General features: G+C 40.8%; 41 protein-coding genes and 2 pseudogenes (1 of these 43 running past the window's edge). 21 read left to right on the top strand and 22 right to left on the bottom strand.

From position 1 onward, the window contains the following. Both VF06_RS27475 and VF06_RS27470 read right to left on the bottom strand, forming a co-directional pair. Positions 1–1,345, bottom strand: the 5' portion of a protein-coding gene (locus VF06_RS27475; RefSeq protein ID WP_099069071.1) for an ATP-binding protein. 641 nt of this gene lie to the left of the window's left edge; the window shows 1,345 of its 1,986 coding nt (coding positions 1–1,345); the start codon lies at positions 1,343–1,345; its stop codon lies beyond the left edge, outside the window. Then, a complete protein-coding gene (locus tag VF06_RS27470; RefSeq protein ID WP_099069070.1) occupies positions 1,342–2,622 on the bottom strand; it encodes a Pvc16 family protein in 1,281 nt (426 codons plus the stop codon). The genes VF06_RS27475 and VF06_RS27470 overlap by 4 nt, the downstream gene beginning before the upstream one ends. Positions 2,623–3,231: 609 nt before the next feature. Between VF06_RS27470 and VF06_RS27465 the strand changes: the two genes are divergently transcribed. Further along, positions 3,232–5,187, top strand: coding sequence for a serine/threonine protein kinase (locus VF06_RS27465; RefSeq protein ID WP_099069069.1), 1,956 nt, complete (start codon positions 3,232–3,234; stop codon positions 5,185–5,187). A 249-nt stretch (positions 5,188–5,436) separates the two neighbouring features. Here VF06_RS27465 and VF06_RS27460 read toward each other — a convergent pair whose 3' ends face one another. From VF06_RS27460 to VF06_RS27450, 3 genes are all read right to left on the bottom strand, one after another. Then, entirely contained in the window at positions 5,437–6,552 is a 1,116-nt protein-coding gene (locus VF06_RS27460; RefSeq protein ID WP_099069068.1) for a redoxin domain-containing protein, read from the bottom strand. A gap of 117 nt (positions 6,553–6,669) precedes the next feature. Then, a complete protein-coding gene (locus VF06_RS27455) occupies positions 6,670–7,491 on the bottom strand; it encodes an alpha/beta fold hydrolase (protein ID WP_099069067.1) in 822 nt (273 codons plus the stop codon). Between the two features lie 127 nt (positions 7,492–7,618). Next, positions 7,619–8,011: a carboxymuconolactone decarboxylase family protein gene (locus VF06_RS27450; protein WP_099069066.1), complete on the bottom strand. Its 393-nt coding sequence runs from the start codon at positions 8,009–8,011 to the stop codon at positions 7,619–7,621. Between the two features lie 328 nt (positions 8,012–8,339). Between VF06_RS27450 and VF06_RS27445 the strand changes: the two genes are divergently transcribed. The 3 genes from VF06_RS27445 to VF06_RS27435 all read left to right on the top strand — a co-directional run bounded on the left by VF06_RS27445 (position 8,340) and on the right by VF06_RS27435 (position 11,404). Next, on the top strand, positions 8,340–9,332 hold the full coding sequence (locus VF06_RS27445) for an ABC transporter ATP-binding protein (protein ID WP_099069065.1): 993 nt from the start codon (positions 8,340–8,342) through the stop codon (positions 9,330–9,332). Between the two features lie 116 nt (positions 9,333–9,448). Beyond that, positions 9,449–10,267 carry an ABC transporter permease gene (locus VF06_RS27440; protein ID WP_099069064.1) on the top strand — a complete coding sequence of 273 codons (819 nt, stop codon included), beginning with the start codon at positions 9,449–9,451 and terminating at the stop codon, positions 10,265–10,267. 390 nt (positions 10,268–10,657) lie between these two features. Next, positions 10,658–11,404, top strand: coding sequence for an ABC transporter permease (locus VF06_RS27435; RefSeq protein WP_244918032.1), 747 nt, complete (start codon positions 10,658–10,660; stop codon positions 11,402–11,404). 49 nt (positions 11,405–11,453) lie between these two features. Here the strand turns inward: VF06_RS27435 and VF06_RS27430 are convergent, their stop codons facing one another. The 3 genes from VF06_RS27430 to VF06_RS27420 form a co-directional block, all read right to left on the bottom strand. Then, positions 11,454–11,819, bottom strand: coding sequence for an aspartyl protease (locus VF06_RS27430; protein WP_099069063.1), 366 nt, complete (start codon positions 11,817–11,819; stop codon positions 11,454–11,456). Then, the gene (locus VF06_RS27425; protein ID WP_099069062.1) at positions 11,816–12,133 is read right to left on the bottom strand and encodes a hypothetical protein; all 318 of its coding nucleotides are present in this window, start codon (positions 12,131–12,133) and stop codon (positions 11,816–11,818) included. Before VF06_RS27425 ends, VF06_RS27430 begins: the two co-directional genes overlap by 4 nt. Positions 12,134–12,291: 158 nt before the next feature. After that, positions 12,292–12,948: a DUF3386 domain-containing protein gene (locus VF06_RS27420; protein WP_099069061.1), complete on the bottom strand. Its 657-nt coding sequence runs from the start codon at positions 12,946–12,948 to the stop codon at positions 12,292–12,294. Between the two features lie 100 nt (positions 12,949–13,048). Here VF06_RS27420 and VF06_RS27415 point away from each other — a divergent pair, with 100 nt between their 5' ends. From VF06_RS27415 to VF06_RS27405, 3 genes are all read left to right on the top strand, one after another. Then, the gene (locus tag VF06_RS27415) at positions 13,049–13,711 is read left to right on the top strand and encodes a LuxR C-terminal-related transcriptional regulator (protein WP_099069060.1); all 663 of its coding nucleotides are present in this window, start codon (positions 13,049–13,051) and stop codon (positions 13,709–13,711) included. Between the two features lie 266 nt (positions 13,712–13,977). Then, on the top strand, positions 13,978–15,228 hold the full coding sequence (locus VF06_RS27410; protein ID WP_099069059.1) for an MFS transporter: 1,251 nt from the start codon (positions 13,978–13,980) through the stop codon (positions 15,226–15,228). A gap of 3 nt (positions 15,229–15,231) precedes the next feature. After that, entirely contained in the window at positions 15,232–16,419 is a 1,188-nt protein-coding gene (locus tag VF06_RS27405; protein WP_099069058.1) for an anion transporter, read from the top strand. On the opposite strand, the gene VF06_RS27400 is transcribed toward VF06_RS27405, so the two are convergent. From VF06_RS27400 to VF06_RS27390, 3 genes are read right to left on the bottom strand one after another with little or no spacing between them, the layout of a single operon-like run. Next, positions 16,397–17,740 (bottom strand): RNA polymerase factor sigma-54, encoded by a 1,344-nt coding sequence (locus VF06_RS27400; protein ID WP_099069057.1) that lies wholly within the window; start codon positions 17,738–17,740, stop codon positions 16,397–16,399. The genes VF06_RS27405 and VF06_RS27400 overlap by 23 nt on opposite strands. Then, positions 17,737–18,912 (bottom strand): sigma-54-dependent transcriptional regulator, encoded by a 1,176-nt coding sequence (locus tag VF06_RS27395; protein ID WP_099069056.1) that lies wholly within the window; start codon positions 18,910–18,912, stop codon positions 17,737–17,739. The genes VF06_RS27400 and VF06_RS27395 overlap by 4 nt, the downstream gene beginning before the upstream one ends. Next, positions 18,890–20,365 carry a sensor histidine kinase gene (locus VF06_RS27390; protein WP_099069055.1) on the bottom strand — a complete coding sequence of 492 codons (1,476 nt, stop codon included), beginning with the start codon at positions 20,363–20,365 and terminating at the stop codon, positions 18,890–18,892. Before VF06_RS27390 ends, VF06_RS27395 begins: the two co-directional genes overlap by 23 nt. 240 nt (positions 20,366–20,605) lie before the next feature. Between VF06_RS27390 and VF06_RS27385 the strand changes: the two genes are divergently transcribed. The 3 genes and pseudogenes from VF06_RS27385 (at position 20,606) to VF06_RS27380 (ending at position 24,219) form a co-directional block, all read left to right on the top strand. Then, positions 20,606–21,532 carry a hypothetical protein gene (locus tag VF06_RS27385; RefSeq protein WP_099069054.1) on the top strand — a complete coding sequence of 309 codons (927 nt, stop codon included), beginning with the start codon at positions 20,606–20,608 and terminating at the stop codon, positions 21,530–21,532. Positions 21,533–21,677: 145 nt separating this feature from the next. After that, positions 21,678–21,836 (top strand): annotated as a pseudogene (locus VF06_RS43630) (transposase); the annotation flags it as partial. 418 nt (positions 21,837–22,254) lie between these two features. Beyond that, positions 22,255–24,219 carry a DUF4347 domain-containing protein gene (locus VF06_RS27380; protein WP_099069053.1) on the top strand — a complete coding sequence of 655 codons (1,965 nt, stop codon included), beginning with the start codon at positions 22,255–22,257 and terminating at the stop codon, positions 24,217–24,219. Positions 24,220–24,276: 57 nt separating this feature from the next. Here VF06_RS27380 and VF06_RS27375 read toward each other — a convergent pair whose 3' ends face one another. Together VF06_RS27375 and ldpA are read right to left on the bottom strand one after the other, a co-directional pair. Further along, positions 24,277–26,007: a R3H domain-containing nucleic acid-binding protein gene (locus VF06_RS27375; RefSeq protein ID WP_099069052.1), complete on the bottom strand. Its 1,731-nt coding sequence runs from the start codon at positions 26,005–26,007 to the stop codon at positions 24,277–24,279. Between the two features lie 157 nt (positions 26,008–26,164). Further along, a complete protein-coding gene (gene ldpA, locus VF06_RS27370) occupies positions 26,165–27,340 on the bottom strand; it encodes a circadian clock protein LdpA (RefSeq protein ID WP_099069077.1) in 1,176 nt (391 codons plus the stop codon). 232 nt (positions 27,341–27,572) lie between these two features. Here ldpA and VF06_RS27365 point away from each other — a divergent pair, with 232 nt between their 5' ends. Together VF06_RS27365 and VF06_RS27360 are read left to right on the top strand one after the other, a co-directional pair. After that, the gene (locus tag VF06_RS27365; protein WP_099069051.1) at positions 27,573–31,142 is read left to right on the top strand and encodes a PAS domain S-box protein; all 3,570 of its coding nucleotides are present in this window, start codon (positions 27,573–27,575) and stop codon (positions 31,140–31,142) included. A 7-nt stretch (positions 31,143–31,149) separates the two neighbouring features. Continuing rightward, a complete protein-coding gene (locus tag VF06_RS27360; protein WP_099069050.1) occupies positions 31,150–32,832 on the top strand; it encodes a hybrid sensor histidine kinase/response regulator in 1,683 nt (560 codons plus the stop codon). Positions 32,833–32,924: 92 nt separating this feature from the next. Here VF06_RS27360 and VF06_RS27355 read toward each other — a convergent pair whose 3' ends face one another. The 6 genes from VF06_RS27355 to lepB (VF06_RS27330) form a co-directional block, all read right to left on the bottom strand. Continuing rightward, positions 32,925–34,298: a hybrid sensor histidine kinase/response regulator gene (locus tag VF06_RS27355; RefSeq protein WP_099069049.1), complete on the bottom strand. Its 1,374-nt coding sequence runs from the start codon at positions 34,296–34,298 to the stop codon at positions 32,925–32,927. Positions 34,299–34,815: 517 nt separating this feature from the next. Beyond that, a complete protein-coding gene (locus tag VF06_RS27350) occupies positions 34,816–36,651 on the bottom strand; it encodes a two-component system response regulator (protein WP_099069048.1) in 1,836 nt (611 codons plus the stop codon). Continuing rightward, complete coding sequence (locus tag VF06_RS27345) at positions 36,648–40,184, bottom strand: ATP-binding protein (protein WP_099069047.1); 3,537 nt, start codon at positions 40,182–40,184, stop codon at positions 36,648–36,650. Before VF06_RS27345 ends, VF06_RS27350 begins: the two co-directional genes overlap by 4 nt. 501 nt (positions 40,185–40,685) lie before the next feature. Then, positions 40,686–41,480, bottom strand: coding sequence for an MOSC domain-containing protein (locus VF06_RS27340; RefSeq protein WP_099069076.1), 795 nt, complete (start codon positions 41,478–41,480; stop codon positions 40,686–40,688). An 11-nt stretch (positions 41,481–41,491) separates the two neighbouring features. Further along, positions 41,492–42,085 carry a signal peptidase I gene (gene lepB, locus VF06_RS27335; RefSeq protein WP_099069046.1) on the bottom strand — a complete coding sequence of 198 codons (594 nt, stop codon included), beginning with the start codon at positions 42,083–42,085 and terminating at the stop codon, positions 41,492–41,494. Positions 42,086–42,263: 178 nt separating this feature from the next. Continuing rightward, positions 42,264–42,917, bottom strand: coding sequence for a signal peptidase I (gene lepB / locus VF06_RS27330; RefSeq protein WP_099069045.1), 654 nt, complete (start codon positions 42,915–42,917; stop codon positions 42,264–42,266). Between the two features lie 320 nt (positions 42,918–43,237). On the opposite strand from lepB (VF06_RS27330), the gene VF06_RS27325 reads away from it, so the two are divergent. Continuing rightward, the gene (locus VF06_RS27325; protein WP_099069044.1) at positions 43,238–44,557 is read left to right on the top strand and encodes a dihydroorotase; all 1,320 of its coding nucleotides are present in this window, start codon (positions 43,238–43,240) and stop codon (positions 44,555–44,557) included. Between the two features lie 992 nt (positions 44,558–45,549). Here VF06_RS27325 and tsaE read toward each other — a convergent pair. Next, entirely contained in the window at positions 45,550–46,065 is a 516-nt protein-coding gene (gene tsaE / locus VF06_RS27320) for a tRNA (adenosine(37)-N6)-threonylcarbamoyltransferase complex ATPase subunit type 1 TsaE (RefSeq protein WP_099069043.1), read from the bottom strand. Between the two features lie 309 nt (positions 46,066–46,374). Further along, positions 46,375–47,745, bottom strand: a complete 1,371-nt coding sequence (locus VF06_RS27315; RefSeq protein WP_099069042.1) for a gluconeogenesis factor YvcK family protein — start codon at positions 47,743–47,745, stop codon at positions 46,375–46,377. Positions 47,746–47,923: 178 nt separating this feature from the next. Between VF06_RS27315 and ruvC the strand changes: the two genes are divergently transcribed. From ruvC to VF06_RS27285, 6 genes are all read left to right on the top strand, one after another. Further along, the gene (gene ruvC, locus VF06_RS27310; RefSeq protein ID WP_099069041.1) at positions 47,924–48,415 is read left to right on the top strand and encodes a crossover junction endodeoxyribonuclease RuvC; all 492 of its coding nucleotides are present in this window, start codon (positions 47,924–47,926) and stop codon (positions 48,413–48,415) included. A gap of 626 nt (positions 48,416–49,041) precedes the next feature. Then, positions 49,042–49,755, top strand: a complete 714-nt coding sequence (locus VF06_RS27305) for a TnsA endonuclease N-terminal domain-containing protein (RefSeq protein ID WP_099069040.1) — start codon at positions 49,042–49,044, stop codon at positions 49,753–49,755. Positions 49,756–49,808: 53 nt separating this feature from the next. Continuing rightward, positions 49,809–51,368, top strand: coding sequence for a TnsB C-terminal domain-containing protein (locus VF06_RS27300; protein WP_099069039.1), 1,560 nt, complete (start codon positions 49,809–49,811; stop codon positions 51,366–51,368). A gap of 82 nt (positions 51,369–51,450) precedes the next feature. Beyond that, complete coding sequence (locus VF06_RS27295) at positions 51,451–52,221, top strand: Mu transposase C-terminal domain-containing protein (protein WP_099069038.1); 771 nt, start codon at positions 51,451–51,453, stop codon at positions 52,219–52,221. Further along, positions 52,211–53,818: an ATP-binding protein gene (locus VF06_RS27290; protein ID WP_099069037.1), complete on the top strand. Its 1,608-nt coding sequence runs from the start codon at positions 52,211–52,213 to the stop codon at positions 53,816–53,818. The genes VF06_RS27295 and VF06_RS27290 overlap by 11 nt, the downstream gene beginning before the upstream one ends. A gap of 15 nt (positions 53,819–53,833) precedes the next feature. Beyond that, complete coding sequence (locus tag VF06_RS27285; RefSeq protein ID WP_180267379.1) at positions 53,834–54,184, top strand: TniQ family protein; 351 nt, start codon at positions 53,834–53,836, stop codon at positions 54,182–54,184. Here VF06_RS27285 and VF06_RS27280 read toward each other — a convergent pair. Beyond that, positions 54,128–55,441 (bottom strand): annotated as a pseudogene (locus tag VF06_RS27280) (IS701 family transposase). The gene VF06_RS27285 and the pseudogene VF06_RS27280 sit on opposite strands and share 57 nt — an antisense overlap. A gap of 92 nt (positions 55,442–55,533) precedes the next feature. On the opposite strand from VF06_RS27280, the gene VF06_RS27275 reads away from it, so the two are divergent. Together VF06_RS27275 and VF06_RS41320 are read left to right on the top strand one after the other, a co-directional pair. Further along, positions 55,534–57,177 carry a TnsD family Tn7-like transposition protein gene (locus VF06_RS27275; protein ID WP_099069035.1) on the top strand — a complete coding sequence of 548 codons (1,644 nt, stop codon included), beginning with the start codon at positions 55,534–55,536 and terminating at the stop codon, positions 57,175–57,177. 65 nt (positions 57,178–57,242) lie between these two features. After that, positions 57,243–57,407, top strand: a complete 165-nt coding sequence (locus VF06_RS41320; RefSeq protein WP_180267380.1) for a TniQ family protein — start codon at positions 57,243–57,245, stop codon at positions 57,405–57,407. Positions 57,408–57,671: the final 264 nt, after the last annotated feature.

The raw sequence follows: 57,671 nt of genomic DNA, 5'->3' as shown, positions 1-57,671 counted from the left end.
TGATTCCCAATCCCCGCCCTCCTTTGCCAGCAAACCCCCAATTGTGATATACAGTACTCCGTTGCCGCACGTGGGCAGCAATTTCACGGAGTATTTGTTTCTGGGGTTCTGGTAATATCAAATCGTCCCAATCTCCAGACGGCTCGATTCGTTGGGCGAGTTCATCCAGGCGCGGCCGTGCTTGTATGCGGCAAGCATCCCATAAAATATCGCCAATATCGGTTTCTGGTTTTTGTGCTAGTTGCCCTGCGGCTTCTGCACAGGCGGCGCGGATAGTTGCAGCACTCAAATTAAACTGATCCACCAAGGCTTTCACTTGCCCGTTCATTTGTGGTGCAATCCCCGCTAATGCATCTTGCCAAACTCCACCTTGTTCTTTGATTGTTGGTTGATGTACGTCAAAACTAACTACTAAGCCCTGTGTGAGGCGCATTCGTTCCCGACTGGTAACGATTAAAAAGCCGTTGACGCGTTCGATGAAGTGAGCGATGGCCTGGAGTCGTGCTGTATCATTGCTATCGAGTTCGTTGCAATCTAGGAGTAAAGCACACCTACTCAAAATTGTCTCGCGAGTCCACAACCGAATTAGATTGTCCAATTCACTCGGTGCTTGGGGAATGAGTTGTGTGGGCATTATCCACAAACTCAAACCCTGGAGTTGACAAATTCTAGCGGCGATCGCGCGTTTACTACTATTTTCCGCACCACATAATTGTACAATTGGCAAGCTATTTATTTTATGAGCTTGCGACCATACAGCTGCAACCCGGTTTGCCAGTTCTTCGTGAGACGGTACTAAATCGCCGACTTCTGGTAATGGTTCAATGATGCCAGCTAAGCGTTCGTCAAGGTATTGGATGCCCGTGAGGTAATGCAAAATCCGCTCGTCGATTCTCAAGGGACTGAGGGTGAGGGCGTGGGCATCACCAATTTGAATTAACCGCCAGTGGCGTAGGGGAGCATTTGGGGCGATGGCATCCCAGTGGACGTGGGGTAAAGTTGCTAAAGCTAAACTTAAGGTTGGGTAGGCTCGCTGGGAATCGCCGTGTACTTTAGCACACAATTTGCCAAGATCTCCATTCAATTCCATACCTGCACACAACAACAGCAAATTGCTCTCAAAGGATGAGAGTCTAAACATGTTGCAGATTCTATCCAATGCCGATGGTGCAGGCATAGCAGCAGCAGCTTCTTGGAGTGCTTGCTGTAAATTGTCGTAGTTTTTTGCTTCAGATTGATTTTGCGAACTGGCAATATGATTTTCTAAAATCCCCCGGACTACGGCTAGGGCTGCTGATAGGTAGCGGTAGTTTGCCCGATCCCAATCGATAGTTGTAGCGTTCATGAAATTGTTACCTGTGGCGAATCATATTCTCCAGATTGGTTTTTGTGCAATGGACTTTCTGCGCCATCTACCCGCACCCGCACAATATAAGTTCCTGGCTTGATATTTTTCACAGGAATAGTAATTGCATCAGTATCTTCACTGCGGGATGGAACCAAGAAAGAGTAAGCTACCAAACTTTGGGCTGACACATCACTGAGGAGCAAAACTATACGCTGTGCTTTGCCGACTTTGGGATGGAATTTAACGGTAATTTCTGCTGAACGTAAATTCTCACCGATGTTTTCCACTCCAGCAACGAAGGCCGTAATTGTGGGATGGAGGACAAAAGCTGCAACGTTTGATTCAACTATCCCTTCTGTTTGTCCGATGTTGCCCATTGGCAAATGTACCACTTGGATACTTTGCACGCTTGGGTATAAATCTACTGGTACTAACAAGCTGATTTGCGTTTCCTTTACATCTTGAGGAACTAGTAATGTCTCAGTGTTACTCAATCGAATTCTGGTGATATCACCGCGTAACCGCTTTCCACGAATCATTAATGTTGTGCCAGCAACAATCATTTGCTGATGTTCGGTTTTTTCCAGAGGTATTACTTGCTCGATATTCGGTTGAGACAAGGGCATCATGTAGAAGCCTTCAAGGTCATCAGATTTGCTACTCTCAATCAATACCATTGATGCTAGATAGGTAGCTGAAGGTCGATAGTGAGTTTGTAAAGCAGACCATAACTTAGAAGTTTCTTCCATATTGAAAAACTCTGGAGTGAGTTTGATTTGCCCAATTGCTTGTGCTAAATCAGATACAGACACCCCAGCCACAGCTTGGGAAAAAGCTGTGGAAGTATTAGTTGCGGTTGCATTGATTAAAGTATTTTCAATAATATCCGTTGTAATACATGGTGTTTTGTGTAACAAATGCATTGCATAGCCTAGTAAAAGCTCTGCCTGAAAATCCTTGGCTCCGTAGGCTGTTAATAAATAGTGGAGATCGAGAGCTAATGGAGGAGTCGTAGAAGGCAAATTTCCATTTAGACGCGAGTGCCTGCTGCGAAATTCCTGGGATACCCAATCGACATTGCGATTCTGCGTCACTTGATAGAGAAAGAGGTTGAGTTGAGCGCGTTCGTCAGCTTCAACTGAAATGCGATCGGGCGGTAGGGCAGTTACAATGACATCACCAACACTAGCAGCGATGGGATCGCTGACTAAACCGTTTTCCAGCAAAACTTTTAGTACTGCTGTCACTGCGGCTATAGAGAGTACCTTACTCATCCTCGTTCCTCATGGCAATAGCACATTTTAATCATGTACGCCAGGACACATTCACAGGATATATTTTGCAAAACTTTAAATATTTAAGGACTGGGAACTGGAGACTGGGAACTGGGTACTATGAATATACTTCCAATTGGCGATCGCTAATTCCCGATCCTCGTCACTTATTTTTCGTCCGTAGCTCAGTGTTTCTCAGGAACTAATTTTAGCTAGGGCATGTCATAGGCTTGAGCATTTTATCAAAATATTCCTATTATTTTAAGTTTTTAATATGCTAGGCTGAGTATAATTAGATAAGAGTGAGTAATATAAATTACTAAGATTTTACATAATCAACATCAAACAAGCAAAAAATTTGTAATACTGTAAGAAATGAGGAGCCTAGTCAAGATACTTTGTTCCCAATCTCTGAATTATTACGTAATACTGTAGAATTGCTATTTGATTTTTGAAAAAATTCCGTACTACTGGCACAGCCTGGTTCCTGATTTCCTGCTTCCTATGCCTACCTCAGCTGTAGGAGTTCAAAAATCAAAATCGATTGCTATAGTCCTATCTTGAATTAAACTTAACACCTTCAAATAACTTTAGGATGGGTTCCCCCTGATGAAATCCCCACCTTCTTCAAATTCTTGGAATGGTCGCTTCGTAGGTGATAACCAGCGGTATCGTTTAGACCGACGGTTAGGCGGTGGTGGCATGGGAGAAGTCTTCCTGGCAACGGACACCCGTGTAGGTCAGCAGGTAGCGTTGAAGTTGCTCAAAGATACCCTGGTGGCTTCACAAGAAATGAGAAAGCGTTTTGAGCGTGAAGTAGCTGTGTGTGCAGCCCTGCAAAGCGACCACATAGTAAAAATTAGTGATTGTGGAATTACTCCAGAAGGTTTTCCATTTTACGTAATGGAATATTTACGGGGACAAACCCTCAGACAATTATTGCTGCGGGAAAAGCGCTTACCTGTGGAGCGCACTGTAAAAATTATGGCGCAAGCTTGCAAAGGTCTCCAACTGGCCCATAAAGGAGTAACTCTGCAACGAGAAGCAGGAAAAACCGCCGAGCATATTCAAGTAATTCATCGCGACCTGAAACCAGATAACATATTTTTGGTACCTACGGATTTGGGAGAGTGGGTAAAAATTTTAGATTTTGGGGTTGCCAAAATCCGTAGCGATTCTTCGGAAAATACTGGTATTACAAATATTACTAGTACATTTATTGGTACTTTTCGCTATGCGCCCCCCGAACAAATCCAAAGTGATAAAAATTTGGATGCTAGGGGTGATATTTACAGCTTGGGGATTATCCTTTATGAAATGCTGAGTGCAGCCGATCCATTTGGGATTAGTATCAAGGGTAATCAAATCAGCGAAGCTTCTTGGGTATTAGCTCATGCTTACGAGCCACCGAAACCATTGCGGGAGCAACCAGGCTGCGAGAATTTGCCCGAACAATTGGAAGCGGTGGTGATGAAATGCCTGCACAAAAATCCAGCTAACCGATTTGCCAGTGTAGAAGAACTCGATCGCTCTTTGCAAGCTGCTGCCAAATTTGCCACCGACATTCACAGCGTACCAGGACGGGCTATTGTGCAGCCGCCACGACCTCTCCACAACCAAGCTTCAAATCACGAAACAGTATCAAACGACGATACGATTCTTCGTCCTCCAGCCCCCTATAATCAAGGCTCAAATCACGAAACAGTATCAAACGACGATACGATTCTTCGCCCTCCAGTCCCCTATAATCAAGGCTCAAATCACGAAACAGTATCGAACGACGATACGATTCTTCGCCCTCCAGCCCCCTATAATCAAGGCTCAAATCACGAAACCATTCCCAGACAATCCAACGACGACACCATTATTCGCCCTCCAGACGCTTATAATCAAGGCTCAAATTACGAAACATTCAACGACGACACAATTATTCGTCCTCCAGACGCCTATCATCAAGGCTCAAATTACGAAACTATTAACAGATCCTTTAACCCAGTGGAGCAAAACCAACCACAGAATTACAATTCTCAACAAACTCCTGTGAATAACCCCAATCCCAGCAAACCGGATGCGACCTTATTTCAACCGCGACCTGCATCCAATCAAGGTGGAGTGCAACTACCACCAGATAAAACCTTATTTCAACCGCGACCTGCATCCAATCAAGGTGGAGTACAACTACCACCAGATAAAACCTTATTTCAACCGCGACCCGTTTCTCATCAAAATACACCGCCACTACCAACAGATAAGACCTTATTTCAACCGCGACCTGTGTCTAATACTAATAGACCAGAACCGTCATTAGATAAAACATTGTATCAACCGCGACCTGTATCTCATCAAAACAAACCGCACGTACCAACCGATGAAACTATTTATCAGCCAAGACTAAATCAGCACTCAGCTACGGGAAATACTCCTAATTTCTTGCGAATCTTGGGAATTATCTTAGCAATTGGACTGACTTTAGGAGTAGTAACCTTTATATATACTCAAATCCAATCTTCTCAAAACTCGACTAACGAGCAAAGTTTGTCGAATAGCGATCGCATCCACAGCTAATATTTGGCTAATGGCATATATAGCAATCCTATTTGAGTTGTGAAAAATATTAATGTTGACTGTTGACTGTTGACTGTTAATAATTCTCACATCTAATATCATGTCCGCATAATTAGTTATGATTTCCACAGCCATTGCACCCCACCCCTTAATTACCTCCCCGGTAGTTCGGGGAGGGGAGACAAAGCGTAGCTTTGTTCATTAGTCAAATCGGATTCCTATATATTTTGATGACATCATCTTGCTTTTTTATTGATTATCAGCTTCGCTATTGTTGACTACAAGATACTTGGTATTTTCTTGGCGTAACTTAGCATCTTCTTCGTTGTAAAAGAATGACAGTAAAACAAACCGCCGTCCGTTGATGACTGGGGTAGCCTCATGGAGTAGCGAACAAGAAAAAATCACTGCTTCTCCAACATTTGGAGTATAAAGCTGGAGTCCATATTCTGGAAACAGCAAATCACCACCTTGATAAGCGCCGGTATTGAGATTTAATGACATAGCAAACCGTCGGTGAGCAGTGCCTTTTGTAGTATTATCGCGATGACGATTAAAAAAGCCTTTATCAGTTGCTTCGTAACAAGATACTAGGTAGCGTTCAAAGCGAGTGATGGTGAATTGAAAAGCCTTTTCAATTTCTGGTTTAACTCGTCGCATAATCAGATAATTGATTTGCTTTAATAATTCAGGTTCAGAAATTAAATAGTCTCGACGTTTTTTAAAATCATAGTCATAAACTCCAACTGTTTTGCCATCGATTTGTCGCATAAAGCCAGACTCTTGACCACCGTCTCCTTCGTATAAATTGATTAAATGCTGGCAAAAACTTCGGTCTAAAACATTTGGTATAAATAAAACAGGTGCTTGTCTAGTTGCGGGAATATTTTCAGCGATCGCAGGTAAAGTTTTGATAAATTCAAACACTTCTTCGCAAGAATTAGTATTAGTAGAAATTGGCAAAACTTTGATAATTCGTAAATTTTCATTTAAAACAAAAATTGTTGGTTTATATTGTAATTCATTGCTTTCTTGATTCCTTGGTTGGCAAACACCATATTGAAAGCTAACTTTCCCTTCAAAATCCCAAATAAATTTGAAATAAGTTTTATTTTCAATTAATTCTGCCAAAAAAGTGTCATTTGGGTCTATGCTGACACCAAAGAAAGGCACTTTGTAGTAAGCAAATTGTTGCTGCCTTTTAGAGAATTCATCAATAATCTGGCGACTATAATTGTTTTTTGAGCTTCCGAAAAAAAACAAAACACTACGGTATCCACCAACCGAGTTAAAGTGAAAATTCGGGTTTGAGGTTGAAGGAAGAATAAACCAGGGAATTGGGTCGCCAACAGTAAGAGGTTGCATAGGATTAAGTAATTTTAGATTTTAGATTTTAGATTTTGGATTGACCTCATGGAGCAATCACAAGATTTGCAAATTTTCGATTAAAAGATTTTCGATGTTATTATGAATGATTAATGACTAAAACCCAAAATTAGTATAAGCAGGCTTTAACTTTTGTAAAAAATTGAGCATTGCTGAAACTACAGCATCTGAAGACTCAATTAAAAAACCATGACCACCACGGTTGATGACTACAAGTTCAGCATTAGGAATACCTTGAGCAAGTTGCTGGGAAAATTTGAGTGGTGTGAGAATATCTTGTTTCCCAACCAAAACTAAGGTGGGACAATGAATTTGTTGTAGGCGGTCTGTTGTATCAAACTCAAGCATGGCTTGGCTGTGATGATAAAGTGAATGAGTTGCAGGTGGGAAGGGATATTTGATGGCAAATTCAATGAGACCTTCTATCATTCCAGGAATTGAATAGAATGTATCTGTAAATATCCAAGGCAAGACGATTTTTTCATAGAGTTTTAAGTCTACATGGTTGAGAAGCTCACCCCAAGTTTTTATGATGCTGTTGAATAATTCATCACCTTTTGCCAAAGATGAAAGTAGCATCAGACTTTGTATTTTTTGAGGGTATGCTAAAACTAGTTCTTGGGCAATTTGACCGCCCATCGAATGACCTGCTAAATGTACCTTATCAATGCCGATATAATCTAACAATGCTGCAATATCATCAGCCATTTGTTTAATATTATATTGACTGTCAGGAGCAGAACTCCGCCCCATACCCCGGTTATCTATGCGAATAACTTGATATTTTGAAACCAAAGACGGAATAATCAGCGACCAATAAGCATGATCGCAAAGAAAGCCAGCTATTAATACTAAAGGTTCCCCCGTTCCTTTAATATCATAAAACAAATCAATTCCGTTAATTTTAATCTTTGGCATAATTAATATTTTTATGAATAGCTGGTAATAAGAAGAAAAAGTAAAAATGTAAAAGACAAAAATAATTATCTGCCTTTTATATTTATGTAAATTACTTTTTTAATTTTTACTTTTTGAGTAGCAATTTCTATGTTTTAAATCGCTCATCCACAGGAATTTGATAGCCATTGGCCAGGCGGTTAGTCATATTGGCAGTGGCAGCGATCGCCATTAATTCCCCAAACATGGTATCATTCATTCCCTTGGCACGTGCCGAGGCTGTATGCGAGGCAATGCAATATTCGCAGCCATTTGTGGCACTCACGGCAATATAAATCAGTTCCCGCATCAGTGGATCGATTTCACCAGGACTAGTCATAACTTCTTTCACCGCTTGCCATGTTCGTTGCAAGGTGGGAGGATGGTTAGCTATGGCTTTCCAGAAATTATTGATATAGTCATTTTGGCGTGTGGCGCGAATATCGTCGTATACTGCACGCACTTCGTCGGTGGCTTGTTCGTACTCAATGAGTTTAGTCATATTTCGATATAATTTAGTTTCCCAATAAGTGAGAACACTTAAATTTTCATATAGAGCATTTTACTAATAATAAAAGACGAGCAATATATAGAATCTTAAATTATTCATTAAAAATATCTGTTGCTTATATAGGACTCCTATTTGATTTTTGAACAAGATTCAGTACACATCTATACCCTTCTTTTCTGTTCCCTGTTCCCTATTCCCTGTTCCCTACCTACGCAGATAATTTCAGGAATCAAATCGGATTACTATACTTCGACTACGCTCAATACAAGTTGGCTACCTACCTACACGATTAACTTTACCAATCAAATAGGATTTGTATATGCCTCAGATTATTGTGGAAGACTTGAAAAAGAGTTTTTTTGTGTCTCAACGTTCCTCTGGATTTTTTGGTTCCGTTAAAGGTCTTGTGCAGCGAAAAACAACAATCGTTCATGCTTTGAAAGGAGTTTCATTCTCTGTTGAACAAGGAGAACTTGTAGGATACATTGGGCCAAATGGAGCGGGAAAATCGACTACTATTAAAATTTTAAGTGGTATTTTAGTACCAACTAGCGGAACATGTATAATCGGCGGGCAAACTCCTTGGAAAGATAGAATCCGCCATGTTAGTCGTATTGGAGTAGTGTTTGGCCAGCGATCGCAACTTTGGTGGGATTTACCAGTAATTGAGTCTTTTGATTTGCTGCGGGATATTTATCGCGTTCCTGATTCAGGATATCGCAAGACACGCCAAGAAATGATTGATTTGCTTGGTCTTGAGAGTTTTCTCTATACTCCCGTGAGACAGTTAAGCCTTGGTCAAAGGATGCGATGTGATTTTGCCGCCGCAATGTTGCACAGACCAGAAATTCTATTTCTCGATGAACCAACTATCGGCCTTGATGCAGTTTCAAAGCTTGCGGTCAGAAAATTTATCAAAACCTTGAATAAAACTCATCAAGTAACTACTATCCTGACTACCCATGATATGGATGATATCGAGGCATTGTGCGATCGCGTCATTATTATTGGTGGCGGTGAGATTCTTTGTGATGGAACTTTGACAGCATTGCGTTCTCAAGTTTCCTCACGTCGATACTTAAGAATAGACCTAATAAATGATGATTTCTTTTTTGAAGAAGAAGGAGTTAGTATCATTTCTAAAGAAGGTCGTACTGTAACTCTGGCTTTCGATCCTACAAAGCTTTCTGCTGCATCTCTTATTAATCAAGTAACTTCAAAAAATGAAGTCGCGGATCTTTTTGTCGAAAATCCACCGATTGAGGAAATAGTTGCTGAACTTTATGCCAAGTCAGGAGGAATTTTATATTAATTTATCATTAGTCATTGGTCATTGGATTACTAGTCAAACATTAAGCCAATTTTACTTCTGAATTCTGAGTTCTGAATTCTGAGTTCTGAATTCTGGCTCCTTATTTACTATTAGTTATGAAAGCATATTGGTCACTATTTATTGCGAGATTTGCGCTGTTGTTGCAATATCGGACAGCTGCATTGGCTGGAGTTGCAACTCAGTTTTTTTGGGGGTTTGTAAAAGTAATGGTTCTAGAGGCATTTTTCACTCATACCACCTCTACTCAACCTATGACTCTTCAAGAGGCTGTGGGATATGTATGGCTGGGACAAGCGTTTTTAATGGCGATCGCTCCTTGGTCAGGCGATCGCGAGATTCAAGATTTAATCCGATCCGGTGCAGTCGGCTACGATTTGCTGCGACCTACAGACCTTTATAATTTCTGGTTTACTCGTGCTTTAGCGCTTCGCACAGCACCCGTTATCTTGCGTGCTATTCCTCTTGTGACTGTAACAATGTTGATTTTTCCACTGATGGGGTTTTCGGAGCGATCGCTTTCTTTTCCACCCTCATTTGCAGCTTTTTTTGCCTTTTTTATCTCCTTTATTGCTGCAATTCTACTTTCATCTGCATTAACAATGCTTCTGACTATATCAATGATGTGGACGCTTTCTGGCGAAGGAGTTAATAATATCCTCCCCACTTTGATTATTATCTTTTCTGGCATGATTGTTCCTTTGCCACTTTTTCCTGAGTGGTTCAAGCCTTTGTTAAATGCACTTCCTTTCTCAGGACTTATGGATCGGCCTTTTCGACTTTTTACTGGTAATCTTCTACCAAACGAAATATTTTATGTATTGTTACATCAATTATTTTGGATATTTATTATAGTTATTCTTGGGCGTTTTCTTGTAAAACAGGGTGTGAAAAAACTTGTAATTCAAGGAGGATAAGACAATTTGAGATTTTGGATTTTGGATTTTGGATTGAATTATTCAAAATCTAATTATAAAAATTTTCAATTATTAGGGTGTGTTGTCACGCAGTGCAACGCACAGTCTTAAAATACTTAGTATTGAGGTGCATTAGACGTTACGCCATAACACACCCTACTGACGTGTCTAGACTAAAATAGTGCATTAGTAAACTCTTGTGGGGTGGGCATCCTGCCCGCCCGGACGGGTGAGGACACCCATCCCACAATAAAATCTATTGCAACATTTTAGCTTTGACACGCTACTACATTTTAAAATTATATTTGCAATGCAAAATTTAAAATTAATATGTTTTTGAATAATTTTTTTCTCTACATTCGATATATCTCAGTATCTTTAAAATCGCAAATGCAGTATAAAGTTTCCTTTTTACTTCAAATTTTAGGACAGTTTTTAGTAACTGTAGTGGAATTTTTTGGCATCTGGGCGCTTTTTACTCGTTTTAATAGTATTGGTACGTGGACTTTGAATGAAGTAGCTCTATTTTATGGAATGGTTAATATTTCTTTTGCCTGTGCTGATGCTTTAGGACGAGGGTTTGATTCATTTGGAAGAATAATTAAAAACGGTGATTTTGACCGTTTACTGCTTCGTCCACGCGCTACAGTGCTGCAACTTCTAGGCACGGAATTTACCTTAAAAAGAATTGGTAGATTTTTTCAAGGATTTGTCGTTACATGGTGGTCGCTGTCAACTCTCCATATTTCTTTTACGATTAAAATTGCGTGGCTTTTAGGCACTTCCTTTATTGGAGCGATCGCACTATTTTTAGGTATAGTTATCGTCCAAGCAACTTTGACATTCTGGACTATTGAATCTTTGGAAATTATGAACATCCTCACTTATGGCGGAGTGGAAACTGCTCAATATCCTTTTGCAATTTATAGCAAGTGGTTTCAAAGATTTTTCACTTACTTCATACCCCTTGCTTGCGTGAGCTATTTTCCTTTGCTTGCAGTTCTAGAAAAACAAGATACATTTTTAGTACCTTTGTGGTTTTGTTACGTCTCTCCAATGGCAGGAATTTTATTTTTGATCGTTACACTTAAAGTTTGGAAATTAGGTGAGCGATACTACTGTTCAACTGGTAGTTAATAGGACTGTATATATAAGAAAAATTTTATTTTTATTTTCAAATAAGCCGTTATCCTAATGTCAACACTCCTGCTGGAAAATCTGCCACTAATCGTTTTGTTCGTAACCAACGTACACCCAAGAGAATGTCTTGCAGTTCATCTCCTCCCAATACTGGAATCAAGAACTCTTTCTCGCCTAAAAGTATAGTTCCTTGATAAAGATTAAACTGTGTGAGTCCCCTCGCTGTCTGCATATCTTCTCTTTGATTATCACCCAACCATCCCAAACTCAGAGCATCTTGGTTATCAATTGCTAACCAACCAGTAAAGCCTGTATCTAATAGTGCTTGAACTGGGATAACATCACCATCAGCCGCAATCAAACTAATTTCAAAAATTAACTCTCCTCTACTATTAAATTCACCGAAAATCATATTCTACCGCAGGCTCCAGTTTCATTGATTCGCATCATAAGACGCATCTTGTCAGAATATCTTTCACGAGCTTTTTGCCTAGCAAGATCTTCATTGGGATCTATAAAATATTCTCCGCTATCAGGTTCTATAACTATGAACCAATCATAGTGTTCTTTAATTAATTGTGGTTGAACTCTATCAAATATTACTCTACAACGCTGATAAAATATCTCATCTTTAGCCTTACGTCGTGTTTTTTCTTCAGGTGATAGTTGACTTTCTGGAAATATTCTTCCTCGACGCGGTGTGTGATTAGAAGATAGTTGTGTCATTTTGTTTACTCTCTGCAAAACAGTTGATTTTTTATATCATTGATTATATACCAAGCAATCGCCATACAATCTCCATGAATAAAAGCACCAAAAAATAAAAGCGATCGCTCCTCGAAAATCAAGAGCGATCGCTACTAATTTATAATGCCAAATATTACTTAAGCAGCAACAGGTTCCAACAATTTGATATCAGAGAAAACAAATTCTTGAATTGACACTTCCCCATTGATTTCGGTGCGAATTTCGCGGCGATTTAAGATGAAATAATCGCCCACTTTTTCGTACTCATCGGTAAATTCGCTTCTACCGCCCTTTTGTTCGCCAGTTTTGGGGTCGTGGTAGACAGAATCATAAGTGTGAGATAAGTAACCTTCGCCAGTGTCGTGGCTGCTGAAGGTGTCAATTGTCACAAAAGTACCGTGGATGAGGCGGTGAACGTGGCACACTTCATTGTTGCGGACTTTGTATTTATCGCCGTCAGCCTTACCACCAACTAAAAGTTCAACTGCACCAGTTTCGTCAGTTTTACCATAGCTAAAGGTATTGGCGCTGTGGGTATCTTCAAAGCTGCGACGGACGCGGTGAATAGCGATTTCCCAAGCTTGGCCGTGAATTGCTTGCTTGGCTGACTCGTCCTCTACGTCCAAAACTTCGGCTTTGAGATTGGCGTTGATAATTACTTTGCCTGTGAAGACCTTATTATCATGCTTATAGGTAATATTTGCAGTGTAACCGGGGAAATTTTTGTCCCAAGTATAGCGGTTCTCATAAGCAGCCCGGAAAAGTTCCTGAGCAGAGAGTTGTGTAACTGTCATGTGCTTCTCCTAGTCGCTACTGTAATTAGCGTTTTAGTATTCTTGGTATTAGCATAGAAGTAATTGTTGAGGCTTGGATAGTCCCCAACTGGGTACACTTATGGTTAATTCTCTTCACGCCGTATTTCATGCGATCGCTAACGTCCAAAACGAGCAAGAATTAAGACTGGCTCTCACGGACAAAATTAGCGACCATTTTGGCGTGCAAAATTGGGGTATCTATCTCCTAGACGAACAACCAACCGCTGAGATTGATATTCCAGCTATTCCAGCAGTCTGCTTAGAAAGCAATCCAGTGGGACGCTACGTGGTTGAGCGTCACGCTCCGGCTCACGAGCAATTATTATTATCTCCAGGAGACTGGAAGCATTTTTGCTCCCGCCACGACCACGAACACGTCATGACCGGGCCAATTGTTTGCGATGGTCGTCTTATCGGAACCCTTAACCTAGCGCGTGACAAGGGAAATCCTCCTTTTAATGGCAATGATTTAGCTGACTTAAGCGCTTTATGCATTCATTTGTCAGCAAAAATGGCAACCCTACGCGCAAAACCAAAAATCTCCAATTCGCTTTTAGCAAGTCCTCTCACACCCCGTGAATTAGAAATTGCCGAATTGGTGGCGCAGGGATTAACAAATGCAGAAATCGGCGAAAGACTCTGGATTACTCAAAATTCCGTCAAGCAAGCCTTGAAGAGAATGTTTCGGAAATTGAAGGTTTCAGCGCGTGCAGAATTGGTGGCAAAACTGCAAGATATATAAGTTTCATCAAGGATACATTTATGAGTCGCCCGCGCATTTTGCAACCTGGTACAAGAGACTTCTTGCAGAAGTCGGGAAAAGGGGAAGGGTAAAAAATCAGTGGCTAAGATGCTTGCGTAGCAAGGAATAGAGCCTTAGCGTACAATTTTTCCGTTTTGGCACGGTGATGCCAGTTTAAGGCATCAGAATTTTTTTGAATTGGCATAATTTTTGCACGAGAAGAATGCGTAGCCCAACTTTGGAAAGTACTGCAACAGGGGGGAATTATGGTGACGCGTTTGAAATCTCGCAGGCAAAGTTTATTTGCACTGGATTGGTTGAATGTATTTCTAGCAGATATTCAAGGTGGTGTAGGGCCTTTTTTGGTTGTCTACCTCACGTCAAGTCTGCATTGGAACCCAGCACAAGTAGGTTTGGTAATGACTATTTCTGGATTGGCGGGGGTAATAGCTCAAACGCCTGCTGGAGCCTTAATTGATCGAGTTAAACAGAAGCGATCGCTGATTGTCGTAGGGGCAGTTTTAATTGCTATTAGTTCAATTTTTATAGCTATTATTCCATCATTCCCCATCATTTTAACAGCCCAATCTTTGACTGCCATAGCTGGAGCGTTCTTTGGCCCTACTATCGCTGCCATTTCTCTAGGATTAGTTGGACGACAAGGAATTGAACGCCGCATCGGGCGTAACCAAACTTTGAGTTCGGCGGGAAATGTAGTAGCAGCATTACTGGCAGGATTAATCGGTCAGTTTGTTGGTCAAGCAGGTATTTTTTATTTCATCGCCCTGATGTCACTAGCAGTAATTACTTGTACATTACGAATTCGCAAACAAGATATTGATTACCGACTAGCACGAGGGGGTGATGATGGCGATCGCCAAGTTCATGTTTCTAATATTACCAAAATGTTGAGCGATCGCCGCTTGCTAATCTTTGCTATGTGTGCAATATTATTTCACTTTGCTAACGCTGCAATGCTGCCTTTAGTCGGTGAAGTACTGGCTCACCACAAAGGTGGTAGTCCGCCTTTATTCATGTCTGCCTGCATTATCACAGCACAACTAGTGATGGTGCCACTAGGAATTTTAGTCGGTCAACGGGCGAGCCGCAGCAAGCGTAAACCGATATTTTTATTGGCGTTTCTAGTATTGCCGATTCGCGGTGTGTTGTATACCCTCAGCGATAATCCATTCTTTTTAGTATCTGTACAATTACTAGATGGTATAGGCGCAGGAATTTTTGGCGTAATGCAGCTTTTGGTAATAGCCGATTTAACTAAAGGAACAGGACACTTTAATTTAGCGCAAGGGGCAATTGGGGCTGCCGTTGGGATTGGGGCTTCTCTAAGTAACTCCTTGGCTGGTTTTGTCGCTAAAGAAGCAGGATACAACGTTAGTTTTTTAAGTATGGCAGCGATCGCTGCTGCTGCTTTAGCTTTCTTTTGGTTCTTGATGCCAGAAACTAAATCTACACCCCATTCGGGAAGCTCTAGAGAGTTAGCTGGGGTGGGAGAGTAGGCAATGGTAGTACTGCAATACTTAGCGATTTTAATAACTTACATTGGGTTAGGGTTTGGTTACTTACCCGGACTGCGGATGAACCGTGCCACAATTGCCCTTGTTGGTGCAGCTTTGTTGATGGCATTGGGATTATTGGATCTGCCTGCGGCGTGGAGGGCAATTGATTACAAGACACTCATCTTTTTGTTCGGGATGATGATTATTAGTGCTAATCTGGCAGCGGCGGGTTTTTTCCGGTTGGCTGTTGATTACACCATCCGCCATATCCACAGCCGATTCGGGTTATTAATAGTCTTGACTTTTGGTAGCGGCTTTCTCTCAGCACTGTTCCTCAACGATACTATCGCCCTCATCCTCACGCCTCTGGTAGTCGGCATCGCTCAACTGCTAAACCTTAATCCTGTTCCCTATCTCTTGGCACTGGCAGGAGCGACTAATCTGGGTTCAGTTGCCACCCTGAGCGGCAATCCTCAGAATATCTTAATCGGTTCTTTCTCTGGCATTAGTTATCTCAACTTTGCTAAAGCTTTGACACCGATTGCTTTGATATGTTTAATTATCCAGGTGGGTTGGTTGTGGTGGTTGTATCCAGAAGTACGTTCCTTGCGTCCGGATTTGAAAGTAGAGCCGCCTCATTATCGCATCTTAAAACCACTATTAATTAAAAGTTTACTAATTACTGCTGGATTGTTGGTTGCTTTTTTAATTGGCATTCCGACTGCGGAAGCCACATTAATTGCGGCTGGACTATTGCTAGTTACACGTCGTCTCAAGCCAGAGCGAATTTTACAAAAGGTAGATTGGGATTTACTAGTCATGTTTTCTGGGTTGTTCATCCTAACTGAGGGTGTGCAGAAATTGGGTGCAGTAGAATGGTTTTCCCGTTTTGTTGATACTCCCTTGAATATTTTGGGAGTAACGGTATTGTTATCAAATCTGGTATCCAATGTGCCGGCGATACTATTGTTACATCACCTAATTCCCCATCCAGATACACAAACTTGGCTATTGTTAGCGGCGGCTTCTACACTGGCGGGAAATTTGACGCTGCTGGGTTCTGTAGCTAATTTGATTGTGGCGGAAGCGGTTGCCAAGCGAGGACATCAGCTAACTTTTGGGGAACATTTGCGTTTTGGGCTACCGTTAACTGTTGTGACTCTGGCACTCAGCTATTTCTGGATTTATTAAATTTACGTGTATGAGATGAATCAATCCCCGCTAATTGACGGTACTTGACGACAGTCCGACGGGCAATTTCTACGCCAAATCGCAACTTGAGTAGTTGCGAAAGTTGTTCATCGCTGTAGGGTTTGCCAGTTGTTTCTTCTTGAATCAGTTGCATAATTAACTGTTGAATCTGTGTAGGTGTACGTCCACCAACACCAACAGGAGGACACAGCGATCGCAATGGTAAAATACGGTTTTGCTGTCCGCAAATTAATAAATAACGCTCTCGCACAATGCGGCTGATGGTAGCATCTGAAAGTCCAAGGGATTGAGCGACTAGCTGCTGTGGTGTGGGTACTAAATCTAGGTTGTCTTGACTGGCGAAAAAGGCTTGTTGGCGTTCAACTAAAAATTGTCCGACTTTGAGTAAGTTTTCTTGCCACTGGTCGAGTGCCGTTAGTAAATTCTGTGCCTGTTGCAGTAAAGATTCTAGCCGTGAGTTTTTCTGTATGTTCAAATTTGCAACTGCTTCTTCATCCAAGGAATACTCTTGGCTTACCTGAGAAACTAAAGAAACCTGCCACTTGTTTGCATCAGGTTTGGCTTGGAGATCGGGAGTAACGATACTCGTTGGAGAATAGCTAAAGTTCCTTCCCGGTCGAGGTTCTAGGGTTTGAATTTCCCCAATTGCTGCTGCGAGTGCTGGTAAAGTCGGTGGTTCTAAGAGTCTTTGTTGTAGTTTTTCACACAATAGTTGTTGATTGTATTTAACCTCGTTGGAGTTACCTACACACTTAGCTACATCTTCTAAATAATCTCGTACTAAGAGGGTTGTTAGACTATGGGGCCGATCTCGCAGTTGTATCAGCAGACATTCTTGTAAGGATCTCGCTCCCACACCTGGAGGATCGAGGTGTTGCAGCAAAGGCACAACTGCTTCTAACTCCGAGGCACTCCAAGAACTTCCTGCTGCCCACAGCAGTGGTGATTCTGCCAAATAGCCAGAGGGTGAAAGCCAAGTTGTGAGGTAAATTAATGCTTCTCGTTGTCTAGAAGTAATGTTGAGAGCGGAAATTTGCCCTCGTAAATGTTCTTGTAAACTGGGTTCTTTGGTAATTGGCTCATACCAACTTGGTAAAATATCCTCTAGCAATGCTTCTCGATTTGCTGAGTTTTTCTGCAAGAAGGGATTTTGCTTGGCTTGTTCTTGTAAATACTCTCGAACTCGCAGATGATTCCAAGGTAGGAGTTGCACCAACTGTCGTAAAGTAGGATAGAGAACTGCTTGCGTTTCTAAATGCGTTTCTAAGGCAGGATTGGTAGACAAAGCCTGTAAATTCACGATCGCTCATCCTTTTGGCTAAAAACTAAATGTTCGGGTAAGATTGTGCGTCCGCCAGAGAGAATCGCTGCTCGTTCTAAAGTGTTTTGTAACTCGCGCACATTGCCAGGAAAAGCATAATTGCGTAATTTATTGATTGCCGACTCAGCCAAGGCCAAACGTTTTAAGCCCCGTCGCATGGCAATGGTGTTGAGAAAGTGTTGTGTAAGTTGTTCTAAATCTTCAGGGCGATCGCGCAACGGCGGCAATTCAATTCGCACAACATTCAACCGATAAAATAAATCTTCGCGGAATTGATTTCGCTGTACCATCTGCTCTAAATGGCGATTGGTGGCGGCAATAATTCGGACATCTACCGTGCGTGTCTGATTGCTGCCCAATCTTTCAAAGGAACGGTCTTGTAATACCCGCAACAGCTTACCTTGAATGCCAGGGCTGAGTTCTCCTACTTCGTCTAAAAAAATTGTGCCGCTATTAGCCTGCTCAAATCGACCGATCCGCAGGTGATTCGCCCCAGTAAATGCCCCTTTCTCATGTCCAAATAATTCTGCTTCTAATAAATGTTCTGGGAGTGCGGCACAGTTAACTTTGACTAAAGGTGCTTTATTGCGAGGACTGGCAGTATGAAGTGTGGCAGCAACTAGTTCTTTACCTGTACCGGATTCTCCCGTAATCATCACCGTTGTATCTGTGGGAGCAATACGACCAATCAGCTTAAAGACAGATTGCATTGATGGCGATCGCCCCAATAATTCCTCTTGTCCCGTCTGCAATGTAGATTCACTAACTTGATACATCGGTTCTTGGTGATGGGCTAAGGCTTTGGCTGTCAGGTTAACCAATTCGTCTAAGTCAAAGGGTTTAGTTAGGTAATCGTAAGCACCCAACTGCATCGCCTCGATGGCTGTGCGGCTAGTTCCGTAGGCTGTCATCACAATCACTGGCAACTCAAATAGCTTTCGATCTAGATGCTTGAGTACAGTCATACCTTGGGTTTTGGGCATCTTGAGGTCTAAAAACACCAAATCGGGACGGCTGGCAGCATCTTGCAACAACTTTAATCCTTGCTCTCCATCTGCTGCTTCTACAACTTCATATCCTTCGCTGCAAAGAATTTGAGCGATCGCCTGTCTCAAGGCTTTTTCGTCGTCAACTATCAGAATTTTTGCCATTGCACTTGCTATCCTCATGAAAAACAGGTAGATAAATACTGAAGCGAGTACATCCTGGTTGAGACTGGACATCGATATACCCTGCATTACGCGTAACAATTTCATGACTGATTGCCAGTCCTAGTCCCGTTCCTTCCGGCTTAGTGGAATAAAACGGCACGAAAATTTGCTCTTTTTCAGCCGTAGATAATCCCTGTCCTCGATCCTCAACCCAGGCAACTAAATAGTTACGTTCTTGTGTAACTCCGATGCTTACCTCCCCGCCTTGGGGACTAGCTTGAATTGCATTCAAAATCAAATTCACCAATACTTGTCCGAGTTCGCGCCGACGTAGTGAAGTTTGCTCCAAGGGTTGAGCAGGAGGATGATAAACTAATTCGACTTGACATTCTTCGGCCTTTAAACGTAACAAAGCAATTGATTCACAGGCGATCGCTTCGAGTGAAGTCAGGCTGGGAATTTCCTGTTGGTTGCGATCGAAGTACAAAAGTCGCTGTACCAAAGACTCCAAACGCTCCACCTGTTCGAGCAAACTAGCAATCGGCAAATTAGTAATTTCTTGTTTCTGGAGTTGGCGTTGTGTATATTGCAAATTCAACCGCATACTCGCAAGGGGATTGCGGACTTCATGGGCAACACCAGCTACCATCTGTCCCAAGGAGGCCAAACGCCCTACTCGCTGCAAGCGTTGTTCCAAATCTTGACGGCGAGACTGCATTGTATTGATAGCAGTTCCCAATAATCCCATCTCTGCGGGGAGAGGTGGAATTTGCTCTTTGGGATTTACCTCCATTGCCTTGAGGCTATCTTGTAATCTTTGTACGCCTGTTTGAAGTTGCACGGCAATGGCAAAAGTCCAGACACCAATAATCAGAATTCCCACCACTATCAAGCCACTCAGAATTTTTGGCTGTCCATCTTCAATACGCGGCATCCGTTTCATTGTCCACACAGCACCCCATAGTGGTAGGGGATCGGCTCGCAGTACCAAAATATCTAACTTTGGTCGCAGTACTAATTCTTGGGGTAATCCTTGACTAGTTGCTTGTCGCGTCAATTGCAAAATCGAGTCTTGTTCCGCAGGTGGGATATCAGTTTTTGGCACTGGCCCGCCATGAGTCGGGAAAGCATATCCCAACAGGCGATCGCCACCCAGAAGATAGAATCCGCCTTCTACACGAGGAAAGTTTGCCAAAGCGTCTGTTGATAAACTTTGCAAAGACTTATTTAAACGTGCATTTGGGATTTGTGTACGATCCAGCCGCGATTCCCAAAACAACTTAATCAGTCGTGTATTGGCACTGGCAAGTTCGCGCTGATTCCGGGCAATTACCGTTCCTTCAAGACTTTCAAACAGTTGGATGACCAACCATAATGCTAATCCACTAAAGCCGAGAAACAGCACTGTCAAAATGGTGAGTTGTTGCCGCAGTGTCCAGCGTCGTAGAACCATAAAAAAAATAAAAGATGCCAGAACTAGTAGTTAGCCAAGGCAACTTGCCGGGGAAAAGGGCAAGGGGGAAGGGGGAAAGGTTTTTTATTCCTTACCCTTTTCCCTTTAACCAACCTCCACCTAACATTTTTGGGTTGGCAGACTACTAGTTTTATCTTGCTCGATTTCGTCTGAGTTAACTTGTACCTTTGGCACGATTTTTGCACTTTATGAATGTGTAATTTTTAGTGAGGTTGCAATATGAATCATTCAAGCGATCGCATTACGAACCAAACTGCTACAGAATTATTTGCTCTAGCAGCCCAACTCCAAGGACAAAAATCCCATGACTATACACCTTCGGAACTGGTTCAAGCTGCAACAGAAGCAGGTATTTCTCCTGAAAATCTTCAGGAGGCATTACAACTTATGCGTATTCAAAATACTCAAAACCAGATTCGCCGCCACAATCTCCGCTTAATTGTTAACAGTGGAATAGTTGGGGTAGCGATCGCCTTAACAAGTGTTTGGGCTTACTTTAACTTCAAAGTTAATTCAGCGATCGCCGGACGGACATTGCCTGCGGTAATTGTTTCTCCAGTCAATCCAGTTGCACCCGAAGACGGCTTTGTTGCAAACTACACTGGCACAGTGCAACAATACTTACTCAATCCAGAAGGTAAAGTTGATGGCTTACTACTCAAAAATAAACTTCAGGTGAAGTTTCCACCTCATTTAACTAATCAACTGACAAACGCGATCGCTCCCGGTGCTGAGGTAAGAATTGCTGGTAAGGCTGGTGTAGCCACTCGCTTTGGTCAGGAAGTCGAGGCAAGCCAAATCACCAATCAACAGAATCAACAGACAATTGCTGTCCAATCTCCAATGGCTCCTCCTCCACCGCCTGTCAACAAAGCCAATACTTACACGAGTCTTTCTGCTGAGGGAACTGCTCAGAATTGGCTGGTTGGACATCGGGGAGAACTGAATGGACTGATCCTTTCCTCTGGTGTAGAAGTGAAATTTCCGCCCCATGTTGGCGAGCAACTTGTGAATATGATTCAAGGAAACGATAAAGTTCAGGTTCAGGGTTTTGGCAGTCGCAACAGCTATGGTCAAGTAATAGAAGTAACTCGTTTAAGTGTAAATGGAGAAAATGTAGCTATCTCTCCACTACCACCTAGATAACTTGAGTAATTGAGATTTTACACTGTGGGTCATATACCTGGATTTCTCACAAAGCTTGAAGAAATAGGGGTCAAAAACTGCCAAAATGCATATTGCACAACAATTCCACCAGTTTGAAGTATGACCCTCAAATAAAAACGATTGTATCCCAGAACAGTTCGTATTTGAACAAGTAAAGTCATGTCCAGTTGTAATTAATTTTAAGGGTGAACCTGTAACATCTGATGCAGGATTAACATTAATTGCGCGAACGGTGAGAAAAAGAGGAATAACATCACAGCTAACAGCCTGTTTCAAAGATTACTGAGAGCCAAATAAGATTCTGCATCCAGTCAATAGTTTAATTGCACAACGAATACAGAACTTTTGAGGTACATGAGGTACACCAATAATACACGTAAGTATAATTTTATTAATACTTTATAAATAACTGGCTAATTGAATGTGTTTTTGATGTGATACTTAGAAAATCTCATACTCCTCATCCCTCAATACTTGTCGGGTTTTGGGGAAAAGGACAAGGGGAAAGGGGAAAGAAAAACCTTTAACCTTTACCCTTTAACCTTTTCCCCTTTCCCCAATGCCGAGTTAAAAATCGTTAACCGAGTAGTATTGCCTCATCCCTCACCCTAGCTGCGGAATGTAGGTGGTTTCAAGGAGTTGCTTCCTCTTGTTTGTCAGAAATTTAATTTTCATACAAGTCTATTCCAGAAGCCTCATATATGTTTGAGACAAACTTTTCTGATTTCGATAATTCTGCTTTGTTTACTGGTTTTCCCTCAAGTCAAAGTCTAGGGTCGAACTTGAGTGCCAACTTATTGTTAACTGAGCCACAGTTAGTAAATCCTCAGTCAATTGCTTTCGTCGATTTAAGTATTCCTGAGGTAGAACAAATTCTTCAAGGTTTAACTGCTGACCTGATTATTCCGCTTCAGTCTGAGCAAGATAGTATTACACAAATAACTGAGACGCTCTCTAATTATGACGATCTTTTAGGAGTTCATATTATTTCCCACGGCAGTTCTGGTCAACTGGAGCTTGGGGATTCTGTAGTCAATCTTCAGACACTCAGCAGCCGAAGTCAAGACTTACGAACCTGGGCAGATGCTTTAGCGCCTGATGCCGATATCTTGCTGTACGGTTGTAATGTTGCCGCAGGTACAGTGGGGAGTACCTTTGTTTCCGAATTGGGGCAATTGACTGGGGCTGATGTAGCTGCATCAACAGATCTAACTGGGAATGTATCTCAAGGTGGCAACTGGGTGCTAGAGTACGCAACTGGTACAATTGAATCTCCTCTAGCCATCCAGCCTTCGCTTTTAAATACCTATAATGGGGTGCTGGCTAGCTTTGACTTCACGAATTTTGCCAGCACGAGTGGACTCAAATTTAATGGCAGTTCGGCCAAGTTTGGTACTGCACTGCGTTTGACTCCAGCTTCTGCATCTAAGACGGGTAGTGTTTTCTATACTACCCCCATTGCATTGGATACTGACACCTCCTTTCAAACCCAGTTTCAATTTCAATTGAGAGGTGGAACTCTTGGATCTGATGGATTTACCTTTGTGTTGCAAAATAGTCCAGCAAAGGCCAATGCTATCGGTAGTAGAGGTGGCAATTTGGGCTATGGCGGGACTGTCAGCCCTATTACTCAGAGTTTAGCGATTAAGTTTGACACTTTTAAGAATGCAACAGATCCTAACAACAACAACATTGCTGTGCTGCGAGATGGTAATGTAACTGCTGCGCTTGCAACCACCAGTAATGTCACTGATTCAAACTCAGGTACGCCAATCGATCTGAACTCCGGTACGCCAATTAATGCTTGGATTGAGTACAACGGTAATACCGACAAACTGGATGTTTTCCTTTCTCAAAGTTCGACTAAACTTCCAACCGCCAAAGCAGCACTTTCCTACGAGATTGATTTAACTTCTGTTCTCGGTTCCCAAGCCTTTGTTGGCTTTACTGCTGGGACAGGATCTCGATTTAATGCTCAAGATATTAACAGTTGGACATTCAATTCCGATAATAATACCTCAAGTGGATTAGTAGGCTATTGGAAATTTGAAGAAGCGACAGGTAATACTGTTTTAGACAGCTCTGGCAATAATAATAGCGGATCGTTAATTAATTCCAGCAGAACGGTTGGTCTATATGGCCAAGCTCTTCAAGTGACAGGAAGCAATAGCTCCCATGCCAGTATACCTGCTTCAGCTAGTATTAACTCTATGACTAATCAAATCACTGTCTCAGCCTGGGTACGTCCAAATGTTCAACCAGTGGGTTTTAGGGCTGTTGTAAATAGACAGATTGGCGACTCTCTTCATCCCGATCAATTCTTTTTGGGGTTTGGCCCGCGCAATCAAGTAATGAAGTATAAATGGGAAATAGGCACCAGTGATGGTGAAGGTAATGTTTACGAAGGTTCGCCAACTACCGATCGCTGGGTACATATGGTAGGGACATACGATGGGAGTATGCTCCGTCTTTATGTTGATGGTGTTCAAATTGGTAGTAGCCCGCTTACTGGCAACATATTAGTAGATAACAATCCAGTAACTATTGGTGCAGCCGAGAACTATGGTGAGGGGACACCATTGGGCGATCGCTTTAATGGATTAATTGATGAAGTCCGCATCTATAATCGTGCTTTGAGTGCAACTGAAGTTAAGAACTTACAGTGAAATAGCTTACTAATATGTAAATCCCCTCTCCCATTTGGAGAGGGGTTTAAAGTCAAGTTACGCCGGATAAATCCTGAGGCGACGATTTGGTTCTTCGCCAAAGCTGTGAGACTTGAGTCGATAGTGTTCTACCAACTCATGTTGCATTTTTCGGACTTGGGGAGAACGTGGCAATAATTCCACTGGTTGTCCTTTGGGAATGACAATTTGCTCTACAGCAAGTCTAGCTTCTTCCAAGGCGTCCATTTCGTCATCGCTACCACTGTGCAAAAACAGTTGCAGTTCTCGGTCGTCGGCCAGTTCTGGGTCGTCGATGTTCAGCAACCGCCGCAAACCACGGGTAATTTGAGGAATGGTGCTGGATTTTATCATGTGGATAGGCACATGACGGGCTTTGGCCATTTGGCGTAATTTGGCATGATTTTTGACATGCGATCGCAGTGCTAAAATTGCATCTGCACTATCTATATCTTTTGTCAAGACCACAGGTAAAGTTAACACGCTGATTACCTGTTCGAGTTGGTGGCGGCTAACGCCATAGGGGTAAATGTGCAGTGGTAAATCTTCACCATTTGGCCCCGACTGTCTAGTAGCATCCAAATCAATGCTTTCAGAATAGTTGAAGGATTCATCCAGCAAGCGGTCAAACTCACTGCGCCCAGTTACCCGCTCCACAGGCAACTGGGGCAGTGCTAGCATTTGTCCGGATGAACGCCAGCCGTTGGACTGTCGCCCGGAAGGAAAAGATTCTTCCCCTGCTGCTAGATGCCCTCCGCGACCATTAACAACGGCTAATTGTCGTGTAATGGCAACTTTCCCCTGGTCATCAACGGTTCTTGTTTGTGGATTAGGCTGACGACCCCGCAACAGATTATCTACTGTGTCAGCAACGCTTTCGTGTATTACCCAACGTTGCCGTTCCAACATTTCCACAGCAATTTCAAAGGTGGGAGGGGCTTTGCGTTCCAAAACAGTTTTTTGCGAACCCCGGCGTCTAGCTTCGTCGTCTCCCAGAGTCACAGCTTGGATACCCCCAACTAAATCAGCCAGGGTGGGGTTTTTGATCAGGTTTTCAATCTGATTCCCGTGGGCAGTACCTACCAACTGTACACCGCGTTCGGCAATGGTACGAGCTGCTAAAGCTTCCAGTTCCGTGCCAATTTCATCAATGACAATGACTTCTGGCATGTGGTTTTCCACTGCTTCAATCATCACTTGATGCTGTTGGTTTGGATGAGCTACTTGCATCCGTCGAGCGCGACCAATGGCGGGGTGGGCAACATCACCATCCCCAGCTATTTCATTGGATGTATCAATAATCACTACTCGCTTTTGCAGTTCATCCGCTAAAACACGGGCAATTTCCCGTAGGGCAGTGGTTTTGCCCACACCTGGACGCCCCAGCATGAGAATCGATTTACCAGTTTCTACCAAATCGCGGATCATACCGATGGTTCCAAACACCGCCCGACCGACGCGACAGGTCAAACCAATAATCTTGCCTGTGCGGTTGCGGATGGCGCTGATCCGATGCAAAGTTTGCTCAATTCCTGCCCGATTATCTCCGCCAAAGATTCCAACTCGCTCAATGCAATCATCTATCTGTTCTTGAGTAACGGGTGTTTCGCTCAGATACTCAGCTTGATTGGGAAAGCGAGCTTCTGGACGGCGACCCAAATCCAAGACCACTTCAACTAAACTATCTCGTTTGGGATGACTCTCTAGTACTTGTCGCAGGTCTTGGGGCAAAATGTCTAATAACTTTTGGAGATCGTCTGTAATCGTCATGCTTTCTATGAGAGAGATAGCGAGGACATTTGCGTGCAGGAGAACCGAGTAATTAAGTTATCGCGCATTTAAGGCAGCACGTCTTTTGGTATTGACTGTTGAGAGTTAACCATCAGCAGTCAATAGCATCAAAACTGCAATTTCAAAGCTCAATAGCTTAATACTCCTGCTGTGACTTGATCTGGGAAACGAGAGAATGGGCTAGCTCTACAGCTTGCCAAAGTAATTCCTCATCTTCTTCTAAATGAACTGTAGTTTGAAAATTGGTTTTACTCACCTCCTTGTTTTCTAATTGTTCAAGAATGGGTGACAGCAGTACACGGGCGTAGCTACCGTAGGCAATTCCAGCGATATGTGACGCAAAGACTGGGAGACGCTCTGATGCTGTGAAAGAATTCTCCGTGTCAGAGCGTCCCCGCGTCCCCGTGTCCTCTTCCCCTGCCTGTTTGAGCAGTGCCATTGCCTTTAACTTGGCAACGGTATAGCTATTTGTGCCGCCTGCCAACTGCACATATCCCGGTAACTTAGCTGCCAAAACTTTTTGCCCTAATTTCACCGCTGCTAGGGTGGTGCCATCACCGATGTCACCGCTCATGGGGCGACCGTCGGTTTGCCAAATTAAAGCACTTTTGAGTGGGGTAATTAGTTTATACAGCGCTTTTAAGTAATCAGTCATCCCCTCGCCATCGGGACAACTTATGGCTACTACCTTTAGTGTATCAACCCACGGTAAAATTGCTTGCCATAATCGCTCAAATTCTGCCAACCGCCCAACTTTTGTATGGATTTCTACGGCATCTACTCCCGTTGACATTACCAATGGCGCGATCGCTCCCGGCGTTGACATATATGAATTTGTATAAATTATATCATATGGACAAACTGGTATACAACGACCACAGCCATAGCATTTCTCGGCTACTACTCCCGAAAATTCTTGTTTTATACTGTTAAACACGATTGCTTGTGCCGGACAAACCCTTTCACAGGGTCTAGGGCAGTCTGTAGGGCACTGAGTATGATTAAATTCTGCCTTACGAAAATGAGGGTCTTCTCCATCATTCAGGCTGACCATTAAAAAAGGTGAATTGCCTTTGTAGCCAAAGCCTCGCCCTTGGGCATCCCCAGCCAAATCCTTGGCTATTCGTAGCGCCGCTTGTGCTGCTGCAATTACCGCCGGATCGGCAGCCACATCTATGCAGTCAGCGCCCGCCAAAGTGTAGGCTAACGTTAAACTTCTGACTGCCGGCAGATGCTGGAAACTGGCTCCGCAGATGAGCTTGAACCAGTGACCAAGTTTTAGAGATTGTAAAGGGGCGAACAGATCGGTCACATTTCTATTATGCGTTTCTGAGACTAAAAATAGTAGTGTGTAATCAATAAAAAGTCCGGATTTGGTAATTTGGGGTATGGGGCATGGGGCATGGGGCATTGGCAAGAGGATGGGGAACTCTCAGCAGGGAGCAGGGGAGAGAAAAAAACTATATATCTAAATAATGGAATATTTTTTTATTTGGAAGTCCCCGTAAATTGAGTAATTGTCCCTTCATGGGGCAATCAAGCAAATGCAGTTAATACAGCAGATAGAACAGCAGCAGGAACAACAACGGCTAGTGGGAGCCATCGCTCTACATATCCGCCAATCTTTGCAGCTGCAAGACATTTTGAATACCAGTGTTCAAGAACTCCGCCAGTTACTCAAGGCGGATCGGGCATTAGTTTATCAGTTAAAACCTCAAATGAGGGGTAGTGTTGTAGCAGAGTCGGTTTTACCTGAATGGATAAAAGTCTCAGAACTGGAAATTGAAGATACTTGTTTGCAGCAAAGCCAGAGGGAAGAATATAGTCATGGAAAAATCTGGATAGCGACGAACATCTACGAAGCGGGTTTAAGTGAGTGCCACCTTCAATTATTAGAGCAGTTTCAGGTAAAGGCAAGTTTAGTGGTGCCGATTTTGCTCAAGAACAAAGAAACTCCAACATTGGAACTGTGGGGACTTTTTATCGTTCATCAATGTTCTGCGCCGCGACAATGGCAGACATTTGAAGTGGAATTGCTCAAACAATTGACGGTGCAACTAGCCATCGCCATTCAACAAGCCGAACTTTACCACAATCTCCAAAGCCTCAACGCTCAGTTAGAAGCCAAAGTCCAGGAACGCACTGCGGCATTAGAGGAAAGCGATCGCCGATTTCGCGCCATCTTCAATAACACTTTCCAATTCACAGGTTTATTGACACCAGATGGCATTTTGCTAGAAGCAAATCAGACTGCACTGAGTTTTGGTGGACTGAAGCTAGAAGATGTCGTCAACCGTCCTTTTTGGGAAACACACTGGTGGACGATTTCACCACAAACCCAAGAACAATTAAAACAAGCCATCGCCCGTGCAGCTCAAGGTGAGTTTATCCGTTACGAAGTTGATGTGATTGGGGCAAATAACCAAATAGCAACCATTGATTTTTCCCTACGTCCCCTACAAAACGAAAGCGGTCAAGTGGTTTTGTTGATTCCTGAAGGGCGAGACATCACCCAACGCAAACAAACAGAAGAAACGCTACGTAAAAGTCAAGCTTTGCTAGAAGAATCCCAGCGAGTTGCTCGCCTTGGCAATTGGGAATATGAACTGGCCAGTGGTAAAATTACTTGGTCTCAGGGACTTTTTCACCTCTTCAATCGGCAACCCTCACTTTTAGAGCCGACTTATGAAGAAAATCTGCAATTGTATCATCACGAAGATGGCCAGAAATTGCACCAAAGTGTAGAGCGAGCCATCGCCACTGGTGAGTCCTACAAAGAAATTCTCCGCGTACCACAGCCAGATGGTTCCCATTGCTACTTCGAGGCCATTGGACATGCAGAATTCAACGCCGATGGACAAGTAATTCGTCTTTATGGTACTGCTCAAGATGTCACAGAAAAGCAAGCCGCGCAGCGCGATCGCCAAACAGCTGAAGAAACCTTACGCCAAAGTGAAAAACGTTGGCAACTGGCCATCGCAGGTACTAACGAAGCAATTTGGGATTGGGACATCTGCACCAATCGCACCTTTCGGTCGGCTCGTTGGTTCGCAATTTTGGGATACGAACCCCACGAAATCAGCGATGGCGATGAAGAGTGGGAAACTCGCATTCATCCTGATGACTACACCAGAGTCATGGCTGCACAAGAAGCTTATTTGAGTAGGCAAGCTCCAGATTATAACGTAGAGTATCGTCTGCGGTGCAAGGATGGCAGCTATCGTTGGGTGCGATCGCGGGCAAAAGCTGTTTGGGATGAGCAAGGAAATGCAGTGCGATTAGTTGGTTCCCTGGGAGACGTGAGCGATGTATACCAGGAGCTTCGCTTACGCAAACTTGCCGAGGAAAAACTCCGACATAGTGAAGCCCGATTCCAAGCATTTATGGACAATAGTCCGGTGCTAGCTTGGATTACTGATACTGATGGACAGATAGTATATTTAAACCAAACATATTTACGTACATTTAAATTACAACCCCAACAGGTGGTTGGGCAATCCATATTTGACCTCTACCCAACAGAAATTGCTCAGCAGCATTTAGATCGCATCCGCGCAACCACACAAACAAATCAGGTACTTGAAGTCATTGAAACTGCTCCTCGACCAGACGGCACCACTGGTGAATTTTTGGTATACAAATTTCCGATTTTGGGATTGTCGGCACAAAAATTAGTGGGTAGGGTGGCCATTGACATCACAGAACGTAAAATTCTGGAACGAGAACTAGCTCATCAGCAACAGTTATTGGATGCTTTTATTAGTAGCGCACCTGTTGGTTTAACAGTTCTTGATGGCAAGTTGCATTTTACATTGGTGAATCAAGCACTAGCACAAATGAATGGAATTCAGGCAGCAGCGCATATTGGCAAGACTGTGTGGGAGATTATCCCGGATTTGGCACGAAAGCTAGAACCGATCTTTCAACAGGTTTTAACAATGGGTGAACCGATTCTGGATGTGGAAATCGACGGCGAAACTCCAAAACACCCTGGTGTGAAGCGGACGTGGTTAGTTTCCTGCTTTCCGATTCTTTCTCAGGCTGAGCAACCCATTAGCGTTGGCTTTGTAATTGTGGAAATCAGCGATCGCAAACGCGCCCAACAGATGTTAGAACTGCAAGCAGTAATTACCCGAAACATCGCTGAGGGAATTTGCTTAATTAGAGTTACTGATGCCATTATTGTCTACGCCAATCCGAAATTCGAGCAAATGTTTGGCTATGACTCTGGGGAATTAGTTGGTCAGCATGTATCAATTGTCAACTACGGCGATGAAAACAATACACCTGAAGATGTTAACCAGGCAATTAGAGCTGCTGTTTTCCAACACGGTGAAGCTACTTATGAAATTCATAATGTCAAGAAAGATGGCACGCCTTTTTGGTGTAGTGCTACTAGTTCTGTCTTTGAGCATCCTGAGTATGGAAGCGTCATTGTCGCTGTCCAACAAGATATTACTGAGCATAAGCAAGCAGAGGAAAAAATCAAAGCTTCTCTGAAAGAAAAAGAGGTATTACTCAAAGAAATTCACCATCGGGTAAAGAACAATTTAGGAATTGTCAGCAGTTTGCTACAAATGCAGTGCAGACGCACACAAGATCCTCAAGTAGCTGCAATTCTCCGCGATAGCCAAAACCGCATCGCCTCTATTGCCTTAGTTCATGAAAAATTGTATCGCTCTGAAGACCTCGCTGATATTGATTTTGCTCAATACATACCAGATTTAACAACTCACTTATTTGATTCCTATAACGTTAGTTCCAGTCAAATTAAACTGAAAGTTCGCATTGATGATGCTAGCCTCGATATCGAAACCGCCATTCCTTGTGGTTTGATTATCAATGAACTGGTTTCTAATGCTTTGAAATACGCTTTCGTTGGAAATTGTGAAGGAGAAATTGAAGTTAAATTTTATCAAGCATCAGAGGGTAATTTAATACTTATTATTCGAGATAATGGTATTGGTTTACCTGAAAATTTTGATACAAAAAAAAATAAAACGCTAGGCATCACCCTTGTCCAAGGTTTAGTCAAACAGCTAAGAGGAAAGATCGAAATTCAGTGTCAGCAGGGAACACAATTCAAAATTTCTTTTACGAACAGCAGGGCATAAAATCAATATGATTGGCATCGCGTCAAACAGTAATCCAAATGAGACAGTTAAAGTCCTTGTTGTTGAAGATGAATATATTCTCGCCATCAACTTACAAGAAAGTTTACAATCTCTGGGATATACTGTTTTAGATATTGCCGATTCGGCAGAATTAGCAATTGAAAAAGCAACTCAGTTGCGCCCCAACTTGATTTTAATGGATATTAGATTACGGGGTGAACTCGATGGCATTCAGGCAGCAGAGCAAATTTGGCTTTATTTGCAAATTCCGGTAATCTACGTCACCGGTCATTCAGATAAAAGTACTGTGGAGCGGGCAACACTCACATCTCCTTTTGGATATATTCTTAAACCCATCAAAGAAAAAGAACTTTACGTTGCGATTCAAACAGCTCTCAATCGCTACAATCGAGAGCAGTTTTTGACTTCTGTACTTCGAGGTATGGGTGACGGTGTAATTGTAGTAGATACCGAATTACACATTAAATTTATTAATGAAGTAGGTGAAGCCCTAACAGGTTGGCGATGGAAGGAAGCCAAGGAAAAAGTGTTAACTGAAGTTGTCAAATTTGTTGATGAACAAACTCTACTTCCAATCAAAAATCCAATTATCGTAGCTTTTGAACAACAAACTATTATCTATCTTGGCACTCAGGTTTTACTCGTTAACAAAGATGGTACAACTATTCCAGTAGCTGATAGTGCTACTCCTTTGAAAGATAACAACGGTGTGATTACAGGAGCCGTACTGGTTTTTCGGGATGACACGCGAAGACGGCTCACCGAAGAACGCAATCTTGCTGCTGAACGTGCTAAACAACTAGAAATTCAAGTGGCAGAACTCGAAAGATTAAACAAGTTAAAAGAAGACTTTTTAATAACTACTTCTCATGAAATGCGAACGCCACTGTCAAACATCAAAATGGCAATTAGCGTCCTAGAAAATATTTTAGATCGACAGGGAATTTTTAATTCAGAGGAAAGTTTTACATCTGAAATTGTAAATCGTTATCTCAGCATCATGCGCGACCAATGCGAACAAGAATTAGATTTAGTAGACGACTTGTTGTACATACGAATGATTGATTCAAATACCTATCCATTGGAATTAACTGCAATTGAACTCCAAAGTTGGCTTCCTCATATAGTGGAGGGTTTTGAAGCACGTATTCAGCAACAACAACAGATATTAGAACTGAGAGTTTCTCGCGATTTACCATCTTTAGTTTCAGACTTGACAAGCCTGACGGAAATTATCTCAGAGTTACTAAACAATGCTTGTAAATACACTCCTGCCAATGAACAAATTCAAATAACTACCCAGTTCGTTAATATCACAGAAAGTGTAGTCAATGAAGATGCCAAATCTGATGTATCAAATAATCTAGAAATTCCTTACTTTGAAATTACTATTAGTAATTCTGGAGTTGAAATTCCCATAAATGAACAATCTCGAATCTTCGATCCGTTTTACCGCATTGTTCAAAACCAAACACAGGAGCGATCTCAAATTTTCGATCGAGTTTATCAGATTGTGCAGAGCGATCGCCGATATTATGGTAACACAGGATTAGGTTTATCATTGGTTAAAAAATTAGTCGAATATCTCCAAGGCACAATTGAAGTTAACAGTTCTCAAGGCTGGACAAATTTTATTGTCAAACTGCCTGTGAGAATCTTGGAGGAGTAATTAGGGAACTTTTAGGGTTGACGGTTGACTGTTAACTGTTAACTGTGAACTACAAACAGTCTCCTACAGAATATTTTTTACTTTCAAGTTTCTTAAGACTCTGGTTGTTCTATGGGAATTTCGATGGTGAATTCTGCTCCTTGGCCAACAGATGAGTTACAAGTAATGTTTCCTCGATGTTTTTGCACAATAACTTGATAACTAATAGACAATCCTAAGCCACTACCTTTGCCTACAGGTTTTGTGGTAAAAAATGGATCGAATAAACGCGATCGCAATGAATCTTGGATACCAGGGCCATTGTCAGCGATGGTAATTTTGACCGTGTTAGAGTTTGTCATCTGCGTGTAAATCTGAATTTGGGGTATTAGCAGTGGTGAGTGCTGAGTGTTGACTGTTGACTGAGGAGTTATTATTCTCTTCTCGTCTTCCCATCTCCCCATCTCCCCATCTCCCCATTCCCCACTCCCCACTCCCTTTTCTAAAGCATCTATCGCATTATTTAATAGATGCATAAATACTTGATTGAGTTCGCTCGCATAACACTTGATTCGAGGCAAATTGCCATAATTTTTAACTACAACAATTGCAGGACGATTAGGTGTTTCCTTGAGCCGATGCTGTAACATCACTAAAGTATTATCAATACCTTCATGGATATTGACTCGCTTGATTTCGGATTCATCATGTCGAGAAAAGTTTTGTAATGCCAATACTATTTCTCGAATCCGATTGGAACCTCTGTACATTGCGGCTATCAAATCTTGCAAATCTCTAATCACAAAATTCAGGTCTATATCTTGAGATACTTGCTGAATTTTTGGTGTGGGTTGGAGATATTCTTGTTGATAAACTTCAATGATATTTACTAAGTCTTGTACATATTGACCAGCATATTGGAGATTTCCATAAATAAAACTGATCGGGTTATTAATTTCGTGAGCGATGCCAGCTACTAACTGCCCCAAAGCTACCATTTTTTCGTTTTGAATTTGTTGAACTTGGGCAGCTTTCAAGTTATCGAGAGCTTGTTGGAGTAAAAAATTTTTTTCTTGCAGTTTAACTTGGAGTAAGCGTAAATTAATCTGATTTTCAATTCGCAATACAACCTCTGCTCCATGAAAAGGTTTGGCGATATAATCCACACCACCCACATCAAAGGCTTTTGCTTTATCTAAAACATCATCAAGGGCGCTAATAAAGATGACTGGAATTTCACAAGTTCTATCGTCAGCTTTTAGCTGTTGGCAAACTTGATAGCCATCCATACCTGGCATATTAATATCAAGTAAAATCACATCTGGTAGCAGCATTTGACAAGCAGTCAAGGCCATTTTGCCATTTAAGGCTTTGCGGACTTCAAAACCTTGTGCAGTCAACATTGCTGACAAAAGCCGCAAATTATCTGGGGTATCATCTACCACCAAAATATTTTTTTTATGATAAGTAGTTTGATTTAAATCCATTATTCAAAAGTTATATTTATCAAATTTTAGGTAAAAATAAAAATTGCCAAATTACTAAATCAAAATTTACAATTAATCTCGTATAATTATTATATTGATTCATGAAATTTTATCCAAGTTATTCAATTATTGTGATTTGCCATTAGTTTTTAGGAATCATATTTGATTTGGTGAAAAAACTCGCCCTCACATCGAAAAAATTGATTCTCTATTCCCTCCCTATCGCGCTTGCGATGCGCGAACGCGCACCACGCAAATAATTTCAGAAATCAAAGCGGATTCCTATAGTAAATACAGATTTGAAATCATCCTGCAAATTTTGGTCGATTTCGCCAAAATAAATAATATATTTATAGTTTAACTCCCACAGTGCTTGGAGAATTTTACAGATGATAAAAAGTATTGGCTAGTGAGGAGCTTTGCGGTGGGAAAATTTCTATACAATCTAGTGAATAGCACCTCCACGTCAGCTAACCAAGGGTTAATTATGAAGTTTTTGTCAGGCGTTATTTGGTTGCTACCATTGGGGTTCTGTAGCAAGTAGCTTCAGAACCAACTGTTCTTCTATCGGTTTAGAGAACAGATATCCTTGAGCAAAATCACAGTTTAAATTTCTCAGTTGGGCTAACTGTTCTTGTGTTTCAACGCCTTCAGCGATGGCACTCATTCCCATTGAGTTAGCAATACCAATCATTGCTGGTACTAGTCCCATATTTTCTTCGTTTTCCTGCATCCGTTTCACAAAAGATTTGTCAATTTTTAATGCATTTAAAGGAAAGCTATGCAGATAACTTAAAGAAGAATATCCCGTACCAAAATCATCCATCACTAATTTAATTTTACGTTGCCTTAATTGTTCAAGAATTATTTTAATTGCATTAGTATTTTCCATGATTACACTTTCTGTAATTTCTAATTGTAAGTGTTCTGGATTTATTTGATTTTCATAAATTATGCGGTCAATTTGATCTACCAAGTTGGGCTGTGAAAATAATCTTGCGCTTAAATTTACACTAATGCTTAAAGGTTCTGGTGTGATTGGATGATGTTGCCAGATACTTAGTTGATGGCAAGCTGATTGTAATACCCATGTATTGATGGCACTAATTAAACCTGTTTCTTCGGCCACAGGAATAAATTCTATGGGAGAAACTAAACCACGACTCGGATGTCGCCAGCGTACCAAGGCTTCAAATCCGGAAATTCTGCCTGTATTTAGAGAAACTATTGGTTGATAATAAACCACGAATTCTTGCCTTTCAACAGCCCTCCGCAAATCATTTTCTAATTCTAAAAGTTGAATTGCTTCTTGATGCATTGCTGGGTCAAAAACGTGATATTTTGCCCTTCCTTGAGCCTTGGCGCGATACATTGCAGTATCAGCATCTCGCAGCAAATATTCTGGGCGATCGTAATCTTTATTTCCCCAACTAATACCAATGCTGGCATTCATAAATACTTCATATCTCGACAGTTTAAAAGCCAGTGATAGTTGTTGAAGAATGCGTTCTGCAACTTGAATGGCAATATTAATATCTGTAATATTTTCCAGGAGAATACCAAATTCATCGCCGCCTAATCGTGCTAGGGTATCAATGGGTATCAAGCATGTTTGCAAGCGGCGGGCGATGGCGATGAGTAATTCATCTCCTACTAAATGCCCAAGGGAATCATTAATTACTTTAAAGCGATCGCAGTCTAAAAACAGGACTGCAAATTTATAATTAGGTTCTTGTTTAGCACGATTGAGAGCATTTTTGAGTTGTCTGATAAACAAAACTCGGTTTGGTAATCCAGTCAGGGAATCATGCAGTGCTATATCTAGAATTTGACTTTGTAATTTTTGTCGTGAAATGATTTCCTCGTGGAGTTTTTGCAGAGCATTTTCTAACTCCCAAGTCCGCTGTTTGACTCGATGTTCCAGTTCCATATTGAGTTTCAAGATTTCTAATCGCGCTGCTCTTAAAGCCAGTTGATTTTGTACCCGCACTAACACTTCTTGAAACTCAAAAGGCTTGGTGATGTAGTCTACCCCACCTACGCGAAAGGCTTTCACTTTGTCAAACACATCATCCAAAGCACTAATAAAAATTACTGGAATATCGGCTGTTAGCTCCCAAGCTTTAAAGGTTTGACAAATTTCATAGCCATCTACTTCTGGCATCATAATATCAAGCAGAATAAGATCGGGTAATACTGTTTGAGTTGCTGTAAGTGCCATTTGCCAGTTCAAGGCTTTACGAACGTTATACCCTTCCCTTGTCAATATTGAAGATAAAACCCGCAGGTTATCTGGCATATCGTCAACGATCAAAATATCTTTTTTATAAGGGTCTAAATGCTCGTAATTCATTCTAGGTTTGTTCTAGTCAATTCCATGATTTTCTCAAACTGATAGTTATTTGCTAAATCCCTGAAAACTTGGAAAATTTGACTCTTATCTGATGGAATTTCCTTGAGTAACTGTAAAATCAGGTCATCGCTACAGCTAGCTGCGGCATAGTGTATCTGTTGCAGCCACTCAGGGGGCATTTGTGACAAATGGCTTAGGAGTTCAGCAACACTAGTAAACATTTGTGTGGGTTGCTCCACAACCGATGTGTTTGTGATTTGTATTTGGCTGGTATATTTTACGCCCAAATGTTCGCTCAGTTTTTTTAATAATACTTCCTGGGTGAATGGCTTGCGAATAAAATCATCACACCCAATAGACAGAGTTTTTTGGCGTTCTTCTTCAAAGGCGCTAGCAGTCAAAGCAATAATAATAGTCTGTTTAGCGGAACAGCCTTGGACTGTTTCAGGGAAATCGCAGCGGGGAGCTAAGGAATTTGCTGTTGCATGAGACTGATTTCCACTCAAGTGACTAGCAACTAGTGTTGGACTGGGGAAATTCATTTCATTTGATACAGCCAATTCTTTATGTCCGTTGCTCCATTCCCTATGCTCCAATTCTTGAGATTTAATAATTCTTGTGGCTTCATAACCGTCCATAACAGGCATTCGCATATCCATAAAAATCAAGTGCGGTTGCCAAGATTCCCAACTAACAATTGCTTCTCTACCATTTGTAGCTTCCTTAACTTCAAAGCCCATAGATGTAAGAATTTTAACTAATAACAAACGGCTTTCTTTGGAGTCGTCAACCACTAAAATACGGTATGCTTCTTCAGCAGGAGCTAAAGCCAAAACTGGATATTTATTTTGGTTTGTCGGCATTTCTCTAGGACAAGCCAGAGCAATTTGAACCTCAAAAGTAAATATACTACCAACACCAGGAGTGCTGCTGACAGTAATATCTCCACCCATCAATTCTACGTATTTGCGGCTAATTGCCAAGCCTAATCCTGTACCTTGTTGAGATTTTCTCCCGATTTCGGTTTGCTCAAAAGCCTCAAACAGCAAATCAATTTCTTCTGGGGCAATACCGCAACCAGTGTCTTCCACCTCGAAAATTAAGGATTGGGCATTGGTGAGGCAGTGCGGAGCAACCACGGCCATTTGGTATTGGTTATCTTCTTTGTCTCCTTGTCCCCAGACCCCAGTGCCCAATTTTACCCGCAGTGTCACTTTGCCCATTTCAGTAAATTTGATGGCGTTTCCTAACAAATTGAGCAAGACTTGATACAGTTTATTTTCGTCTGTTTCTACGTATTTAGGCAGGTTTGGTGCATATTCAAATACTAATTCTAAGTTTTTTGATGCAGCACGTAAGTGCAGTATTTCTTCTAAGTTCTTCAACAAATAAATTAAATCAAAGCTGCTGAGATTTAATCTGATTCTACCAGCTTCAATTTTGGACATTTCAAGAATGTCGTTAATTAAATTTAATAGATGTTCGCCAGCACGATTGATAATTGCTAAATTTTCTTGATGTTCGCTAGATAATGAATAATCTAAACTCATGACTTGGGTAAAACCAAGAATAGCGTTGAGTGGAGTACGCAGTTCGTGGCTCATGTTAGCAAGAAATTCGCTTTTGGCGAGGTTGGCGGCGGCGCTGCGTGCGGCTTCGCGGACGGCTGCTTGTTTCTCCTGTGCCGCGATTTTTTGTGATTCAATCAGTTCTTCTTGGGTGATTTGCAATTGCTCAATAACTTGCTGAAATTCATCAGTACGTTTTTTGACTTGAGCCTCTAGGATAAGATTGTATTCTGCTAATAATTTTTCTGCTTGTTTGCGTTCAGCAATCTCAAAAAATGTAGCGATCGCAAAAGCCAAATTCCCTGATTCATCATAAATTGGTTTGCCTAAAACTTCAATGGGAATAATCTTTTCATCATAACGAATCTCCATATCATCAATCCTGGTGCTTTCGCCTTGTAATGCTCTAATAATCGGTAAGCGATCGCTAGGATAAAGTTGATTTTTACCAGCAAGATAAGCTTGATATACCTCTGATAATTTTTCGGGGATAACTTCTGTTACTATCCCTTGACCTAAAATTTCTTGAGCAATTTCGTTTGTATAATAAGGGTTACCTTGAGCATCTATAATAAAGACACCTACTGGCATCGCTTCTAAAAATTGAGTCAACTGACTTTGACTTTCAGATAGCGCTTCATTTAAAATTTGCATTTCAGCGTTCTTGGCTTCTAAAATACTAAAGGACGCTTCCAGCTGCTTGGCCATAGTTTCAAATGATTTAGCCAGTTCCCCTAACTCATCAGAACGATTAATTTTTGGTGTTTGCTGCCATTCCCCTTTTGCAATTTTCTTAGCTGATATGTTTAATTCCAGAATCGGCTTAATTATCCAGCGAGCAGTAAAAATGCCAACTTCTATAGCTACTAAAAAAGCAATTATAGATAGCACAATCGTGGTACGAGTATTGGCGTTTATTTGCTCCATAAATTCCCCTTCAGGAATTACAGCTACAATTAGCCAATCCAAACCAAAATCGTCTTGCCAATTTTTTACTTGCACAAAATAATCTATACCATCGGCAGTAAAATTTAGCTGTTTTTTACCAGCAATTAAGTTCAAATTTCCAAATTTTTTGATTAAATATTGTGTTGTGATTCCAATTACAGAATCTTGGCTATCTAATCCCAATACTCGCTTTGGTTTACCATTGACTATACTATATGGTGGTTGACTAGAAGCAGCCACGATTAATCCCGAACGCTCTAATATAAATGTTTTACCCGATTGTCTGGTCTTTAATTGGGATAAAAAATTGCTGATTTGCGACAAGAGCAAATCAATACCAATTACTCCTATCAGTTGACGATTTCTATCGTAAACAGGATAGCTGGAAGATATAGACAAAATTTCTGGTTTATCTTCCCATTGATAAATTTGACTCCAAATTGGTTTGCCAGCTTTGACTGCATCTGCATACCACGCTTCTTCGCGAGGATCGTAATTTTTGATTTCCTGCAAATGCTGGCGATTTCCTTGGTTATCTGTAGTGTAAACATAAAGTTTACCTATACCTTGTTTTTGGGTAACTTCATTAATTAATAAGCTGCCATTATCTAAACGCTCAATACCAATAAATTCACCTTTGGAATTGGCAAAGTTGTTGTAGCCAATGTTAAAAACCTGCATTTGCTTCCAAAAGTATTTTCCAGTGGATTGAAAGTCAGAAAGTTTGACTAAATTTAGTTCAATTGCATTTAAATTAATTTGATTGATTTGTTTTGGAGTTGTTAAATAGCTATCAAGATGCTGTTCAATGCGATCGCAAATTTCGTTTTCCAATTGAGCAGCAAGTTCTTTTACCGCTTTTTGTCCGTTTTCATAGGAAAGATACCCCACTAGTCCCACTGCTGCACAAATTTGCAATATAAACGGGACAATCAGAATATACCTCAGGGGCATCTTGGCATAGACTTTGCTCACTAAGCAATTGAGAGATTTGACGGGTTGAAGTTTAGATAACATTGTTTTTTAATTCTTCCCCAGAGGTTACTAGGGTCATTTTTGCCATATAAGCTACATTTAATAACAGAATAACTACGGTATACCATAGTTCAGCTTATGACATATTTTAGGCTTTAAAGTATAAAAAAACACTAAATTTTATTTAATATACTTGTTTGACTGACTGAGTTCCTCCAATATCTCAATTTTCAGACTTGATGGTTATACCTGAATTTGCTCGATTTCATCTAGCAATCTATCAATAGATTTTCCCCAACAGAAATTGAACCGAACAGCTACAGTATGCCATTCTGAAATTCAGGTTGCCATTAGCACCGAACCCTATATTTAATTTTGAATTGCTGATGTGTTGGTTTTCTGGGGTTAAAACCTTGAGGTTTATACAAAAATCCAGATCTGAAGTACAACAATTTTTAAATTGTGATGTAAATACATACTAAAAATAAAAAAAATCAAAAAAAATTTACTCTATATTTTATAATTTTGCAAAATATTAATTTATTATGAAATTATTTCAACTTTTGTCCCGATTTGTAAAATTTTTCCGGCTGATGATGCAGGTAATTCTGTATTAATGCTCAATCTGTAGAAATGATTAAAACGCGATGAAGTAACCCATTTTGGTAAGGTTGCTTGGCGATGATTGACAAAGATTTTTTGAAAGTTTGGATAAGCTTCCCCCAAGTAAGAATCACGTGTTGGCACTATACAACGCTGACAAGGTTTAACTCCAAAAAAATCCACATCTCCGACTCTAAACGAAACTAAATCACCTTGTTCGCGAAATAGCCGATCTTCCCAAAATGCTGGTACACCATCGATTTCGATGTTGGCGCGGATTCTACGGCGCATTTCATCTACACTTAAACCGGGAAACCAAGAAGCCACTTCTGTTAAAGTTGCTGTACTAATTACCGTTGGGCCTGGTGAGTCGGTATCATCAGGAAAGCCCATAAGAGAATTTTGTTTGAGTGTTACAGGAAACTCAAAAAAATCACTCAAAGTTGCTTCTAATGCTTGCTGTTCCTCATGCAAATGAAAAACTTGTTGTGAGTCAATACCAGGAATTTTTAGCGATATAGTTTTATCTAAAAATTTGAATTGTGATGAATAAGACACCCGCAGTAAATGAATTTTGCCGTGACGCTTGCCATTTACAAATCGACCCCGTTCATCAAAAATGGCAAATTCTCGGTCATGTTCTAGCGCGCCACTGTCAAGAACTTTAGCACGCTCAACTTCAACACCATCCAGAGACTTAACTGGATATAGTAAAATTTTAGCTAGGTAAGGTATCATAGCAATTTTCAATTGTTAACAATTCCCCCAACATGGTTGAGAGGCCAAAAGCGAAACACAGCACGACCAATAATATTCTTGCGGGGGACAACACCCCAACAACGGCTGTCGTAGCTACTATTACGATTGTCACCTAGTACTAAATATGAGTCTGTTAGTATTGTCTGGGGTTCAGCCAAGAAGGGTGGTTGCGCCCCTGATGAACAAACATCAATTGATGTATTCTGACCTGGACTAATATAATTGTCTTCTAAAAGAGGTTTATTGTTGAGATAAACTTTGCCATTTTGAAGTTGTACTTTTTCTCCAGGTAAACCAATTACGCGTTTAATAAAAGCATCTTGGTATTGTTCTTTTTTTAATTCTTCAGTAGGAGAAAAAACCACAATGTCTCCCCGTTGTGGTTGAGAAAATTTATACTTCAATTTATCCACAATGATTTTATCTGCCTCCCACTGGTTTGGTGTACCATGCAGAGTCGGTTCCATAGCACCAGAAGGAATCCAGCGTATTTCAGTAAAAATTAGGATATAGGCAGCAAAAATCCAGAAGACTAGTATTACACTACCTTCTATAATTAGCTTACGGTTGATACTAGGCATATCACACCAATTTAAAATTCACGCATCCAGACATTAAGAAAGCCGACAGAACAAGGGTTTCGGAGTGTGTATCTGTGGCATTCTTTTTTAAATAGGTATCAGGTTTTCTTGTGGTTTGTTAGTTGTAATTTCTCCTTTGCTATTTTTTGAAATCGATGACTAACGACCAATAATGTATTTATGGAGTTGTTTGTGGATATAGCGGTGTTTTATCAATTCCACCAATGTGATTAAGAGGCCAGAAGCGGAATACAGCCCGACCAATAATATTTTGACGGGGGACAACACCCCAACAACGGCTATCGTAACTACTGTTACGATTGTCACCTAGTACTAAATATGAGTCTGTTGGTATGGTTTGTGGTTTTGCCAAAAAGCGCGGTTGGGGAGCGTCTTTACAAACATCAATAACTGTACTCTGCCCGGAACTAAGATAATTTTGTTCTGGTAGGGGTTTGTTATTGATATAGACTTTACCATCTTTGAGTTGTACTTTTTCTCCAGGTAAGCCGATTACACGTTTGATGAAAGCATCCTGGTATTGTTCTTTTTGTAGCTCTTCCGTAGGAGAAAATACTATAATATCTCCGCGCTGGGGGTTAGCAAATTTATATTTCAATTTATCGACAATAATTTTGTCTGCCTCCCACTGGTTTGGTGTACCATGCAGAGTTGGTTCCATCGATCCAGAAGGAATCCAGCGTGCTTCAGCAACAAAGGTACGAATTCCCAGAGCGAGAACAATGCTTAAAACAATTGTTCTACCAAGCTCTGCGATCCAGGAATTATCGGGTTGTTGACTAGAGTTGTTATCAGACACTTTATTTTGCATGAAATTACTGAACTAAGAGAGAGGAGGTAGGTAATTAACTAAACTAAATGGATTTTATCTGTTAATGTTAACGGAAAAATTTTAATTTCCCAGTTAAATTCGGATTTTCACGAGGTTGTTCATAAATTAAAAATAAACTTTTTTTTAACGCTCCGCAAAAATTAGTTACTCAGAGCGCGACTAAGTTTAACCTAAAAGCATAGTTGTCTGTCATATACAACCACTGCTGTGGCGGCAAGATTGGGTTACAGAAGTAGCTTGAATACTTGCCAAGATTACATTTCCTGATTTTAAATTTTCAATTGGAATTCCTAACCCCCATGTTATCTTCAAAAAGTTTACTGATTCGCCACGCTCGTATTATCCTACCCAATGGTGAAACAATGATTGGGGATGTGCTGACGCGCGATCGCCAAATAGTCGAAGTAGCGCCAGAAATCTCCCAAACCGAACTAGCCACAGAAATTGACGCACAAGGGTTAACTTTGTTGCCAGGAGTCATCGATCCGCAGGTACATTTCCGCGAACCAGGACTAGAACACAAAGAAGATTTGTTCACTGCCAGTTGTGCCTGTGCCAAAGGGGGAGTGACTTCTTTTTTGGAAATGCCCAACACTCGCCCCCTGACAACAACACAGCAAGCTTTAGATGACAAGCTAGAACGTGCCTCACAAAAATGCTTGGTTAATTATGGCTTTTTTGTTGGGGCAACAGCAGAGAATCTACCAGATTTGCTTCTAGCTAAGCCAACACCAGGCATCAAAATTTTTATGGGGTCGATGCATGGTCAATTGCTGGTTGACGGGGAAACGGCATTGGAAGCGATATTTGCTAAAGGATCTCGCTTGATTGCTGTTCATGCCGAAGACCAAGCTAGAATCAATCAACGACGCCAAGAATTTGCTAACATTCACGATGTCGCCGTTCATTCCCAAATTCAAGATAATCAAGCAGCTTTGTTGGCAACTCAACTAGCATTAAAACTTTCTAAAAAATATCAACGTCGTTTACATATTCTGCATCTATCAACGGCCGATGAAGCAGAGTTGCTGCGTCAGGATAAACCGAGTTGGGTAACAGCAGAGGTGACACCACAGCATTTGTTACTAAACACCAACGCTTATGCACAGATTGGCACTTTAGCACAGATGAATCCCCCTTTGCGATCGCCCCACGATAATCAAGTCCTCTGGCAAGCTTTAAAGGATGGCGTAATTGATTTTATCGCCACAGATCATGCACCCCACACCTTAGAAGAAAAAGCCCAAGAATATCCCAATACACCATCGGGAATGCCTGGGGTGGAAACTTCTCTGGCTTTAATGTTAACTGCGGCAATGGAAGGAAAGTGTACTGTTCCTCAAGTTGTGAATTGGATGTCTAAAGCTGTGGCTGTGGCCTATGGTATTCCCAATAAAGGAGCGATCGCACCAGGTTATGATGCTGATTTGGTGCTTGTAGATTTGAACACATATCGTCCAGTCCGGCGCGAGGAATTATTAACTAAGTGCGGTTGGAGTCCTTTTGAAGGCTGGAACCTCACCGGCTGGGCTGTAACCACCATTGTCGGTGGTGAAATTGTTTATGACAAAGGCCAGGTAAACACTCAGGTGCGGGGTCAAGCTTTAAATTTTGTCTAGCAAACATTTATACATAAATATCATTAGTGCATATATCTAAGGGAACTCCAAAAAATAAATCATTCCGATTTAGGTCGTTGACTGTTTACTGTTGACTGCTGAGTGTCAACGGTCAACGGTCAACAGTCTTCTATGGAATATTTTTTTACTTGGAAGTCCCTAAGTATATTTATGTTAGTCAAGTTATTCTAAAATTTATCGTATTTTTACGCCATAACACTCAATAGATAACAGCTAATAAGCTATGGGTTTGAAATACTCTTGATTTCAGAGCTTAACGCTGCTACAACAGTTATATTTTCTGTAGAAATACGATAATAATTACTTATTTATTTTTATATCTAGTATTATTTACAGATGTAGATAACAAAAAATATTGATAATTGAAATTACAAATAACTAATCTAAAAAATAAAATATTTCTGTATAGATTATTTAGATAAGTTGGGAATAATAAGTATCAGAACAAGTTAAACGATTTAATACATAACTTGCTTGTCGTTTAACTTTTTTCTACTAACTTTAATTGCTCAATAATTTAGATTAGTTCTCAAAATTACAGCAGAGAACTAATCAGATTTAACCCAGCCGATTAAGTGTTGTACGACCTCTCGTTTAACCCAACAACAGTTTACATTTGCTTGACTAGTAATTCGTCAAAATTAGGTTTTTAACAGATTTTTCCAAAATAAAACTAGTAGATATAACAGTCATAAGCAAGAAAGTAAAATCTTGAATACAGGCTGTTAACGGTTAACAGTTAACATTCAACATCAAATCGTATATCTGCTGTTCAAAAATTCTCTCGTTTATTTTTGGTTGAGATAACAATGTTAGTGATTTACAGTGGTGAACGTGGTAGTGGTAGGTAAAAGGCAATACGGTTCAGTTAACGAATTTATCTATGAAGGCAGGGGGGCTATTAGCAGAAAGCAGGGGAGAAAAAAGCTTAATTGAACTGTGTTGAGATAAAAGGAGTGTACAACTCCTATTCATAGTGAATTGTGACTTTCGGTTTGGAGAATTCTGCTGTAAATGACAGCAATAATTTTATCAATGGCACAATCGAAAGGTGTGATTTCTGCCTGACGTAGGCGTAGCCCGTCTTTGACATCGCCATCGTCTCCATATATCAAATTTATACTCACATAACTATCTGGCTTGTAGGGCATTCGTTCTGCCCATTCAATAGCCACAATTCCTGGCGTCACCTCAATACCTTCCCAGTAACTTTCTAAATTCAGGCTTAGAACTTCCTGTGGTTCCAAGCGATATAAATCCAGGTGGTAAAGGGGCAGGCGTCCTTCAGTATACTCATTAATCAAAGTAAAAGTGGGACTGACAATGGGTTCAGTAATTCCCAAACCCTTACCAATGCCTTGAACCAGGGTAGTTTTACCTGCACCCAAATCACCCTCCAGTAAAATTACACTGCCAGCAGGTAGAAATTCACCGAGAATCATACCTAAACGTAGTGTTGCCTCTGTATCTGCAAGACAAATTTTCATAATTAGTCATTAGTCATTAGTCATTAGTCATTAGACTTCTTGCATAAGTCGGGAAAAGGGGAAGGGGGGCCCCCTCTGGGGATAAGGGGCAGGGGAAAGGGGGAAAGGTTTGGTATTTTCCCTTTACCCTTTAACCCCTTCGGGGTTCGCCAGTCGCTCATGGGGGAAACCCCCAAGACCGCGCTGGCTCACCTTTTCCCTTTGACCACAAGAGTCCAAAAAGCAATGCAAGCAAGAGGTCTATTAGTCATTAGTCATTAGCTAATAACCAATGCCCCATGCCCCATGCCCCATGCCCATTGCCCATACTTATCTTCCCTGATTAGCTCTACCGTACCACCGCAATAACACGCGTGCTAGTTTCTGGGGGTTGTGGCGTACAATACCTGTTTCATCTTCATATAAAACATGAGCTGGCACGATTCGGCGTCCTAACTCAATTACAGCTTCTCTGTCTAGGAAAACGGGATGGGAATTTTGTTGGGCGTAGCGGATGAGTGATTGTTCGGAGGGGGATCTTTTCTGTACTAGAACAGCATCAAACAGCTGTCTTTGCTGACAAGCAGCATCAATGGCTCGGATATGATCGGCAACAGTATATCCTTCAGTTTCTCCTGGTTGAGTCATTATATTGCAGATATAGATACGGGGAACCTTTGCTTTGGCGATCGCATCGGCAATTTCTGGTACTAATAAATTAGGAATCAAGCTAGTATAAAGGCTACCTGGGCCAATAATAATGTAATCTGCTTCTTTAAGTGCCTTAATAACTGCTGGTATCGCTGGGGGATTAGCTGGAATACAACCAATTTTGATAATTTTCCCGCCAGCTTTGGGAATATTAGACTCTCCTTCAATGCGGCGACCGTCGGCTAATTCTGCCCAGAGGCGAACATCACTGAGAGTTGCTGGTAGTACTTGTCCCCGCACTGCTAGCACTTTGGAACTGGCTGCAACTCCACGTTCCAAATCTCCAGTAATATCACTCATCGCTGTTAAAAATAAATTGCCAAAACTATGGCCAGTTAACCCATCTCCAGCACGAAAGCGATATTGAAATAATTCCGTTAATAACTTTTCTTCATCTGCTAGGGCTGCTAAACAATTACGAATATCCCCTGGTGGTAGTACGCCAAATTCCTGGCGCAATCGCCCAGAAGAACCACCATCATCAGCTACAGTTACAATGGCAGTAATATTAGCGCTGTAAGTTTTTAATCCCCTCAACAAGGTAGAAAGCCCTGTACCACCGCCAATCACTACTATTTTCGGCCCTCGGTACAATCGACGATGAGCCAGCAAAACATCAATCAGTTCTTCATCATCATCGGTTCTTAACACCTTAGTAATTGAGCCTACGGTGCGAGTTTGTCCCCAAAGGAGTAACAGTAAGCCGCCAAGCAGCACCAAAGGGCCGCTGACATAGTTAGGTAAGATCTCGGTGATTACTCCCAGGAAACCCCGAACCAACTCGAACATCCAAAAAATTGGGGTCAGCTTAATCCAAATAGCTAACCCCAAAATTGCTAGTAGTACACCTCCAACACTGATTAACAACCAACGTTTAATCGATAATCCAGGGGATAACCATTTAAACCACTGGTTAACGCGATAGGAAGTACGAGAGGGCGACTGCTTTCGCAGGGCGTTGAGGGCTTGTCGGAGAAAACCAATTGACATACCTAGATTCACAGCAGTGCTACAAACTAATAATTAACAGAAAATCTACACCACTTGGTTTCAAACACTAGGCGTGAAACTATTATATTTTTCAATCCCATTAGACTAACAAGCAAGTTGCCAAGATTGCCAGTGTTCTCAGTTAAACAATATCTTTGACTTGGTAAGAGTGAATTTAATGGAAAAACGAATTTTAGGATTAGATCCAGGACTGGCAATTTTAGGATTTGGGGCAATTACCTGTAGACAAACACCCAACAAGATGCAACAGACCACAGTAAATATGCTGGATTTTGGGGTAATCAAAACATCAGCAGATGTGGAAATGTCACAGCGCCTATGCACCTTATTTGATGATTTACACACTGTAATCGAGGAATTTCAACCAGATTTAGTGGCGATCGAAAAACTATTTTTCTATCGTATGTCAAGTACTATCTTTGTTGCACAGGCGCGGGGTGTAGTTATGTTAGTCTTGGGACAGCGCCGACTCCCTTATGTGGAATTTACTCCTGCTCAAATTAAACAAGCTTTAACAGGGTATGGCAATGCCGATAAATCTGAGGTGCAAGAAGCGGTGGCGAGGGAACTCGATTTAGATGAAATTCCCAAGCCCGATGATGCTGCGGATGCTTTGGCGGTGGCTTTAACAGCGTCTTACCAGATTTAATGATGTACATAGGTAATAGGGTTCTTAAGTAGGTAATAGGGTTCTTAGGTAGAGAATGCGGTTCTTTACTGACTGTCACACGTCCCTGAAACCCTTACCAGATTGAAAGTATTATATTCCCAAGGAGTTACGGAATTACGAACAAAGAACAAGCCAAATTGAGGTTAACACACTCAAGGCAGAGTTACGCTTGAATTTATCACAAGCGAGCCAAAAAATCTCAAAATATTCAAATTATTTGCCATACAGTAATTGCGCCGTGCCGTAATCTAGAAACGAGAGAGTTTTAGAAATATTGATTTTTCATTAGTTTGTTTGCATTTGCTTTTTCTGGAATCGGATTCGTTATAAATTAAGAACTAATACTGGGGAAAGTATAACTAAACAAAGCTTTAGGTTTTTGATTAAGAAAAAAATGTTTAAGCTGCACCCAACAAGTATGAAGTGGTGAGTGAAAAACCAATAAAAAGCACCAGCCTCGAAGGTTTGTCCCGTTTTGCCTTACGAAAAAAGAAGCGGAGACTGCGACAATGGCTAAACGTAAAAGAACAACAAACCAAGCAGTTATAGAGAAATGACTTCAAGAAGGTCGGGGTCAAGGGAGTGGTGCAGATTATAAACCATGGTTGACCATTCAAGATGTCAGTTCAAGCGGTTTAAGCAAGCGCATCCTTGGAGTCACAACCAAAAGAAGACATGAGTTATTGAGTCAGCTTGAAAGCAACTACTTCTATATCTTAGACTGGGCAAAAAATGTAACAGACATCAAAGAGCAATACCCCCTTTTACCATTGTCAGAAACTCTCTCAATAGCCGCAAACATAGGTATTATTCATCCGCAAGACCCAAAAAACAAAGAACCGATTGTGATGACAACAGACTTTTACATTGAAGTTCAAAAAGGTATGGGTGTTGAGTATCAAGCTCGTACAGTAAAACCTTCAAATCAATTGGATGATAAGCGAACCATAGAAAAATTAGAGATTGAACGTCAGTATTGGCAAAGAAGAAATATTAGCTGGGGAATAGTCACTGAACGCGATATTCCATTAGAAATTGTCAAAAATCTGAAGTGGATACGTATTTGCGTTGATTGGGATGCGCTCGATTTATCAGAATACGAAATCTTGCAGGCTAAAAAACTCTTGAGTCAAAATCTGACTCAAAGAAATGACTCACTAACTTCTATTTGTGCTGACTGTGACAGAGAACTTGGGTTAAAAACAGGTTGCAGTTTAGCAATTGTGAGAAATATGTTGCAAACACGCGAATTATTAGTTGATTTGCATCAACCAATTCATCCCCGAAAGAAACTTGTAATTACCAAAACTCAATTTTAGCACCCTAAGAGCATTAGTATAAACCGGCTTTATCTTCGTAACTGAGGTACTTTATGCTATCAGTTAACCAAATCATTTGCTGGCACAGTGATAATCAGCTTGAGAGAGTTATTCATATTAATTCACTGTCCTCTTACATAGTTACTATCGATATTAATAACGTATCGGCTCAACCAACGATTCACAGATACAAAGAAATCGAGTCAGCTTTTTTGTTAGAACAAGCCAGCATATTACATGGCGACCCTGATGCCAAATATTTAATTCCTGATAGCGAACTTTCTAGTATTCAACGTGAATATAGAGACAACGCATGGGAGGCTATTTCCTTAATCATTGCTTATGGAGAGTCAATTTTTGACCCATGTAAACGAAGCCAAATAATTAAGGAAGTAAAAGAACAAACTGGGCGTTCAGAACCAACTATCCGTAAAGATTTGCGGAGATACTGGCAGGGAGGGCAAACTAAAAATGCTCTAATTCCGAGATTTAATAGCGGAAAAGGCCAAGAAAAACCGAATCCTATTTCTTCGTATAGTCCTAGCATCTTAAATTATCTTTGTAAATATGCTTTATCAAAATTAGAGTCTTTACCTGAACCTACTTTCTGGTCGGATGAGGATTTAAAAAACTTTGTAAAAGCATATAAAATATTGACCACAGGAAAGTATCCTAAGCGAGGACGACCAAGTTTTCTTTCACAAGTTCTAGGTAAAAGGCTTGGTATCAACATTACAGTTGAGATCCGAGAAAAGTTCCGTAAAGGTATAAAGCTATTTTATGAAACTCGACAAAAAATTCCATTAACAAAGGCTTATCAAAAAACCCTTGAAAAGTTCTTTCATGAAGGTTACAAATTATCAGATGGCATTTTAGTTCCTAACTTACCACCATCAGAAGAACTACCAAGCTTCGACCAGTTTAAATATTGGTATGAAAAAGACTACGATCTTAGCCAAAAACTGATAGCGCGTGAAGGGAGTATTCGATATAACCTTCGCCACAGAGCAGTTTTAGGAAATTCGACCCAGATGGCTTTTGGCCCAGGTGCATTATTTCAAATAGACTGCACAATTGCGGATTTGTATTTAGTGAGTAAAATCAACCGTAACTGGATTATTGGCAGACCAACTCTTTACTTAGTGATTGATGTTTTTAGCCGAATGATTGTTGGATTTGCTGTCACCTTAGAACCAGCAAGTTGGCTAGGCGCAATGTTAGCTTTAGAAAACACAATAACAGAAAAAGTTGAATTTTGTAGAAATTACGGCATAGAAATTATTGATTGGGAGTGGCCTTGCCATCATCTTCCTGCTGGAATTATTGCAGACCGTGGTGAGTTAGAAGGTTATAACGCAAATAATCTCTCAGACTGTTTAGGTATAGAAATCAATAACACTCCTCCTTACCGAGCTGATTTTAAAGGTATCATTGAACGGAGTTTTCGTGCTTTTAACGATGAAATTATTCATTGGCTTCCAGGTTCAGTCAAGAAACTTCCAGAACGTGGTGAAAGAGATTACCGTATTGATGGAGTCTTGACTATAGATGCATTTAGAAAACTAATGATTCTCTTTATTCTTGACCACAACAATGAAAATCTTTTGATTTAGCTATTTATGATATTTCAAAAGTAATTCCTTTGCTAGCAAATCTTATATTTGCTAGATTGAAGCCTTTTCTAGGAATAAAACTATGGCAGAATATCCGTTTGATGAATTCATGATTCAAGATGAACTAGAGCCTTATCCAGTCAATATATGGCACTGGGGGATAAAGAATAACTACCAATGTTTTCTTCATTGGCAAGACCCAGAAATTGTCCGTCAGAATCTTCTACCAACAAAAACTGCTTTTGTTACCCGCGACTGTATTTCCTTTAAAAAACTGCACTACAGTTGTGATTTAGCTATACGTGAGAGATGGTTCGTTGAAGCAAAAAATAAAGGTGGTTGGAAAATTACTGTTGCGTATGACCCTCGAATAGTTAACAACATCTACATCCGTTTAAATCCAGGTAAAGCGATGGAACCTTGTTCTTTACTTGATATTGACCAGAAGTTCAATGGGTGTGAGTGGAGTGAAGTAGAAGACTATTACAGACGCATAAACGAGAAAAAACAAGCAGCCCTGACACGTAAAATTCAGACACGAGCCCAACGGAACGCTCAAGCTCAAGAGATTCTTAAACAGGAAACTAAAGAGACTGAAAAAGCGAGTAGTGGTTACAGTAAAAGTTCCCGACTTAAGGATATACGTGAACATCGTTTCACTGAACGTACTATCGAACGAAAAGAACAAGCTTGGAATTTAACAGCAGATAAAGCTTCATCACAACCGGGACAAGATATTCCTATATCAGTGGTTTCTCCACCAGAAAAAAACGAAGAAGGTTATGTTGCACCCCATCGACCTACTGACAAATTACGTAAATCTCGTCAAAGGAGATTAAGTAATGACACCTAATAAAAAGTTAGAAAATCAACCTCTATTAGTTTTCAAAGGTAAGCAAGTAGAGGCTTCTTACCATGATGGAATTTCTATTTATAGTGGAAATCCATGTATTGAGGCATTACCACTGCTTAAAACAGAAGATGAAGTAATAGATGATTTGGAGTTTTACCCAGATTTTAATGAAAAAGAGCGTAATTTGCCAAATCATCTCCGCTTACATCTTATCCAAATTGTACTGGATATATTTGTTCCTATGAGCTTTCATCTTGACTTAGAGCAGCGCTTCTCACGGATGATACGTATAGGATATAAAGCTCGTAATCCAGCTAACAAATTATTTTGGCAAGATGTAAAAAACAAAATAGACTCAATGGATGATGCCAAGAAAACAAGTAGATGTCAGCGTTCTATTGCCACAGGGTTTACTATTCTTGGTATTAGTGGAATCGGGAAATCTACCGCAGTTCAAGAAATTATCAACCTCTATCCCCAAGTTATTTATCATAATTGTTATTGCGGTCTAAATTTGACATTAACACAGTTGGTTTGGATGATACTAGAGTGCCCTGCTGATGGTTCAATTAAGGGTTTATGCCTGAACTTTTTTCAAGCTGTAGATGACATATTAGGAACTAATTACTACGAAAAATATGGTGGAAATGGACGGAGAACAATCAATGAAATGATGCCATATATGGCGAGAGCCGCTTCAAATATTCATTTAGGAGTGCTTGTGATTGACGAAATTCAAAGACTTACTAAATTGAATGTTGGAGGTTATGAAAAAATGTTAGATTTTTTTGGACAGTTAATTAATACGATTGGGATACCAGTTGTATTGGTAGGAACTTATAAAGCATGGTCAATTTTAGGTAGTGAATTTCGTCAAATTCGCCGTGGTACAGGACAAGGAGATTTTATTTGGGACAGAATGCAACCTCATGACGAAGATTGGGAATTATTAGTAGAAGCACTCTGGGAATATCAGTATGTGCAACATCCTTGTAAATTAACGCCAGAATTGAGCGATGCTCTTTATTATGAATGCCAGGGTATTACTCACTTCGCTGTTATATTATTTATGCTGGCACAAGTAAGAGCAATCACCACTGGTACAGAAAAAATTACAGTGGGCATTATCAAATCAGTCGCCAAAGATTGCTTACGCACGGCTAGGGGAATTTTAAATGCTTTGAAGTCAGGAAATATTGAAAAGCTGAAAGACTGTGAAGATGTACTTCCAATTGATATCGAAAAATTTATTGAATCAGAGCATAATCAATTAACTATTGAAGATCCACCTGAAACTAGAAGTCATTATCCAGATGAGAATTTAGATAAAACTATTGAGAGACAAGAGATAAAACTAACTCCAAATAATGTACTCGATTTTGACATAAAGCAATCGATTACCCAGAAGGAAAATATTTCTACCTTTTCTAATCATCAGGCAAGAAAAAATTCTCCAGAAGACTCTGCAAATCCTCAAAATTTTGGTCATTTATTAGAAGTATTAGCAGATATGAAAGCTCGCTGTATTTGTGGTTATCAGGCTTTTAAAGAAGCTGGCTATATTTTTGCAGCGACTGAACACTTGAGTGACGTTTAGGAGGAAATGCGGACTATGATTGCCTTTTTCCCAGATCCCTATCCAGACGAACTACTTTACAGTATCTGTGCTAGATATACAGACATAGTTCAGTATCCAGGTAGTAGTTCTGCAAACCAAGAACTGTTTGGTAGTAGAAGTAAAATTGCCAGCGTTGACCTACCAATTAACCTAAGCTACTTGGTCGCCAATTTACCTCCTGGACATCAATATACAGAAGACCAGCTAATTGACAAGCATACACTACTACCTTTTTACACGCAATTTTGTCCGCAAGAGCGAATTGGCTTAGCGGGACTTAGACAAAAATCAAGCCCAAATGTAACCCAAACTAGCTTTGTAAGCAGCAAACACGTCACGGTTTAGGGTCAACCAATCAAAAAATCGGTAAGACATAGCGGTTCTAAAGGCTTCCAAAGCTTCAGTAAAAGTGTTCAAGGGTTTATTAGCCCACCTGCGTCTCAAGCCTCCTGTCAACTGATGCCACAGAATAAAAGTGTAGGCACAGAAAACCAGAATAAAATGGCGCAGTAAACTCCTTTTATCTCGAACTTGATATTCTTTAAGCCCTAACCATCCCTTGGCTTCTCGATAGAAAACTTCCACCCAATTGCGTTGAGAATAAGTGTCAACTATCCATTGAGGCGTAACAATTGATGAGGAAATATTAGTAATAAAATAATCAATATCAGTGGCTTGAGCGAAAGTATCAGCATTCATGACGATAGCTATACTGCGCTTACCCTCTAGACGCGATATCTCTACTTCAAAAGTTGCTACCCACACTGTTCTGGGTTTATCTAAGTTTATTTGAATTTCGCTAAAAGCCTCTTGAGGTAAACTCTGTGCCAATTCATCTAGCCTAATTGTTTGTTGATTATTTTCTTGCTGACTAATTGTGACTTTTCGATTTTTGGCTACTCCTCCTAAATACTTTAATCTTCTCTTTTCTAGTTCTAATAGGAATGATGTATTGTTACCATATCCCGCATCTACAATCACTATTCCTGGTTGATATCCTCGCTCCAAAGTTTGGTCTATTAACTTGATTGCTATCTCTGTTTTTTTCTCAAATAGTGGGTCTTGTTTTCCCTCTGGTAGTGAATCAGCGTGCTGATATAACTCTATATCTAATGGTAGGCTTTTTCTCCCATCATATAAATGACTTGTTACTACTACTAACCCGTTATCTGTTTTGCCAATTTCTCCGATATATTGTCTTCCCACCCCCTGGGTAAAATTACCACTTTTTCTATGACCTGAATCATCTATTATCAAGCTGAATCCTCTACTGATTCTGGTCTGACTACATTTGTTCATTACCTGTAAGCGTCGTTCATTCACTTGTGAACTAGACCAAGGTGCATCTGTTAAAAAGCGGAAAGTCTGAGCGGAGGCTTCCTCCGATCAGAACTTTCCAAGAGAGTGGTGTAATCGATGATAATTCACTCCTACGGCGTTCTCTGCGATTTGGAACAGGTTTTTCCGCTCGCTTTCTCCTAATAATCCCCCTAAATAATGTCTAAACTCCCTTTTTTGCGCTTTATGACTAAATACATCGTCAAACCTTTGACACCATTTTTCAAAGCATGGGGGCATGGCTGTGGGTGTTGTCTCTTTCATCGGGGTTGGTTTGACGTAAAAGCTTTGCTATCTCAGTATCTTACCGTTTTTTAACCTCTTTTTTTGCCTAAGTCCCGTTAGTTAGAGCTGACATGAAAGGAAGTAATAGTTCGCAAGTCCGCGCACATTTGGGAATTTTAAGTAAGCACATACCTCAATGGCTGCAATTTTGCCCTCTGTGTGCAGAAAGTGATAGGAAGAAGTTTGGTGTGCCTTACTGGCATCGTTTACATCAAGTACCTGGGGTAAAAGTTTGTCCTGTTCATCATGTTTTTCTGGAACAGAGTACTGCATCAGTACGCACAGAGCGTCGGTTTTGGGAATTTATTAGTGCTAACCGCGTTATCAGAACGACAAAGCCACGTCCACTTTCGTTTACAGAACCTTCCCATGAAATACTGGTAAAAATTGCTCATGATGTGGCGACTTTACTAGAGCAACGAAACTTAACTCCTTCTGGTAGCGAATTACGAAATCGTTACCTTTACTTATTAGCAAAGCAAGGATTAGCAACTTATAGAGGACATCTTTATGCCAAAGCTCTGATGTCAGCTTTTGGGGATTTTTATCCGACTCAAATATTACAGTCACTTGACTGTTCTTTAGATTCAACTAGCTATCAAAACTGGCTTTTTTGCATTATTCGTTCACCTTTGAGTCAGGCAGAAAATCCTTTGCATCATTTATTACTTATACATTTTTTAGGCTATACGGCTGATGATTTTTTTCAATTGCCAACTGAGTTTCATCTGTTTGGAAAAAGTCCCTGGCCATGTTTAAATCCTGCTAGCGACCACTTTCAACAACCGACAATTCCAGAATGCCGTATAAAATACTACAATGGGAGAAAACCTACAGGTACTTTTGTTTGCCCATGTGGTTTTGTCTACGCTCGAAAGGGCCCAGATGAAAGTGAGTCAGATAGATATAAAATTGGTCGCCTCATCTGTTATGGACATATTTGGTTAGAGCGTCTCCAAGAACTATGGCTAGATTCAACGGTTAGTGTCCCTGAAATTGCACGTAAGTTAGGGGTGAGTTATCGAACTGTAAAATTTCAAGCCATAGCTCATGGTTTACCATTTCCTCGGTCGGAATTGAATCTAATCCTGCCCTCGGAATTAATCCAACTAAATGCTGACAATAAGGATAAAAACATAAGCAAGCCGACAACTTTAGATATCCATCGTCAAAAGTGGTTAGAAGCACGACATCTTTATCCCGAAGCTAGCCGGACGATGTTACAAGATAAATTTCCTGTTTCATATCGCTGGTTGAGAGAGAATGACTATGAGTGGTTTAACACGCATCTACCAGATTCACTTCGTGTTTTTAACCAAAAGGGAAGGCTGCAAGTTGATTGGCAAAGCCGTGACAAACAGTTAGCCAGTGCAGTTAGAAAATCAGCTGTTGATTTAAAGAATGCTCCATTGAGACCGATATGGCTCACAAAAACAGCGATTACCAAAAAAATCGGCATCAGAAAGCTTGTGAGTGTTAGTAAAGACAAGTTACCGTTGACACTAAAGGTTTTGGATGAAGTAGTAGAAACCCATGAAGAATATGCTATACGTCGTCTAGGGTGGGTAACTCAACGCTTTCAACAGGAAAATGTATGTCCTCCACGATGGCTGTTGTTGCTACGTGCTTCTTTGAAGCCTGCAACTGTGGCTTTGCCAAGAGTAACAGCCGCAATTGAGGAAGCTTTGAAGACATTAGAGTGTTTTAAAACTTAGTGGCATGACATTATTTACCTGAAAGCATGATCTCCCTAAGTTCAAAGCGAGTAGGAGGAAGCACGATGCTTTGTGCATTTCCCGACCCCTATCCAGGAGAATTGGTCTACAGCATTTGCGCTCGCTTTCAGGAACGAGTGCAGTACCCCAGCCTGCGTTCAACAGTTGAAGATTTATTTCAAACTAAAAATGCCATCGCGGGAGCAACGCGATTTTGTGAGGTCGGGTAAAAACCAAGCGTTCGCTAAAACTGACATTTGCGCATGAAGTAATTTTGTTTACAGTTAATATACGTAATCATACGATAAATCATCTTGATGAGATATCTCAAAAAGATTGCTAGTAAGTTATTTGACGATTATTTCCAAATATATCTACGATAAGTCTTTAATACTCAGTATCAATTATGGCAAACAATAAATTGAATACAGAATTAAAGTATAAAATTTATCAGGAAGTTTGGGGTTTGATAAACGAATTAAAGATAGAATCAC

The sequence above is a fragment of the Nostoc linckia z4 genome, from assembly GCF_002608075.1.
Classification (GTDB): Bacteria; Cyanobacteriota; Cyanobacteriia; order Cyanobacteriales; family Nostocaceae; genus Nostoc; species Nostoc linckia.
This window is presented reverse-complemented; position numbering and strand designations above follow the sequence as displayed.

What these genes read in the sequence shown, in the direction of transcription:
- VF06_RS27440 (WP_099069064.1), top strand. Translation starts at nt 9,449, where the DNA reads ATGAAAGCATATTGGTCACTATTTATTGCGAGATTTGCGCTGTTGTTG.
- tsaE (WP_099069043.1), bottom strand. Translation starts at nt 46,065, where the DNA reads ATGAAAATTTGTCTTGCAGATACAGAGGCAACACTACGTTTAGGTATG.
- VF06_RS27455 (WP_099069067.1), bottom strand. Translation starts at nt 7,491, where the DNA reads ATGCCAAAGATTAAAATTAACGGAATTGATTTGTTTTATGATATTAAA.
- VF06_RS27465 (WP_099069069.1), top strand. Translation starts at nt 3,232, where the DNA reads ATGAAATCCCCACCTTCTTCAAATTCTTGGAATGGTCGCTTCGTAGGT.
- VF06_RS27430 (WP_099069063.1), bottom strand. Translation starts at nt 11,819, where the DNA reads ATGATTTTCGGTGAATTTAATAGTAGAGGAGAGTTAATTTTTGAAATT.
- ruvC (WP_099069041.1), top strand. Translation starts at nt 47,924, where the DNA reads ATGGAAAAACGAATTTTAGGATTAGATCCAGGACTGGCAATTTTAGGA.
- VF06_RS27380 (WP_099069053.1), top strand. Translation starts at nt 22,255, where the DNA reads ATGTTTGAGACAAACTTTTCTGATTTCGATAATTCTGCTTTGTTTACT.
- VF06_RS27425 (WP_099069062.1), bottom strand. Translation starts at nt 12,133, where the DNA reads ATGACACAACTATCTTCTAATCACACACCGCGTCGAGGAAGAATATTT.
- VF06_RS27385 (WP_099069054.1), top strand. Translation starts at nt 20,606, where the DNA reads ATGAATCATTCAAGCGATCGCATTACGAACCAAACTGCTACAGAATTA.
- VF06_RS27415 (WP_099069060.1), top strand. Translation starts at nt 13,049, where the DNA reads ATGGTTAATTCTCTTCACGCCGTATTTCATGCGATCGCTAACGTCCAA.
- VF06_RS27295 (WP_099069038.1), top strand. Translation starts at nt 51,451, where the DNA reads ATGGCAGAATATCCGTTTGATGAATTCATGATTCAAGATGAACTAGAG.
- VF06_RS27275 (WP_099069035.1), top strand. Translation starts at nt 55,534, where the DNA reads ATGAAAGGAAGTAATAGTTCGCAAGTCCGCGCACATTTGGGAATTTTA.
- VF06_RS27395 (WP_099069056.1), bottom strand. Translation starts at nt 18,912, where the DNA reads ATGGCAAAAATTCTGATAGTTGACGACGAAAAAGCCTTGAGACAGGCG.
- VF06_RS27445 (WP_099069065.1), top strand. Translation starts at nt 8,340, where the DNA reads ATGCCTCAGATTATTGTGGAAGACTTGAAAAAGAGTTTTTTTGTGTCT.
- VF06_RS27435 (WP_244918032.1), top strand. Translation starts at nt 10,658, where the DNA reads ATGCAGTATAAAGTTTCCTTTTTACTTCAAATTTTAGGACAGTTTTTA.
- VF06_RS27315 (WP_099069042.1), bottom strand. Translation starts at nt 47,745, where the DNA reads ATGTCAATTGGTTTTCTCCGACAAGCCCTCAACGCCCTGCGAAAGCAG.
- VF06_RS27350 (WP_099069048.1), bottom strand. Translation starts at nt 36,651, where the DNA reads ATGAATTACGAGCATTTAGACCCTTATAAAAAAGATATTTTGATCGTT.
- VF06_RS27300 (WP_099069039.1), top strand. Translation starts at nt 49,809, where the DNA reads ATGCTATCAGTTAACCAAATCATTTGCTGGCACAGTGATAATCAGCTT.
- VF06_RS27420 (WP_099069061.1), bottom strand. Translation starts at nt 12,948, where the DNA reads ATGACAGTTACACAACTCTCTGCTCAGGAACTTTTCCGGGCTGCTTAT.
- VF06_RS27450 (WP_099069066.1), bottom strand. Translation starts at nt 8,011, where the DNA reads ATGACTAAACTCATTGAGTACGAACAAGCCACCGACGAAGTGCGTGCA.
- VF06_RS27365 (WP_099069051.1), top strand. Translation starts at nt 27,573, where the DNA reads ATGCAGTTAATACAGCAGATAGAACAGCAGCAGGAACAACAACGGCTA.
- VF06_RS27460 (WP_099069068.1), bottom strand. Translation starts at nt 6,552, where the DNA reads ATGCAACCTCTTACTGTTGGCGACCCAATTCCCTGGTTTATTCTTCCT.
- lepB (WP_099069045.1), bottom strand. Translation starts at nt 42,917, where the DNA reads ATGCAAAATAAAGTGTCTGATAACAACTCTAGTCAACAACCCGATAAT.
- VF06_RS27405 (WP_099069058.1), top strand. Translation starts at nt 15,232, where the DNA reads ATGGTAGTACTGCAATACTTAGCGATTTTAATAACTTACATTGGGTTA.
- VF06_RS27390 (WP_099069055.1), bottom strand. Translation starts at nt 20,365, where the DNA reads ATGGTTCTACGACGCTGGACACTGCGGCAACAACTCACCATTTTGACA.
- lepB (WP_099069046.1), bottom strand. Translation starts at nt 42,085, where the DNA reads ATGCCTAGTATCAACCGTAAGCTAATTATAGAAGGTAGTGTAATACTA.
- VF06_RS27470 (WP_099069070.1), bottom strand. Translation starts at nt 2,622, where the DNA reads ATGAGTAAGGTACTCTCTATAGCCGCAGTGACAGCAGTACTAAAAGTT.
- VF06_RS27355 (WP_099069049.1), bottom strand. Translation starts at nt 34,298, where the DNA reads ATGGATTTAAATCAAACTACTTATCATAAAAAAAATATTTTGGTGGTA.
- VF06_RS27345 (WP_099069047.1), bottom strand. Translation starts at nt 40,184, where the DNA reads ATGTTATCTAAACTTCAACCCGTCAAATCTCTCAATTGCTTAGTGAGC.
- VF06_RS27410 (WP_099069059.1), top strand. Translation starts at nt 13,978, where the DNA reads ATGGTGACGCGTTTGAAATCTCGCAGGCAAAGTTTATTTGCACTGGAT.
- VF06_RS27290 (WP_099069037.1), top strand. Translation starts at nt 52,211, where the DNA reads ATGACACCTAATAAAAAGTTAGAAAATCAACCTCTATTAGTTTTCAAA.
- VF06_RS27325 (WP_099069044.1), top strand. Translation starts at nt 43,238, where the DNA reads ATGTTATCTTCAAAAAGTTTACTGATTCGCCACGCTCGTATTATCCTA.
- VF06_RS27360 (WP_099069050.1), top strand. Translation starts at nt 31,150, where the DNA reads ATGATTGGCATCGCGTCAAACAGTAATCCAAATGAGACAGTTAAAGTC.
- VF06_RS27285 (WP_180267379.1), top strand. Translation starts at nt 53,834, where the DNA reads ATGATTGCCTTTTTCCCAGATCCCTATCCAGACGAACTACTTTACAGT.
- VF06_RS27375 (WP_099069052.1), bottom strand. Translation starts at nt 26,007, where the DNA reads ATGACGATTACAGACGATCTCCAAAAGTTATTAGACATTTTGCCCCAA.
- VF06_RS41320 (WP_180267380.1), top strand. Translation starts at nt 57,243, where the DNA reads ATGCTTTGTGCATTTCCCGACCCCTATCCAGGAGAATTGGTCTACAGC.